Here is a 56,956-nt window from a genome sequence, read left to right as displayed (position 1 = left end):
AAATTCGAATCCCCGATTATTCGACGAATAATCGCATCTCTGGACTGGCAGAACCGGGATTCACGGTGTTTGCGGTTGACAGGCAACACGCGCCCGGTAAAAGGCAGCTTCAATGAGATTCACGCCCGCGCCAGACGCGGCGCAGCCGGAGAAGACACATGGCGAAGCCAACCACGATCAAGATCCGCCTGAACTCCACCGCGGGGACCGGGCATTTCTACGTTACCAAGAAAAACGCGCGCACGATGACCGAAAAGATGGTTGTCAAAAAGTATGACCCGGTCGTGCGCAAGCATGTGGAATACAAGGAAGGCAAGATCAAGTAAGCGATCTGCCAAACGAACCTTTCAAAGGGCCGCGCTGATCAGCGCGGCCCTTTTGCTTTGCGCGAAAGACCTATGGCGGCAATTGCGCGCGTTTTCGAGATCTCCTGAATCTGTGCAAACTAGTTGGGCCAATTTTTGGCTGATTGATCTAGTTTTATTTTGGGGGGCGGTACATGCCATTTTTTAACATTGGGACCGATGCAGACGGATTTACCATCTGGCGCATGGGAGCGGCCGATGAGACATCTTTTTATCTCAACGGGGGCGAGGACTTCTTTAAGGGCACGAATGCGGGTTGGCTTGGGTTTCTTGATGCCGGTAACGGCAGAAACGAAGTCACATTGCAGTCAAACGTCTTTACGCTCAAACTGGAGGGCGGAAACGATGTTCTGAAAATTCTGTCAGGCACCAACGTTGAAAGTGCCTTCATGGGCAATGGAAATGATCGTGTGGAGATGTTTGGCGGCATCGCAGGCTACGTCAGCCTTGGGGCAGGTCGCGACGTTCTGGTCATGCGTAACAACAGCAGCGCGCTGACGGTTGGCATGGAAGATGGCGATGATCGTGTCACGCTGAACAATTCACTCATCAGCAATCTCAACGGGTTTGATGGCGACTATGTCATCAAACTCTTCAATGGATCGCTGATCGAGCACACGATCCTTGGCGGCGGAAGCAACGACCTCACACTGCGCAATTCAGAGATGCACTGGCTCCAATCCTATGGCGATGTGACCATGTCGATGGAAGGAAATTCATCTGTCCTCGCGATTGAACTGGCCGGCGGCTCCAATGTCATCTCGACAACCGGTCCGTCCTGGATCGGTACATTGGTCTCTCACGGGGACCTGACGCTGGATACAGATTCCTATGGCGTCAACACGCTCAAACTCTGGGGCGGTTCGGGGATCAACAACGCGATCACCAACGGAACGGGAGATATGGAATCGATCGAAATCTGGGCGATCCAAGGCTACCACAACATCAGTTCCGAAGGCTATGTGCGCAGCGTATCCGTCAGGGATGACAACGCCGTCGACATGACCTACGGCAGCGGCGGCGGCGGCTCGTTTCACTCAACGTCGTCAGGCACCGTGAACATCGTTACGACCACCGGCGTGGTCGACCAGATCTGGCTGGGGAGCGGCAACGATTCCGTGGAAATCGGTTCTGCCGGTGCCGGCGACATTGGCACCGGATCTGGCGACGACGTGGTGATCAACCATGGCTATACCGATACGCTTGACGTGGCGGATGGCAACGACGAAATCTACAACTATGGCTTCATTCGTTATGTCCATATGTGGAACGGTGCCGACTACTACGAAGGCAGCGATGACCAGGACGTTGTTGAATCCGGGCATGGCAACGACACCGTCAATGGCAACCTTGGCGACGACATCATCTGGGGCCGTGCCGGTGCCGACGACATCCGTGGCGGCGGCGATGACGACATTCTGCAGGGTGGCAACGGAGCTGACGAATTCTTTTTCGCGGAAGGCGACGGCTCAGACGTGATCCGGGATTTCGATGTCGGCACCGATACCATTGTCTTTGAAGGCGGCACCATCGTCTTTGGAGATTTGGCCTTTGCAGAGGATGCCCGCGGCGTGCTGGTCGATTACGGCACTGGCGAGATATACCTGCGCGGGGTCACAGAGCTTGAGATCGACGATACCAACAACTTTGATTTCATCTAAGCTACCCTTCTGAACGACGAAAAAAGGGCCGGTGTTTCCACCGGCCCTTTCATATTCGATCTCAGTACGAAGTTATTCGCGGCTGCCCAGCAGGTTCAGCAACATGATGAACAGGTTGATGAAGTCCAGGTAGAGTGACAACGCGCCGTGGATCGCAGCCTTGCCCAGCCATTCCTGATCGCCGTGTGCGGCATGCGCGATATAGGTCGTCTTGATCTTCTGGGTGTCATAGGCGGTCAGGCCTGCAAAGATCAGCACACCAATTGCCGAAATCGCAAATTCCATCGCAGACGACTGCAGGAAGATGTTCACGATCATCGCCACGATCAGGCCGATCAGACCCATGATCAGGAATGATCCCCAGCCAGAGATGTCCTTCTTCGTGGTGTAACCCCAGATCGAAAGACCCGCAAAAGCGATGGACGTGATCAGGAAGACCTGCACGATCGAAAACCCGGTGTAGACTAGGAAGATCGCGCTGAGCGACAGACCAACCGCGGCGGCATAGGCGTAGAAGTAGGTTTGTAGCCCGGCGGCCGACGCACGGTTTGACACCGCGCCAAAGCCAAACACCATACCCAGCGGCAACAGCATCACTACCCACTTCAGTGGGGTCGCGAACAAGGCATAGCCAAGCCCGGTGAGGTACTCATTGGCCCCGATCTGGTATTCCGTAGGAGTGGATGTGACAGACAGGCCGGCAATGGCCCAAGCCGCCACAAATGTGATGATCATGCCCACGGACATTGTGCCGTAGACCTTGTTCATATGGGCGCGCAGGCCCTGATCGATCTCGGCAGAGCGTGCGCCGCTCGCGGTCCGGATCGTTTGATATTCAGCCATATTGACCTCCAATTTAGACAACAAACGGATTTGTGCCCGCTTTAGGGTCAATATCGGCACAGACCCCCTTGTTTTCAAGAGGAACCTGAGGGGTCCGTGCCGGTTTTCGAATGGTCTGTGCCGGAATGTCGCAGTTGGCCGCCGGTCACTGCGCCCAAGTGGCCGGAACATCCCAAAGCGGGCGCGATGCTTCGGCCTGGGCTTCGGCAAAGGTCAGCCCCAGATCATGCAGTTGCGCGTCGTCCATCCGGGCCAGTGCCTTGCGCTGCTTGTGCAGGGCAATGAGCTTGCCAATCAGGCCAGAAACCGGTGCAGGCTTGGCAGCGATTACAGGGGTGTTGATGGCGGTGAAGGAAGATGCAGTGTACATGATGAGGTGTCCCAATATTTTGATTTCATTTACTGTTTTCGTGTCTTGCCACTTTGCTAGACGCGGCTCAAGCAACCCGACAGTCTGGCAAACCATACCTTTGGTCGCGGGCGGGTCAGGTATTCCTTACGTTTGGTCAACAAAGGTCTGGAATACCCGACTGCGCCGCCGCTGGGTGGCCTAGCGCCAGTGTTCGGGGGCGTCCCAAATGCTGCGATTGGCTTCTGTGCGGGCCTGGGCTTCTGTTACGCCGATATCGTTCAGCAGGTGCGGTTCAAGGCTCGCCAGGTCGATCCGCTGCCGTCGCACTTGGGTCAACCGCTGGATCAGTTGCATCAGGCCCGCGTGGCGGGGCCAGGGGGCGGGGCGGGTGATCTTGAAGGTCTTGGACATTGCATTCTCCTTCGTGATGAATTCGCGCTGTCGTATATGTATGGTTGATATGTGGGTCAAAACGTGAGATAAGGAAAATGAATGTTTGGAAATTGAAGTATCAGGAATTGTGATATGCCCAGAAATCTAGATCTGACCGCCCTGCGTTCCTTTGTGGCTGTAGCTGATACCGGTGGCGTGACGCGGGCCGCCGGTTTCCTGAATCTCACGCAATCGGCAGTGTCGATGCAGCTCAAGCGGCTTGAGGAATCGATTGGTGTCGAACTGCTCGACCGCTCTGCGCGTACAATTGGGCTGACGGCATCGGGCGAACAACTGGTCAGCTATGCGCGGCGCATGCTGGACCTCAATGACGAGGTTTACGGCAAGCTCACCTCGGAGGAATTCGAAGGCGAGATCAAGTTGGGCGTGCCGCATGACATCGTCTACCCTGCCATTCCGCAGGTGCTGCACCGCTTCAATGCGGCCTACCCACGCCTGCGGGTGCGATTGCTGTCATCCAATACGCAGGCGCTCAAGACCCAGTTCAACCGAGGCGAGGTTGAGTTGATCCTGACAACAGAATCCGAAGGCAGTGAAGGACGCCAGACCTTGTGTACCCGCAACCTGGTCTGGGTCGGGGCCCCCGGCAGCACCGTCTGGCGGGCGCGTCCGCTGCCGCTGGCGTTTTGCCAAAGCTGCCTGTTTCGACCGCGTGTACAACGGTCACTTGATGACGCAGGCATCGCTTGGGAAATGGCCGTAGAAGGCGACGGCGACCGCGCGATTGAGGCGACAGTCAGCGCTGATCTGGCGATCCACGCCGTGCTGGACGGGACCGAACCGCCCTATTTTGACCGACTGCCGGTCAGCACTGGGTTGCCCAAGCTCGACCAGATGCAGATCAACCTTTACCGCGCTGAACTGGCGACAGGGGCTGCAATGGATGATCTGACGCGCATGTTGGAAGACGCCTTTCGCCCCGCACCGATTGCGCTGCCACAGGTGGTTACGGCGTAACCACAACCTTGCCAGTGGCCTTGCGGCTGGACAACAGGTCCAGCGCGTCCTGCGCCTGTTCAAGGGGCAGGGCGTGGCTGACATGGGGCTTCAGCCGGCCATCCACGTACATCTCCATCAGCGCGCCCAGACTGTCGGTCAGTGCGGTTGGATTGAATTTCAGATAGCCACCCCAGTAGAACCCGATCACCGTGATGTTCTTGACCAGAATAATATTGGCAGGCACCTGCGGCACGTCTCCGCTGGCAAATCCGATGGTCAACACACGCGCTTCGCGGTTGGCCGCGCCAAGCGCTGCCTTGAACGCATCCCCGCCCACCGGATCATAGATCACGTCTGCGCCGCCCAAGGCTTTGACGGCTGTCTTGATGTCAGCGGTCGTGCTGTCAATCAGGTGGTCTGCCCCTGCGGCCTTGGCCACGGCCAACTTGTCGGCCCCGCGGGCAACCGCAATCACCGTGGCCCCAAGTGCCTTGCCGATTTCCACCGCAGTCAGCCCGACGCCGCCTGCCGCCCCCAGCACTAGCAGTGTTTCACCAGCCTGCAGATGCGCGCGGCGGGTCAGTGCAAGGTGCGACGTGCCGTAAGCCACCTGAAACCCCGCCGCAACCGTGGCGGGCATTGCATCTGGCACCGCGCGACACAATGCGGCCGGGAAAATTCCTTGCTCAGCCAATCCACCTTGCCCGCCGAAAACCGCCACCCGTTCGCCAACCTTTGGCGTCGTGACATCCGGCCCCTGCGCAATCACCGTTCCGCAAACCTCCATCCCAAGAGTAAAGGGTGGCTTTGGTGTATCCTGATAGGTGCCATTCGCCATCAGCAGATCAGCGAAATTCAGCCCGCATGCCTTTATTTCCAAAAGAACTTCGCCGCTTTGGGGTTTTGGTGCTACAACCTCTGACAATGCTGCGGGAACAGCGAAATCTGAAACTTGAAAGGCGCGCATAAGAGGTTTTCCTTTGTTGGCTTGTCCGGGCCGATGGTGACCTGATGCGCTCCAAAGGTAAACGGGCGCAAGTCTTCCTCTGACGCAGCGTCGAAAAAGTGATCAAATATGTTCTGTTTCAGTAAAAAGGTGGTGAGACCTGTCCTTTAGTTACCTTGACCGCCTGCAACCGTTGCGTGTCTTGTTGGCAGCGGGTTAAGACAAGCTCAGGCCAAATGGCAAGGTCGCGCCAATCGGTGTTTTGGTGGGGAAACGCGGCCACAACAAGTAACGTAGTAAAGGATGTGTCATGAAACATGCAGTAGATGTCCACGTCGGGAAGCGTATTCGCCACCGCCGTTGGATGAACGGAACCACCCAGCAACAGCTGGCAGAGGCTGTCGGCATTAAATTCCAACAGATCCAGAAATACGAAACCGGCATGAACCGCGTCAGCGCTTCGCGCTTGTGGGATATCAGCCGGGTTCTGAATGTGCCCGTGTCCTTCTTCTTTGAAGGTCTTGCGGCCCAGCAGGACGACAAAGCCAAAAACGATCTGCCCGGTGATATCCTGACGGACAAAGAGGCGCTTGAACTGCTTCGGTCCTACTATGCGATCCCGGAAAACCAGCGCCGTCGCCTGTTCGATCTCGCAAGGGTCCTGAGCGAGGCCGCTTGACCCCACTGTGCTGCCCACGTTACCGCTAGGGGGCAGCAAAACAGCGGGGAACGGCATGACAGCATCACCAGATCAGCCGACGCGGGACACATTGATCCGCGTCGCGCATCGTCTGGCCGACGCCGCGCGCCCCGAAACCTTGCGCCTGTTCCGTCAAGCAGGGCTCGTCGCTGACGACAAGACCGGCGGCGAAGGGTTTGACCCCGTCACCGAAGCGGACCGCGCCGCAGAGCGTGTGATGCGCGATATTCTTGAGGCCGAACGCCCGCACGACGGCATTCTGGGCGAGGAATACGGCACCAAATCCGGCACCAGCGGTCTGTCATGGACGCTTGATCCGATCGACGGCACGCGCGGATATATCAGCGGCACGCCCACATGGGGTGTGCTGATCTCGGTCGCGGATGCCACCGGCCCGCTCTTTGGGATCATTGATCAGCCGTTTATCGGTGAACGCTTTGCCGGTGGTTTCGGCGTGGCCGAGGTTTCAGGTCCGCTGGGCACCCAAACCCTTGAAACCCGCAAACGCCGCGCCTTTCCCGATGCGACCTTGTTGACGACCTTCCCAGAGGTCGGCACCCCCAAAGAAGGTCGCGCCTTTCAGAAAGTGGCCGAAAAGGTCAAACTGGTCCGCTATGGGATGGATTGCTATGGCTACGCGCTTTTGGCCGCGGGACAAGTTGATCTGGTGATCGAGGCGGGGCTGCAACCCTATGATATTCATGCACCAATTGCCCTGGTGCAGGCGGCAGGCGGCGTTGTATCCAACTGGCAGGGCGGGGCGGCCCATCATGGCGGCCGGGTGATTGCCGCGGCCAACCGCGATGTCCATGCGGTGGCGCTTGAGATGTTGCAGGACGCCATGGATGACTGAAACGCTGCTGGTCGGTGCCGATGTCATCCTGACGATGGATGACGCTGATGCGCGCTTGACCGGGCAAGACATCCTCATCCGCGACGGGGTGATCGCCGCCATCGGTCCTGACCTGCCGCGTCCTGACACCACTATAAATGCAGCAGGCTGCGTCGTGACGCCGGGGTTGGTGAATACCCATCACCATCTCTATCAGACGCTGACCCGCGCAGTGCCCGGCGGGCAGGACGCGCTGCTGTTTGGCTGGTTGCAAACGCTCTATCCGATCTGGCAAGGCTTTGATCCCGAAGCGTTCTTTGTCTCTGCCCAGATCGGCCTCGCGGAACTGGCCTTGTCCGGTTGCACGCTCACCTCTGACCACCTTTACCTGTATCCCAACGGTGCGCGGCTGGATGATACCATTGCCGCCGCAGGCGAAATTGGCCTGCGCTTTCATCCCACGCGCGGATCAATGAGCATTGGCGAAAGCGACGGCGGCTTGCCGCCCGATGCGCTGGTTGAGGATGAAGACGCGATTCTGAACGATTGCATCCGCGTCGTTGACGCCTTCCACGACCCGTCGCCCGGCGCGATGGTCCGGGTGGGGCTTGCGCCTTGTTCGCCGTTTTCCGTCAGCCGCGATCTGATGGCAGAAACCGCCAAGCTGGCCCGTGACAAAGAGGTGATGCTACACACCCATCTGGCCGAAAACGACGAAGATATCGCCTATAGCCTTGAAAAGTTCGGCTGCCGTCCCGGTCAATACGCCGAAGATCTGGGCTGGACGGGGGACGATGTCTGGCACGCACACTGCGTTAAACTCGACAGGCAAGAGATTGATCTTTTTGCCAAATCCCGCACCGGTGTGGCCCATTGTCCCTGTTCGAACTGTCGCCTTGGGTCCGGCATCGCACCGGTGCGCGCAATGTTGGATGCCGGCGTTAACGTTGGATTAGGGGTTGATGGCGCTGCCAGCAACGATGTGGGCAATTTGGTTAACGAAGCGCGGCAGGCGATGCTGCTGCAACGGGTTGCCAATGGTGCTGACCAGATGTCCGCGCATGAGGCGCTGCGGATTGCCACACGCGGTGGTGCGGCGGTTCTGGGGCGTGATGATTGTGGTCAGATCGCTTTGGGCAAACGTGCTGATATCGCGATTTGGGACACGCAAGCCATTGAAAACGCTGGATCCTGGGATCCGGCCGCACTGCTTCTGGCCGGGCCAAGCAAGGTGCGGCATCTGTTTGTGGAAGGGCGGCAGATCGTGGCAGAGGGGCAAGTGACCACAGTGGATTTGCCCCGCGTGATCGCCCGGCAAAACGGCATCGCACGGCGGTTGATGGAGCGATAGCCGGTTGGGCCCAAAATCGCGATGCAGAAACCATGCACATCCCATGCACAGCCCATGCTGACGCAAATCTTAATAGCGGGACGGTGCCCTGTCGCGGTGCGGCCTTAACCTGACACCTTGTCGCGGCGCACCCCCGCCACCCAGACGTCACGCACGGCCCGGTCATCACCCATCATGATGGTGGGAAAAAGCGCGTCCCAAAACCCTGTGGCCCGCGCGGATCGCTGCGCAATGGCAGGGGTCGAGGCGAGGTCCAGTACACACAGATCAGCCGCCGCACCCGGCCCAAGATGACCGATCCGCTCGCCCATGTGCAGGGCATGCGCTGACCCTTCAGTCGCCAGCCACATCAGTTGCGCCGGATGCAGTGCCGTGCCACGCAGTTGCGCGATCTCATAAGCTGCGGCCATCGTGCGCAACATCGAAAAGGATGATCCGCCGCCGGTGTCTGTCGCCAGGCCGATGCGTATCTGTTGGGCCGCAAGGCCCATAAGATCAAAGAGGCCCGACCCAATGAAGGTATTCGACGTCGGGCAATGCACCACGGCCGCACCCACCTCTGCCAGCCGGTCCACCTCGCGCGGGGTCAGGTGGATCGCGTGGCCATAAAGCCCATTGGCACCCAAAAGCCCAAAGGCCTCGTAGGTGTCCAGATAGTCGCGGGCGTCAGGGTAGAGATCGCGCACCCAGTCGATTTCGGGCAATTGCTCGGACAGGTGTGTCTGCATCAGGCAATCGGGGTGTTCCGCCCAAAGCGCCCCCAGAGCCGCCAATTGGTCGGGTGTTGAGGTCGGCGAAAACCGCGGCGTGATGGCATAAGACGCACGGCCCACCTCGTGCCATTTTTCCAGAAGCGCCTTGCTATCGTCATAGGCGGATTTTGCGTCGTCGCGCAGGTCCTCGGGCGCGTTGCGGTCCATGCAGGTCTTGCCAGCCACCACCGCCATATTGCGCGCGGCCGCCGCGCTGAAAAACGCATTCACACTTTCGGGGTGGATCGTGCAAAAGCTGGTCAGCGTCGTGGTTCCGTGATCCAGCGCCAGATCAAGCGTGCGGCTAGCGACGTCATCGGCATAGGCCCGGTCGCCAAAGCGTGATTCCTCGGGGAAGGTGTAGGTGTTCAGCCAATCAATCAGCTGTTTGCCCCAGCTGGCAATCATCCCCGTCTGGGGGTAGTGCATATGCGCATCGACAAAGCCCGCACTGATCAGCGCATCGCCATAGTCGGTGACCTGCGCATCAGGATGTTCCGCACGCAGACTGGCCCCTTCGCCAATCGCTGTGATCACACCATCCGCGATCAAGACACCCCCGGTACTGTTGTGCCGGGTCGCGTCCTCCCACCCCAGCAGGGGATTGCCGGTAAAGCCAAGGGTTTGCCCCAAAAGAAGATGTGTGGTCATGGCCCGACATTACGGCGCACAAGCGGGGGCCACAATCGGGCAAAGCAATGCTTGTGCGCGCGCGGCACCGGCTTATGTTGCCAATCAGCACGACCTCGGGGGCGCCATGTCACAATCCGATCCACATCCCATCCCGCATGACGAGGACGGCGAAGAGGCATTCGGCATCTCGCAGTCCCTGTTTGACGATGCGCTAGATGCGGTCGAGGCGCAGGATGCCGCGGCCCTGCACGCGCTGCTGGACCCCGAACACCCCGCCGACGTTGCCCATCTGATCGAACAGCTTGATGGCAAGGACCGCCGCGCCCTGTTGGCCCTGTGGAAGGGCGGGATGGACGGGGAAACCCTGTCCGAGCTTGACGAGCATCTGCGCGAAGAGATCATCGAAGGGCTGGCCCCTGAAGAGCTGGCCGATGCGGTGCGCGAGCTTGATTCCGATGATGTCGTGGATCTGGTCGAATACCTCGACGAAGACCAGCAAGAGGCGGTGCTGGACGCGCTTGAACCCTCTGACCGGGTGGTTGTCGAACAATCGCTGACCTACCCAGAGGAATCTGCCGGGCGTCATATGCAGGTTGAACTGGTGCGCGCGCCCGAACATTGGACCGTGGGCGAGGCGATCGACTACATGCGCTCTGACGTGGTGCTGCCGGACCAGTTCTATCACATGATCCTTGTCGATCCCCGGCTCAAGGCGCTCGGCTATGTCACCCTAGGCCGAATCCTGTCTCACCCGCGCGACATGCCGCTGAAAGATTTGATGGAGGACAGCTTTCGCACTTTTCACGTGGCTCAGGACGTTGAAGAAGTGGCGCAGGCCATCAACCACTATCACATGATCACAGCACCCGTTGTCGATGACGATGACCGCATTGTCGGGGTGATCACCATTGATGACGCGATGATGTTCCTTGAAGAAGAAGCCGAAGAAGACCTGTTGCGGCTGGCCGGTGTGGGCGAAGGGTCATTGTCGGACCGGGTGATTGAGACGACCAAGCAGCGTTTTCCTTGGCTGGCGGTCAATCTGGTCACAGCAATCCTCGCCTCGATGGTCATTGCGCTGTTTGAAGAGGTGATCGCGGGGTTGGTCGCCTTGGCGGTGCTGATGCCGATCGTCGCCAGCATGGGCGGCAATGCCGGCACGCAAAGCCTGACGGTGGCGGTGCGCGCGCTGGCCACGCGCGATCTGACCGGGTCCAACGTCTGGCGGGTGATCCGGCGTGAGGTGCTGGTGGGCCTTGTGAACGGTGTAATTTTCGCCGTTGTGATGGGTGTCGTCGGGGTGATCTGGTTCGGCTCTCCCATGCTGGGCGCTGTGATCGGTGTGGCGATGGTGGTCAACCTTGTGGTGGCCGGACTTGCGGGCACGGGCATCCCGATCCTGCTGGAGAAGCTTGGGATTGACCCCGCACTTGCATCGGGCGCTTTTGTGACGACCGTGACGGATGTGGTTGGTTTCTTTGCCTTTTTGGGTTTGGCGGCAGCATGGTTGCTTTAAGCGAACGCAAAGACGAAGCGCGCCGCGCGGCATTTGAAAGGCGCAAGGCGGCGCATCGCGGGCAGGCGGCGGCGGGCCATCTGTCAGAGGTGCTGGCAGGCTATCGCGGTGTGCCTTTGGCAGGATACGCCCAGATGCGCACAGAGATTGACCCGACCCCCGCCATGGAAGAGGCCGCTGCCCACGGGTCTGTCGGTCTGCCAGTGATCATGGGCGCAGGCCAGCCGCTGCAATTTCGGGAGTGGTCGCCGGGCTGTGCGATGGTGCCGGGCGCATTTGGGGCCGCAATCCCTGAATCCGGTGATTGGATGACGCCCGAGATCGTGATCGTTCCGCTGGTCGCGTTTGACCGTGGCGGTGGGCGTTTGGGCTATGGCGGCGGCTTTTATGACCGCACGCTGGAACTGTTGCGCGCGCAAAGGGCGACGTTGGCCATCGGCTTTGCCTATGCCGCACAAGAGGCAGAGGACCTGCCGCTTGAACCCACCGATCAGCCGCTTGATCTGATCGTCACCGAAAGCGGCGTGCTGACGCCATAGGGGCGCGTTCAGGCGCTGGCGCGGGCCAGGTGCAGCGGGGCCAGTTGAACCGCAGCCAGTGCCTTGGGCCATGTGACAAGCAGCACGGCAGAGCCGGTGATCTGATGGGCGGCCAGCGCATCCACCAGTGTGGCCAGCGTGGCGGTCAGGTGCCGCGCGCCGGGTTTTGAGACATCCACGCAGATATCGACGGTGACATCGGGCGGAATGCCCTGTGCGATCCACTGATCCGCCAAGCGCCCCGCCTGCCGCGTTGCCATGTAAAGCGCCGTTGTGGTGCCGGGGCCGGACAGGCGCGTGGCCGCGGGCAGGGGATCATCAGCGCTGCCGGTGCCGGTGGTCAGGATCAATGTATCGGCCACGCCGCGTTCCGTCAGGCTGCGGGTCAGGCTGGCCCCGGCGGCGGATGCTGCCGTAACACCGGGCACGACCTCGATGGGGATGCCAGCGGCGCGGGCGGCGTCAATCTCTTCGGTCGCGCGGCCAAAGATGCCCGGATCCCCCGATTTCAGGCGCACAACGCGCGCGCCCTTGCGGGCGGCGGCCACGATCATCTGGTTGATCCGGTCCTGCGGCCATTGATGCGCGCCCACATGTTTGCCCACAAACACCCGCTCTGCGTCGCGCCGCGCCAGTTCCAGCACCTCGGCGTCCACAAGCCGGTCGTAAAAGATCACGTCCGCCTCTTGCAGGCGTTCCACAGCGCGCAGGGTCAACAGATCGCGCGCGCCGGGGCCCGCACCCACCAGCGCGATGTGACCCATGTCGCTGGCCGTATCAGGCGCGCGCCTGGCCTTGATGGCGTCTTTGATCGCGCCCGCTGCGGCCCGTTCGGCCCCACGCGTCCAATCTGTGCGCGGCGCCCCTTTGAACACCCAGGCCCAAAACGCGCGGCGCTGGCCTTGCGGCACCCGGCGCGCCACGGCAGGGCGCAGCCGCCCGGCAAGCGCCGCTAGCCCACCCAGATTTTGCGGCAAGCTGCGTTCCAGCTGCGTCTTGATCTGCCGGGTCAGCACCGGCGCAGTCCCTTCGCTGCCAATCGCCACCACAATCGGGTCCCGGTCTACGATTGCGGGAGTTGTGATGTCACAAAGCGCGGGCTGATCGACCACATTGACCGGACAGCCTGCCGCCTTGGCAAGCGCATGGGCGGCTGCGTCAAATCCGGGGCAGCCGGTCCCGACAAAGACCATTGCGGCATCCGTAAACACCGATGCGTCGAGCGTCTTGACCTGCAGCGCGCGGCCCGCCGCGACCAGATCGGCCAATTCATCCTCGAGCGTGGCGGCCACAAGCACCAATTGCGCATCGGTCTTCAGCAGCAGCCGGGATTTTTGCGCGGCCTGTTCACCACCGCCGACAATCACGACGCGGCGACCTGTCGTGCGGAAAAACATCGGAAATGACTTCATCGCGGGGTCCTTTCAGGCGGCCAAATGCGCGCAATGGGCATCCCAAAGCGCGCGGGCTGTTGCGTCGGGCCGAGCACATCCCACTGTGTTCAGTGCCATGGCGGCCGTGCCAGTGATTATCTCGGTCTGGAACGGGGTCGGGCGGGTCGGGTTCCAGTTTTCCAGCCGCGCGGGGGCGGCATCCTGCAGCCGGGTCGTCAGCGGGGCCAAGGCGGGAAAACGCGCCTCCCACATTTGCCCGCCGCGCAGGCCAAACCCGGTGATCTCTTTGCCGGGGTGCCGCTCGAATTCGCCACCGCCACCCTTGATGATGGTGAGCGATTGCCAACCGCGCAATGCAGCAGCTTCGGCCTGTAACAGTCTGTAAGATGGGTGAAAAACGCCTTGCACACTGGTGGGCGCGGCACCGGGGTTCAGCATCCGGCAGACCGTGTTGATGCAAGACCGCAGCCCCAGCACATCGCGCAATTGCAACAGCCTGAACAGCGCAGGGTGAAACACCTCGAGCGGCAGATAGGCGATCCGGTCGCGGTCCAACAGGCGCGACAGGTCATTCAGATTGTGCGCTGTGGCAATCCCTGCCGGGGCCAGTCCGGCGCGCACGGCCTTGTCCTGTCCGTTCCAGCCATGCAACAGAACGCGGTGCCCCGCTGCCGCCACCAGTTTCGCCGACAGCAAAAACCACGGCGCACCGCGCGTGCGCCCGGCAGCATAGGACGGCCAGTCAAGGTCCACGGCTGGCAAGGCAGGCAAGGCGGCCTGCGCCGCACCGGACAGGCCCGCAATTTCAGCCGCCGTTTCCCCCTTCATCCGCAGCAGCATCAGCACGGCACCCACCGCCTCTGGTGCCGTTCCATCTGCCAGCATCAGGCGCATGGCATCCGCTGCCTCGTCTTGGGTCAGGGACCGCGACCGGCCCGGGCCACGCCCCAACGTGCGGACATGATCGGCCAGCGTCATTCTGCGGCCTCGCGCACCATGACCCGCTGCAACAGCTCGGCCAGTTCGGGCTTGCAGGACCCGCAGTTGGTCCCCGCATTCAGGGCCGCGCCGATCTGCGCAACGCTCAGCAACCCTTCGGTCTCGATTGCGGTGACAATCGTGTTCACACCGACGCCGAAACAGGCACACAGCACCGGGCCGGGCTGCGGGACATCCGTTGCCGGACGGCCCAGCAGCGCATCATCGCCCGCCGTCCCCGGCATTGCGGCCAGATAGTCGCGCATCACCGCCACTGGGGTGCTGGCGGCGTACAGTGCCCCGATCAACAGGCCGTCCTTGTGCGCCACAATCCGTGCGCTGCCGCGCCGACCGTCAATGATCGAACTGATATCGGCGTCTTTGGCGTCAAACAGGCGGCGGGCCTCTGCCTCCCAATCGGTGACGTCGTTTTCGCCTGCAAGCTCTGCCCGGTAACCCTGACCGGTCCGCGCCAGCGCCCAATAGCTGCTATTCACCTGCATCGGGTCGCGGGCCACGGCAAATCCATACCATGCCGCGTTGTAACGCTGCAGTGCCACCACGCTGGCCTTGCTTTCCGGCTGGCCAGAGATCGGGTCCACCGCGCCAGCAACCAGCGCGCAGACACGGGCGGCGGCAGAGGTTTCACCGGTCCAGTGCATCGGCGCAAAGACCTGTCCGGGCTGGACCGCATCGGTGATCCGGGCGCGCAGGATCGCGCGGCCATGGGGACTATCGACCTGCACCAGATCGGCGGCTGCGATGCCAAGGCTGCGCGCGTCCTCGGGGTGCAGATCCACAAAGGGCTCGGCCAGATGTGCCGACAGCCGGGGGCTTAGCCCGGTGCGCGTCATCGTGTGCCACTGGTCGCGCACGCGGCCTGTGTTGAGTCGGAAAGGATAGCGCGGACCAGTGCGTGCCGCCGGGGGCTGCCAGGTGACCGGCAAGAGCCGCGCCTTGCCGTCGGCGTGATAAAACTGTCCATCCGCAAAGAACCGCCCGCCCATGCGCGCTGCCGTCACCGGCCAGCGTTGCGGGGGCAGGGCGGCATAGCCCGCGTCCGTAATGTGCGCCAATCCAGAGATGTCAAAGTCGCGCCTCAGCCCGCCTGCGATGCCCGATAGGGCGGCGTGCTCTCGGAAAATCTCGGCCGGGTTTGCGTAATCAAACGCCGCACCAAACCCCATGCGCTGGCCCACCTCGGCCAGAATGGCCCAATCGGGGCGCGCGCTACCGGGTGCGGGCAACACGCGGCGCTGGCGGCTGATGGTGCGGTCGGAATTGGTAACGGTCCCGTCCTTTTCGGCCCAAGCGGTGGCGGGCAGCAGCACGTCGGCAAGCCGCGCGGTATCGGTGGCCGCCGTGATGTCGCTGACCACGGTAAAGGGGCATGCGGCGATGGCGTCGCGCACCGCGTCTGCGTCTGGCATCGATACGGCGGGGTTGGTGTGAATAACCCACAGCGCCTTGATCCGTCCGTCACCGACGGCGCGGAACATATCCACGGCGCGCAGGCCCGGGGCTGAGGGCATCGCCGGGGATGACCAGAACGCTTGCACCGCGTGGCGGTGGTCGGCGTTTTCCAGATCGAGGTGACAGGCCAGCATATTGGCCAACCCGCCGACCTCTCGCCCGCCCATCGCGTTGGGCTGGCCGGTGACAGAGAAAGGGCCCATGCCGGGCTTGCCGATGCGGCCTGTCGCCAGATGGCAATTCAGGATCGCGTTGACCTTGTCACTGCCCGATGTCGATTGGTTCACGCCTTGGCTGTAGATCGTCACGACCTTGTCAGTGCTGGCCCAAAGGGCGCAGAAGGCGTCAATCTGGGCCTCGGTCAGGCCAGTGGGGGCTGTGGCATCGGCGCGCGCAGCCTTCAGGGCCGTATCCAGTCCGGTGGTGTGGGCCTGAAATTCCGGGTCGATCTTTCCGCCCGCGTCCAAAGCCACCAGCAGCCGGTTGAACAGGGCCACATCCGCGCCCGGCGCAATGGCGAGATGCAAATCCGCGCTGTCGCAACTGGCCGTGCGGCGCGGGTCGATGACGACGATCTTGGTGCCCCGCTTGGTGCGCGCTGCCAACAGCCGCTGGTGCAGCACCGGGTGGCACCACGCAAGGTTTGATCCGACCAACACCACCAGATCAGCGGCATCAATGTCTTCATAGGTGCCGGGCACCGTGTCGCTGCCAAAGGCGCGTTTGTGTCCTGCTACCGATGAGGCCATGCACAACCGCGAGTTCGTGTCGATGTTGGCCGACCCGATGAAACCCTTCATCAGCTTGTTGGCGACATAGTAATCTTCGGTCAGCAACTGGCCCGAGACGTAGAAGGCCACGCTGTCGGGTCCATGCGCTGCAATGGTCTGGCTGAAGCGGTCAGCGACAGTTTGCAGCGCGTGGTCCCACGCGGTTGGTGTGCCGCCCACCTGTGGGGACAACAGGCGCTGATCCAGCCCGACCGTTTCACCCAAGGCGGTGCCTTTGGAACACAGCCGCCCCTTATTGGCGGGATGATCTGGGTCACCCTGCACGTCCAGCCCGCCTTGCCCGTCCGGGCGCAGCAACACACCGCAGCCAACGCCGCAATAGGGGCAGGTCGACCGCACCTGCGGCAGGGCTGTGCCGTCCATCAGGCGGCGCTCCGGTTGGAAAGCTTGTCGGCATCAATCAGAATGCGGCCTGCGTTGACTTCGACCGGGTAGGTTTCAATCGCGCCATCCTCGCCCTGAGCCTGCCCGGTGTTGAGGTCAAAGACCCAATTGTGCAGCGGGCAGGTCACCGACTGGCCGTGCACGATGCCCTCGGCCAAGGGGCCGCCCTTGTGCGGGCAGGTGTTGGAGACGGCAAAAACCTCTGCCGGACCGGTGCGGAATATGGCGACGCAGCCAAGTGCGGTCTTGATCTTGCGCGCCCCGCGCAGAGGGATGTCGTCAACGGCACCAATATCAATCCAGCTCATTCCGCGGCCTCCAATGTCAAATCGGCAAGTGGTTGATAGGTTGCGGCCCGGGTTTGAACGTGGTCGTCCCAAGGATCGCGGCGGTAGATGGTTTGCGACAGTTCAAACGCCGCGATCAGGCGGGCGCGTTCATCCGGGTCGGCGATCTTGTCCTGCACCCAATCCAGCCCCACCTTGGCGACCCATTTGTAGGGCCGGTCGAGGTATTTGGCGTTCTCGCGGTAAAGCTGAACAAAGGCGACGGTCACATCAATTGCCTCTTGTTCAGTTGGCACATCACACAGACGCTCGGTTTCTTTCAGGTCCATGCCCGCGGCCCCGCCGACACCCACCTGATAGCCACTGTCGACGCAAATAATCCCCACGTCCTTGCAGGTGGCCTCGGCGCAATTGCGCGGGCAGCCCGAGACCGCCAGCTTGACCTTGTGCGGTGTCCATGACCCCCACAGCGCCTGTTCCAGCTTGATACCCAGCCCGGTGCTGTCTTGCGTGCCAAAGCGGCAGTGATCGGTGCCAACGCAGGTTTTGACCGTGCGCAGACCCTTGGCATAGGCGTGGCCCGACACCAGCCCGGCGCGGTTCAGATCGGACCAGATGGCGGGCAAATCCTCACCCTTTACGCCCAGCAGATCTATCCGCTGACCGCCGGTGACCTTGACGGTGGGCACGTTGTATTTGTCCGCCGCATCGGCAATCGCGCGCAATTCGGACGGGTTGGTGATCCCGCCCCACATGCGCGGCACGACGCTGAACGTGCCGTCTTTCTGAATGTTGGCGTGCTTGCGTTCATTCACGAACCGGCTTTGCGGATCATCCTGATATTCAAGCGGCCAATCGGCCAGCAGATAGAAATTCACCGCCGGACGGCAGGTGGGACAGCCGTTGCGGGTCTTCCAGCCCAGCTCTTGCCAGACCGCATCCTGGCTTTTGAGTTCCTGGCTCTTGATCAGCCGCCGCACGTCTTCGTGGGTCAGATCGCAACAGCCACAGATCGGCTGCGCCGTCGGCATTTGAAAGGCGTCGCCCAGTGTGACCTGCAGGACCTGTTCGACCAGCCCGGTGCAGGTGCCGCATGACGCGCTGGCCTTGGTGGTCGCGCGCACGGCCGCCAGATCCGTGGCACCATTTGCGATGGCGTCGGTGATGGTGGATTTGCAAATGCCGTTGCAGCCGCAAATTTCCGCCTCAGGCGGCAATGCTGCAACGGCTGAGAGCGGGTCCGCGGTATCGCCCCCCTGAAAGGCTGGGCCAAAGATCAGCGTCTCGCGCATGTCGTCGACCTCGGTGCCGTCCTTGATCAGCTGAAAGAACCAGTTGCCGTCGGCGGTATCGCCGTACATCACCGCACCGATCAGCCGGTCATCCGCGATCACAAGACGTTTGTAGATGCCCTTGGCCGGGTCGCGCAGCACGATGTCCTCGCGGCCTTCGTCATCGGCGAAATCGCCCGCACTGAACAGATCACATCCCGTCACCTTCAGCTTGGTCGCGGTATCCTTGACCACAAAGGCATCCGCATCACCCATCAGCGTGCGCGCCAGTACCTTGGCCTGATCGTAAAGCGGTGCAACAAGCCCAAAAAGGTTGCCATCAAACTCGATACATTCGCCGACCGCAAAGACATCCGGGTCCGAAGTCTGCATCTGCGCCGTCACCTCGATGCCGCGCGCCACATCAAGGCCCGCGTCTGTTGCCAGCCGGGTTTCGGGGCGGATGCCGACGGCCATGACCACCAGATCAGCGGGCAGGGTCTCGTCGTTCTCCAGCAGGACCGCCTCGGCGCGGCCGTCGCCGATGATCGCCTTGGTCGAGGCCTGCGTGCGGATCGTGATCCCGCGCTTTTCCAGATCGCGGCGCAAAAGGTAGCCCGCAGCCTCATCCAATTGCCGTTCCATCAGGTGCCCCATCAGGTGCACCACGGTCACGTCCATGCCGCGCTCTGCCAACCCGGCGGCGGCTTCCAACCCCAGCAACCCGCCGCCGATCACCACAGCCGTGCCGCCTTTGGCAGAAGCGTCGATCATCGCGTTGGTGTCGTCGAGGTCGCGGTATGTAATGACGCCGGGCAAGTCCTTGCCGGGCACCGGAATGATAAACGGGGCAGAGCCTGTGGCGATGATCAGCTTGTCATAGGGCACATGGCCATTCTGGCCCTCGACAACCTTTATCTCGCGGTCGATCCGCACCACGTGTTCGCCGAACCTACAGGTCACGCCGTGGGTGGCGTACCAGTCATCATCATGGGTGACGATGTCGGCATAGGTCTTTTCGCCAGACAGCACCGGTGACAGCATGATGCGGTTGTAGTTGCCGCGCGCTTCGGCGTTGAAAAGCGTGATGTCGTAGGCGTCGGGGGCCTGTTCGACCAGATGCTCGATGACCCGGCCAGAGGCCATGCCCGCACCGATAATGACCAATCTTTGCTTCATGTTGTTCACTCCGCTGCGATGCTTGTGGGTTTCGGTTTCGGCTGGGCGCCGTGCTCGTATTCCTCAAGGAAATCAAGCACCTCTTGCCGGTAGTTATAGTAGTCGGGATGCGCCAGAAGCGCCTTGCGGGTGCGCGGGCGCGGCAGATCGACCTTTGTGATCTTGCCGATGGTAGCCTGCGGGCCGTTGGTCATCATCACCACGCGGTCGGCGAGCAAGATCGCCTCGTCCACATCATGGGTCACACAGATCGCGGTCACCTTGGTGCGGGACCAGACCTCCATCAGGACCTCTTGCAGCTCCCACCGGGTCAGGCTGTCGAGCATCCCGAAAGGTTCGTCCAGCAACAGCAGTTTCGGCGACAGCGCAAAGGCGCGCGCGATGCCGACGCGCTGCTGCATCCCGTTGGACAGATCCAGCGCGGGCTTGTGCATGGCGTCAGCAAGGCCGACCCGTTCAAGGTAGTATTCCACCACATCCTGCCGCTCTGCCTGACTGGCACGCGGGTAGACCTTGTCGACCCCGATGGCGACGTTTTCGCGCGCGGTCAGCCAGGGGAAGAGGTTGGGCGACTGGAACACCACGGCGCGTTCGGGGTCTGCCCCTTCAACGTGGCGGCCATCGAGCTTGATCGCCCCCTTGCTGATCGGATTCAGCCCCGCGGCCATGGTCAGCACGGTGGATTTGCCGCAGCCCGAATGCCCGATCAGGCTGATGAATTCGCCGCGATCCACCTTGAGGTCAAAATCCTCGACCACGGTCAGCGGGCCCTTGGGGGTGGGGTAGACCTTGTGCAACTGGCTGAAATCCAGAAACCGGTTGTCGATCAGCCCGTCTTGCGCGTCTTTGACCGCTGCCGGGATGCCGTGGATCGGTGTGACGTCGGGCAGCAGGCGGGTGCCTTCGACCTTGGCCTCGATACCCACATCCATCAGGTATTTTGTCACCTCCGCGCGCAACTGCTTGAAGGTTTCGTTGGTGTTCATCTCCATCCGGTCGCGCGGGCGTGGGATGGTCACGTTGAATTCTTCGCCCAAGGTCCCATCAGGGTTCAGCGCAATGATCCGGTCGGCGAGAATGATCGCCTCGTCGACGTCATTGGTGATCAGCACGCAGGTTTTCTTGTCAGCCTCCCAGATGCCCTCGATCTCGTCGGCCAGATTGGCGCGGGTCAGCGCATCAAGCGCCGACAGCGGCTCATCCAGTAGCAGCATCTCGGGGTTCATCGCCAGCGCGCGAGCCACGTTGACCCGCTGGCGCATCCCGCCCGACAGTTCCGCCGGGCGACGGCTGGCGGCGTGCGACAGGCCCACCATATCCACAAAATGTGCGACTTTTTCCGCCTTTTCCGCCTTGGGCAGACCGGGATAGACCGTGTCCACAGCCAAGGCCACATTGCCGGTCACCGTCAGCCACGGCATCAGCGAATAGCTTTGAAAGATCACACCGCGTTCGGGGCTTGGTTCCTTGATCGGCCTACCTTTGAAGGTGACGCTGCCCTTTGTCGGGGCCTCAAGCCCCGCCATCAGGTTGATCAGTGTGGTCTTGCCGGTCCCGGAAAAGCCCAGCAGCACCAGAAACTCGCCTTCTTGCACATCCAGGTTGATGTCGCGCAGAACCGGCGTGTCGCCATAGCTCTTGCAGACATTTTCAAACGTCAGAATACTCATGTCGATCACCGGTTATTCGTGAAGGTGAAAAGCGACTGCAGCGCATACATCACCCGGTCCAGCATGAAGCCGATCACGCCGATGGTCAGCACCGCCACCATGATCTTGGCCAACGAGCTTGAGGACCCGTTCTGGAATTCGTCCCAGACGAATTTACCAAGGCCGGGGTTCTGCGCCAGCATCTCGGCGGCGATCAACACCATCCAGCCCACACCCAGCGACAGGCGCAACCCGGTAAAGATCAGCGGCAGGGCAGAGGGCAGGACCAGCTTGGTGATTTTGGTCCGTGTGTTCATCTTCAAGACCTTGGAGACATTGACCAGATCCTTGTCGATGCTGCTGACACCCAGAGCGGTGTTAATCAGCGTTGGCCAGAGAGAGCAGAGCGTCACCGTGATGGCCGAGGTCAGAAAGCTTTTGGCGAACCAGCCGTCAGAGTTTGTGTAGACCGCCGAGACCACCATTGTGACAATTGGCAGCCAAGCCAGTGGTGAGACGGGCTTGAAGATCTGGATGATCGGGTTCAGCGCGGCGTTTGCAGTGGGCGACAGGCCCGCGGCAATGCCCAAAGGGATCGCAACCGCGCTGGCGATCAGAAAGCCAAAGAACACTGTCTGGATCGAGGTCCAGATCTGGCTGTAGTAACTTGGCGCACCGGTATAGGCGCGTTCAACAGGCTCTTTGCCCTGCTCAGCCCGCTTTTCATTCAGCGTGGCCAGTTGTGTTTCAAACTTTGCCCGGCTTTCCGCCTTGGCCTGCGCGTCTTCGTGCAGCGTAACCGCCTCGGCCCAGACCTGTCCCGGTCCGGGGATTGCCCCCAGCGAGGTTTGCACCGTCGGCGCCAGCGTCGCCCAAAGGGTCAGGAACGCGGCAATCGCCAACAAAGGCACCCCCAGCAAGCGCCAGATATCGCCCATCTGCGCGCGCGGGTTGTCGCCCGCTGCGGCTTTTAGGATCGGTGTCAGCCAGGCTAGGCCCAACACCTGAAACCATTTGTCGGCGGTGTTGATCCGGGTGAAAAGCCGGGCGCGGCGCGCCTCTTTGGCGGCCTCTGCGGCGAAATTGGGGTCTGCGGTGCTCATGTGCCTGTCTCCTGGGGGATGGGTCGTGCGAGGCGGCATCTGCCGCCCCGCACCTCGGGGCCTTAGCCCTGAACTTCGTCGCCAACGACGATCTGCGCGCCCTTCAAGCCAATCGGCAGGCTTTCAAGATAGGCGTTGGGGGACCGGCCATCGTAGGGGATGCCATCAATAATGTCGGCGGCAGGTGTCGGCGCTTTGAAGCCGTCACTGTCCCATGGAAAGTCTTCGGCATTCGCCAGACCTTCATCAACCAGCGACTTGGCCGCATCCAGATAGATGTCCGGGCGGTAAACGCGGGCCGCGACGTCCTTGTACCACTCGTCTGTCTGCGGCTCTGCGATCTGACCCCAGCGGCGCATCTGGGTCAGGTACCAGATCGCGTCAGAGTAATAGGGATAGGTCGCATTGTAGCGGAAGAAGACGTTGAAATCGGGGATGTCGCGCTTGTCGCCCTTCTCGAACTCGAAAAAGCCGGTCATCGAGTTTGCGATCACGTCGTAATCGGCGCCGACATATTCCGCCCGGCTCAGGATCTCGACCGCCTCAGGGCGGTTGGCGTTGTCGTTTTCATCCAGCCACATCGCGGCCCGGATCAAGGCGCGGACCACCGCCTTGGTGGTGTTGGGGTTGGCCTCTGCGAATTCCTCTGTGATACCGAACACCTTTTCGGGGTTGTTCTTCCACAGCTGGTAGTCGGTGATCACCGGCACACCGATACCCTTGAACACCGCCTGCTGGTTCCACGGTTCACCCACGCAGTAGCCGTGGATCGTGCCTGCATCCAGGGTGGCGGGCATTTGCGGCGGCGGCGTCACCGACAGGAAAACGTCCGCACCGATCTGGCCAGAGATATTTTCAGGGCTGTAGTAGCCGGGGCTGATCCCGCCGGCTGCCAGCCAATAGCGCAGTTCGTAGTTATGGGTCGACACCGGGAAGACCATGCCCATGTTGAATGGCTCGCCACGGGCGTTGAAGTCTTCGATCACCGGCACCAGTGCCTCGGCGCTAATCGGATGCTGCGGGCGGCCATCGTCCATGCTGGGGATATGCGGGCGCATCATGTCCCAAACTTCGTTGGACACCGTGATCCCGTTTCCATTCAGGTCCATCGAGAACGGCGTGACAATCGCCGCTTCGGTGCCATAGCCGATGGTCGCGGCCAGCGGTTGGCCGGCCAGCATATGCGCGCCGTCCAGCTGCCCGTCGATTACACCGTCCAGCAGTACCTTCCAGTTGGCCTGCGCTTCGAGCGTTACAAACAGACCTTCGTCCAGAAAGTAACCCTGCTCATAAGCGACCGCCAGCGGTGCCATATCCGTCAGCTTGATAAAGCCAAACGTGAGTTCGTCCTTTTCAAGATCCAACAGCTCGGCCATCGCCGGACTGGCAAGGGCGGTGCTGGCCGCAAGAGCAAAGATAAGTTTCTTCATTGTTATTCCTTTCCAAAACGCCCGGCGGGGGAGGAGAACCGCCAAAGGCCAAAACAAAAAAGGCCGACCACTGACTGCCGAAGACTTCGGCAGAAAGTGAGCGACCTTGCTCAGACATTCCCATGCGAGGGAGGTGCAGGGCGATCCACCCCGTTGTGGACCCTTGAACCGATCATGCGGCGGTGCAGCATTGGCGAAAACCGCAAACCCGGCGATCAACGGTGCCCGGTCGGGTGATCGGGGCAAGCTGCCTAGAAATTCATCACTTCGTCCGCAGTTGGATCAAAAATCCGGCCATCAAAGAACTGATCTGGCAGCAGCGTCAGCGCGCCACCTGCCGATGCAACCGGTGTGGCGCGTCGAATCGCGCCTTCGACCTTTTGGGATGCGCCCGGCAGATCAATGCCGTCAGCCCCCAGATGCATCCGGTGCAAATCCGCGCGAAAGACCTGTGCTGCGGCGCCGAGGTCGGTATCCTGCGGAACCCCATGTCGTGCGGCCAGTTGCCCGGCGATCCATTGCGCCTGACTGCGCCATGGAAAGGTCGCGGCCCCGTGGTGAAAGGCGACAAAACGGTCCACCTGGCGAAGGTCGCCGCGCGCGGTGACCGTCAGATGGCCCGACAGCGCCCGGTCAATCAATTCCGCAGGGACATCGAGGTAGGCCTTGCGCGACAGGATTTCGCCCGCCATCGCCCGCGCCTCTGGCTGGCCCAGCCATCGCCCGGCCCGCCAAGTGGCGCGCATCAGTCGGCCCAGCAGGTCTGGCTCTGTTTCGGCCCACCCGGTACGCACGGCCAGCACCTTTTCAGGGGCAAACTGCCAGATCGCACTGCCCGGCAGCACCAACGCGCCCGCACCCTGTTCAACCGCGACCGATCCCCATGGTTCACCCACGCAAAAGGCGTCCACGTCGCCTGCGGCCAATGCGCTGGCCATCAGGGGCGGCGGCACGGTACGGATTTCGATACCGCGTGCGCCAAGGGCGGTGGCATTGGCCCAATAGCCAAGCAGGGCCACATGCATCGAGAACGGGAAGGGGACGCCAAAGACGATGGGCCGGTCACAGACCCGCGCCAAAGCCTCTGCCGCCGCAACGGGATCGGTGAAATCAAAAGTATAGCCATCGGCGCGCAGCCGGTTTTCCAGTGGTTTGCTCACGCCAACCACATTGCCATTGACCGACAGGACCGACACCGCCGACAGCGCGGTGGCAACGCCGCCAAGCCCCATCGCCATCGCTACCGGCACGGGCGACAACATATGAGCAGCATCGACTCGGCCAAAGGCCAGCATGTCGCGGACCGATGACCACGACGGTGCGGCAATCAAATCAAGGGCGATGCCCTCGGCGGCGGCAAATCCCATTTCCTGAGCGATGATCAGCGGGGCCGCATCAACCAGCGGTACATAGGCGGTGGGCACGGTGACAAGCTTCATCCCAGCAGCCCCGATGCGGTCACCAAGGCCTCGGCCACATCTGCCACGCGGCGGCCCTGATCCATCGCGGTCTTGCGCAGCAGGGCGTAGGCCGCGTCTTCATCAATGCCGCGCGCCTTCATCAGCACGCCCTTGGCGCGGTCAATGACTTTGCGTTCCTGCAAGGCACGGCGCGTCTCGGCCAACTCGTCGCGCATCTGGCGCACCATCGCAAAACGCGCAATCGCCGTGTCGATCACCGGTTTCAGCCGTTCGGGCGACAGTCCGTTGACCACATAAGCCGATACGCCCGCCTCAATCGCGGCCTGCGCCAGCCCGCCCGCGGCTTCAGAGACGAACATCGCCACCGGCCGGTCCAGCGGGCCAGAGGCAAGTGTAAGTTCCTCCATCATGTCGCGGGTCGGATTGTCGATGTCGATCAGCACGATATCGGGCGCATGTTGGGCGATCTTGCGCGCCAACCCACTTGAGCCGCCGATCACATGCACCTCGCAGGGGCTGGCATCTTTCAGCGCATCCACAATGGCAATCGCGCGGTTGCGGTCTTCCTCGACAACAACAATGGTCAGTATCTTTGACATGAAAAGGGGGATGCAACAGCGCCACACGGGGCGCAACGCGCAGGCGTGCCGCGGCGCAGCAAAGGACAAAGCGTTGAATGATTGCCTCAAAATTCAGCGTGCCCGCCTAACGAACCGGCGATGCGCGCACCGCCAAGGGGTTCAGTTCCATGCAGGGCTTGGCATTTTTCGTCTATATGGCCGCGGCCAAAGTCATGGATTCACGCCTTGCTTTGCAGCCGATTCCCCTCAACACTTCAACGATATTTGGATTTTTTAGCCTCGTCAGAGGCATTTGCTGTGATTTTGGAGGGTTATTGAATGAGCTGGAATAACATCTGGATTGGATTCATGGGCGGCGGTTTTGGGGCCTCTGCCATTGTCGGCGGCAGCTATTATTGCCTGCCTCTTTATAACATGGGCCTCAATCAGGATCCGCTGCACGTGGCCGTCTTTGGGCGCAGGCTGGGGCTGACACTGCAGGCCGAAGCCGCTGCCGCGTGCTGCATCATGACTGGCGTGCCATCGGGCGACCGGTTCGAGCGGATGGAATCCTCTGGCGTTGATTGGGCGCTGGGTGCGGGGTTCAACATCAGTGCGACGGTGCAGAACGGGTCCGAGGCGCTGAACACGCTCGTCAACCTTGCGGTCACTACCGTGGGGTGGTCGCTCGAGGAAACCGCCAAGAACCTCGTCCGGTCGGTGATGGGCGATGTCGAGGCGAACGCGAGCACGCAGAATTTTGTCCTGCTGCCCACGCCTGCCTCGCTCTCGATCGGCGCGGGGATCTGGTACGAATGGTCCGATGTTCTGCGGATCGGGCACAACCTGATCTGGCAACGCGAACCGCCGCAATGGGGGATCGAGACGATGGGCGGTGGGGTCAAACTTCGGATGCAAAACATCCCGATGCGCGACGGTGAGACAATCAGCCTGGCGATCACCCATGACGTGCTAGGCCCTGACGACTATCTGGAATGGGAAACGAATGGCATGCGCACGGGGCGGCTGCATGGCGTGGTCTGGGGCCAAAAGCTTTATCCTTTGGGCACCCGTGCCGCGCAATCCGGCGGGCCCGATGGTATCAGTCTCAGCGATCTTGCAATTTGCGGTCGGAACGTGGGGCATGTCTTTTCCATGGGCACGCGCAGCGATGAAGTTGTGCGCAACGACACCCTCGACATCGGCGTCAACGTGATGAGCGGCGCGCTGGAACTGTTTACGTCGGATGACTACTGCGAAGTGCGCGCCGATGCGCGTGGCAGCATCGTTAGCAGCGTCGGTGGGCGTCAGTGGCGCGATTAGGGGCAGCGCCCCCGCGGCGCGCGTGCACTTTATGCTAGCCCCCACAGGGCAGACACCCTAACAGAGGCGGCATGAAGATCATGTTTCTGGGCGATGTGATGGGCCGGGCAGGCCGCACCGCCATTGCCGACCTGCTGCCCAAGCTGCGCGCCGATTGGCGGCTGGATTTCGTCGTGGTCAACGGCGAAAACGCGACCTCGGGCCACGGGCTTTCAGCGGATCATGCCAAGCTGATCCTGGACGCTGGTGCCGACGTAATCACGTTGGGCGATCACGCTTTTGACCAGAAAGAGATGCTGAGTTTCATCGACAAGGAACCCCGCATCATCCGCCCGCTGAATTATTCCAAAGCCGCCCCCGGTGCCGGTGCGCGCGTCTTCAGCGATGCGCGCGGGCGCAAGGTGCTGGTGGCGCAGGCGCTGGGGCAGGTGTTCATGAAACGCCCCTTTGATGACCCGTTTTCGGCCCTTGATGCGGTGCTGCGGCAATATCCGATGGGCGGGGCCGTGCAGGCCAGCCTGATCGACATCCACTGCGAAGCAACGTCCGAGAAGATGGCAATGGGCCACTTCTGCGATGGCCGTGCCAGCATCGTGGTCGGTACCCACACTCATGTGCCCACAGCTGATGCGATGATCCTGCCGGGTGGGACGGCGTTCCAAAGCGATGCGGGCATGTGCGGCGACTACAACTCTGTCATTGGTATGGACAAGGCCGAGCCGCTGCGCCGATTTATCACCGGCATGCCCAAAGCGCGGTTCACGCCCGCCAATGAGCCCGCGACCCTGTCCGGGCTGTATGTTGAAACCGACGACAAAACCGGACGCGCCACAAAGGTGGTGATGGTCCGGCAGGGCGGGCGGCTGGCGCAGGCAGGGCCAGATGCGGGTTGAGGGGCGACTGGCGCTGACCCTCATCCTGATTTGCCTTGGCGCGGGCTGGGGCATGACGATCCCGCTGATAAAAATCATCGTCGAAGCTGGGTATCCCCCGCTGGCCATCGTGTTTTGGCAGTTTGTCATCATCTCATTTCTGCTGGCCGCCCTGATCGCGCGGCGCGGAACATGGCCGACAGTGGGGCGGGTGCCGCTGTTGGTCTGGCTCTTTATTGCGCTGGTGGGCACGCTTATTCCGAATGCGGCCAGCTACCGCGCCACGCTGTTTCTGCCTGCGGGCGTGATGGCGATCATCATCGCCTCTGTTCCGATGTTTGCGCTGCCGATTGCGTTGTTGCTTGGCACTGACCGGCTGAGTTTTGTGCGGCTTTTGGGGCTTTGCGCGGGGCTTGCAGGCGTTGCCCTGATCGCCTTGCCAGAGGCGAGCCTGCCGGATCGCAGTATGGCCGCCTTCCTGCCGCTCGCGCTGATTGCCCCGTTTTGCTACGCGGTGGAAGCGAATGTCGTGGGCAAATGGGGCACCGGTCCGCTGGACCCGGTGCAGGTGTTGTTCGGGGCCTCGGTGCTGGGGGCGGTGCTGACGCTGCCGCTGGCGTTGGCAACCGGTCAATGGGCCGCGCCGCAAGTGCCGTATGGCGTGGCAGATGTCACATTGGTGGTCACCGGGCTGATCCATGGCGCGGTCTATACCGCTTACGTCTGGCTGGTGGGCCGGGCAGGGGCCGTCTTTGCCGGGCAGGTCGCCTATCTGGTCACCGGCTTTGGTGTGATCTGGTCGATGCTGCTTTTGGATGAACGCTATTCCGGCTGGGTTTGGGCCGCACTTTTGCTGATGCTGGCCGGGCTTGCGCTGGTGCAACCGCGCGAGAGGCTTGAAAGCGATGCAACACCGGGCGACACTGCACCTACATCGGCCAAGGGGCGGTAAATGAACGCCATTTTTGAACTGACACAGGTGCAAGGCGCCTATCTGACCATGGCTGTGGTCGCAGGCATGTTCGTGATGTTCCTGCGCGAGGTCTACCCGACCGAGGTGGTGGCGATGATCGGCGTCAGCGTGCTGCTGATCACCGGGGTGCTGTCGTATGATGATGCGGTGGCAGTCTTTGCCAACCCCGCACCCTGGACGATTGCGGCCATGTTCGTGATCGTGGCGGCACTGGTGCGCACCGGCGCGCTGGACGCGCTGACCCACGTGGTGGAACGACAGGCCAAGCGCAACCCGGCGCTGGCAATTGGCGGTGCGCTGTTTTGCGTGGCCTTCGCCTCTGCGATCATGAACAACACGCCGCTGGTGGTTGTGATGATCCCGATCTTCATCCAACTGGCCAAAACGCTGGGCACGTCCGCGTCCAAGCTGTTGATCCCGCTTAGCTATGCGGCCATCGTGGGCGGCACCATGACCCTGATCGGCACCTCGACCAACCTGCTGGTGGATGGTGTGGCGCGCTCCAGCGGCATGGAACCCTTTGGCTTGTTTGAAATTTTTCCCATTGGCCTTGTCGTGGTCGCATGGACCTTTGCCTATCTTTACTTTGTGGCGCCCCGGCTGCTGCCCGACCGAGCCAGCCTTGGGGCGATGCTGTCGGACCGGTCCAAGATGCGGTTCTTTTCCGAGGCGGTGATCCCGCCCGAAAGCAACCTGATTGGGCGCGAGGTGCTGGATGTAAAGCTGTTCAAACGCGACGGCGTGCGGCTGATCGACGTGATCCGTGGGGATGAATCCCTGCGCCGCAACCTCAAAGACGTTGTGCTGCAAAAAGGCGACCGGATCGTTTTGCGCACCGCGATGACCGAACTTTTGTCGCTGCAGGCCACGCCAGAGCTCAAGCGGGTCGATCAGGTCTCGGCGGTGGAAACCACCACGGTCGAGGTGCTGATTACCCCCGATTGCCGCATGGTTGGCCGCAAGCTGGGCGCGATGCGGCTGCGGCGGCGGTATGCGGTCTATACGTTGGCCGTTCACCGCCGCGACACCAACATCGGCACGGCCATTGATGATGTCACGGTGAAGGTGGGTGATACCCTGCTGCTGGAGGGCACGCCCGAAGATATCGGGCGGCTGAGTGCGGATATGAACCTTGGCGACGTCTCCAAACCCTCGGCCCGCGCCTATCGGCGCAGCCGCGCACCGGTGGCGATTGCGGTGCTTTTGGGCGTGGTCGGGCTGGCGGCGCTGAACGTGGCCCCGATCCTGTTGCTGGCGATGGTCGGCGTCACCATCGTGCTGATGACCGGCTGCATCGACGCAGAAGAGGCATTCGCCAATATCGACGGCCAGCTTTTGGCGTTGATCTTCGCGATGCTGGGGGTAGGGGCCGCGCTGCAATCCTCGGGCGCTGTGCAGATCTTAGCAGAGGCCGTGTCGCCGGTGATGACCGTGCTGCCGCCGTTTCTGGTGGTGCTGGCGGTCTATGCGATGGCGTCACTGCTGACTGAACTGGTGAGCAACAACGCCGTGGCCGTGGTGATGACGCCGGTGGCGATTGGTTTGGCGCAAGTCTTGGGCGTGGACCCAAGGCCGCTGGTCGTGGCGGTCATGATCGCGGCAAGCGCCAGTTTCGCCACGCCCATCGGCTATCAAACCAACACGCTGGTCTATGGGCCGGGGGGCTATAAATTCGGAGATTTCCTGCGCGTCGGCATCCCGCTGAACCTGACGCTCGCCCCGATTGTGAGCTTTGTGATCCCGTTTATTTGGCCGCTTTGAGGGCCAAAACGCATGAACGTGGCAATGACTGCGACATGCTTCAGATGAACGGGACAGTCCCAATCGCTTGAATGCTGGCGGTCAAACAAAATGCAAGCGCAGAGGAATATTTGAGCCAAGGCGTCGCGGGGCGCGGTGGATTAATGGTCCAGTTTGCCCACTTGTTGTATTCACCATTGAGGTCTTTGTTGTCCCAGTCTGTCATCACATTCTCTCTTATCGGCCCCACCGAACAAGGTAGAAATCGCACATAAACGGGGCAAAATTGTGGCAAATGCGGAAGATGTGATGAAACGCGGGTCGGGAGCCATGTGGCGCAGCAAAGGAAAGCCGTGTCAGCATCGCGGATGATATCCTTGGCTGTCGACGGCGCGTCACGCAAACCGCAGGTAACCTCTGAAGCACGCACCGCTTGAACGTATGGGCCGATTTGGCGTAAGAGGCGTCAAACCCGCAGATGAGGATCACGACATGGCCGGCCACTCCAAATGGGCAAATATTCAGCACCGCAAGGGGCGTCAGGATAAACTGCGCGCCAAGGTGTTTTCCAAGATGTCGAAAGAGATCACCGTGGCCGCCAAGATGGGCGACCCCGACCCCGACAAGAACCCGCGTCTGCGCCTGGCGGTGAAAGAGGCAAAGTCCGTCTCTGTGCCCAAGGACGTGATCGAACGCGCGATCAACAAGGCCGTGGGCGGCGACGCGGAAAACTACGATGAGATCCGCTATGAGGGGTACGGCCCCAATGGTGTGGCGGTGATCGTCGAGGCGATGACCGACAACCGCAACCGGACGGCCTCGACCGTGCGGTCGACGTTTTCAAAGAACGGCGGCAATCTGGGTGAAACCGGCAGCGTGGGCTTCATGTTCGACCGCAAGGGCCAGATCATCTATCCCGCAGACGTGGGCGACGAAGATACCGTGATGATGGCCGCGATTGAAGCAGGTGCCGAGGACGTGCAATCCGACGAAGGCGCCCATGTGATCATCTGTGCCGATACCGATCTCAATGACGTGTCAAACGCGCTTGAGGCGGAACTGGGCGAAAGCGAAAGCACCAAGCTGATCTGGAAGCCGAACCTGTCGACAGAGCTTGATTTGGACGGGCTGACCAAGCTGATGAAGCTGGTGGATACGCTGGAAGAAGATGACGACGTCCAGACCGTCACGACAAACTTTGAAGCCTCTGACGAGGTGATGGAAGCTTTCGCCAACAGCTGATCCGAGGCGGCGATTATTCGTCGCATAATCGGGGTAGGGGCTTTGCCCCTCTGCCGCCTTTTAGGCGTCATTCACCCCAGGATATTTTTGGCCAGAAGAAGGGGCTTGCGCTCGGCCAAGGCTGGGCAGAGTGTGCGCGGATGACCAGCCCGTCGCGTCCCCTTGCCGGAATTCTCTGGATGGCCCTGACCGGGGTGATGTTTGTCTGCGTGACAGCCATTGTGAAGCATCTGGGCGACGCGGTACCTGCGGCGCAGGCGGCGTTTCTGCGTTACGTGCTGGGGCTGGTGTTTCTGATCCCGATGATCCGGCCGATCCTCGCGGCACATCTGACCGCCCGGCAGGTCAAGCTTTTTGCGCTGCGCGGGCTGGCACATTCCGCCGCTGTCATCCTATGGTTCTTTGCCATGGCCCGTATCCCGCTGGCAGAGGTCACGGCGATGAATTATCTCTCGCCGGTCTATGTCACCCTTGGGGCCGCACTTGTCTTGGGCGAGGCGTTGCCGCCGCGTCGCTTGGCGGCCGTGCTGGTCGCACTGCTCGGCGCAGTGATCATCCTGCGCCCGGGCCTGCGCGCGGTGGAGCCGGGGCATATCGCAATGCTGGGCACGGCGGTGCTGTTCGCGGTGGGCTATCTTTTGGCCAAGCAATTGGCCGGAGAGGTGAACGCCGCCGTGGTGGTGGGCATGCTTTCGATCACCGTGACCATCGGCTTGGCCCCTTTTGCCTGGGCGGTCTGGGTGCCGGTGACACTGACGGATCTAGGCTGGCTCTTCCTTGTGGCCTGTTTTGCCACCGTTGGGCATTACACCATGACACTGGCTTTTGCCGCCGCCCCGTTGACCGTGACGCAACCGGTTACGTTTTTGCAACTGATCTGGGCGGTGCTGCTGGGCTGGTTCGTCTTTGGCGAGGCGGTGGACGGCTGGGTGATCTTTGGCGGGGCGCTGATCATGGCCGCCGTCAGTTTCATCACCTGGCGTGAGGCGCGGGCAAAATCCGCCCTGACCCCGGCGGTGCCGCAGACCAAAGGTTAGCCCGCACCCCGCTGCGCCAGCCGTTTAAGCAGAGAGGCCTGATTGATCTGGCCAATCGGCGCGCCGCCGTCGGTCACAAACAGCGGTTGATCGGTAATCTGGGCGATAATGTCCTGCACCGGGGTTTCGGCGTCGATTTCCTGCCCCGTCGCATTCAGGCCCAGCGGCACCATCACATCCCGCGCCGTCAGCACACCCAGCGGGTTCATGTGGGTGACAAAGTCGGCCACATAATCGTTGGCAGGATTGGTGAAAATCTCGCGCGGGGTGCCGCATTGCACGATGCGCCCGCCCTCCATGATCGCGATGCGGTTACCGATCTTGAACGCCTCGTCCAGATCATGGCTGACGAAGATAATCGTGCGCCCGCGCTGGGCCTGCATCTCTAACAGTTCATCCTGCAGCCGCGTGCGGATCAGTGGATCAAGCGCCGAAAAGGGTTCATCCATCAGCAGGATCGGCGCGTCTGTGGCAAAGGCGCGGGCCAGGCCCACGCGCTGCTGCATCCCGCCCGACAGCTCGCCGACCAGCGCGTCCGCTCGGTCAGCCAGACCAACCAACGCCAGTTCCTCGTCCACGCGCTTTCGGCGCGCGGCTTTGGCCATGCCACCCAGTTCTAGCCCAAGGCCCACGTTGTCGCGCACCGTGCGCCAGGGCAGCAGGCCGAATTGCTGGAACACCATCGACACGCATTGCTGGCGCACGCGGCGCAGGTCGCGGCTATTGGCGGTGCCAACAGCGCATGACCAATCGCCGTCATGGATGCGCACCTCTCCCCGGACGACGGGGTTCAGCCCGTTGACCGCGCGCAGCAGCGTTGACTTGCCGGAGCCAGACAGGCCCATAAGCACAAGGATTTCGCCCTCTTCCACGGTCAGGGAACAATCGTGCACGCCCAGGATCTGGCCACACGCCTTTTGGATGTCGGGGCGTTCGCGGCCTTCATCCATTAGGGGCAGGGCGGCTTCCGGCTTGTCACCAAAGACGATTGAAACGTTGTCAAACTCAACCGCGCTCATTTCGACACCCTCAGCATCCGGTCCAGCATGATCGCCACGACCACGATGACAAAGCCACTCTCAAACCCAAGCGAGGTGTTCACCGTATTCAACGCCCGGATCACCGGCACACCCAATCCGCTGGCGCCCACAAGTGCGGCGATCACCACCATCGACAGGGATAGCATGATGGTCTGGTTCAGCCCTGCCATGATCTGCGGCAGGGCAGAGGGCAATTCGACCTTCCACAACAGCTGCCGTTTGGTCGCGCCAAAAGCCTCAGCCGCTTCGATCAGCGCCGTGGGGGTTGAAGACACGCCCAGATAGGTCAGCCGGATCGGCGCGGGCAGCACAAAGATCACCGTGGCAATCAGTCCCGGCACCATACCGATGCCAAAGAACACGATGGCCGGGATCAGGTAGACAAAGGTCGGCAGCGTCTGCATCAGGTCCAGCACCGGCACCATCGCGCGATAAAGACGCGGGCGGTGTGCCGCGGCAATGCCAATTGGCACGCCCACACCCATGCAGACCACACAGGCTGACAGCACCAGCGTCAGCGACTGCATCGTCTCTTCCCAATAGTCCTGATTGAGGATGAACAGGAACCCCGCGACGATCAGCAACGGCGTCTTCCAAGAGCGTTGCAGCACAAAGGTCAGTGCCGCAAACACCGCGATGATGATAAAGGGATGTGGCGTTTCCAACACCCAAAGGATGCCGTCAATCAGCGCCTCCATCGCGTCGGAGAGCGCATCAAAGAAGAAGGCGAAGTTATTGTTGAGCCAATCAAAAATCGACTTGGCCCATTTGCCGATGGGGATCTTGTTTTCGGTTAGCAAGTCCATCGCGCCCTCTTGTCGAAATAGGCGGTCCCGTAGGGGACCGCCCGGTTGGTCTTACATGCCCAGCTTGGCCTTGACCGCCGCGACGGCGTCACCGCCGTCCTTGGTGGTCACACCGTCAAGCCAGCCCATGAAGGCATCGGGGTTGGCCGAGAGCCACGCCATCGCTGCATCTGCGGGGTCTTCGCCGTCGTTCAGGATCGCGCCCATGATCTCATTCTCCATCGCCAACGAGAATTCGAGGTTCATCAGCATTTTGCTAACATTCGGACAGCTGTCGGCAAAGCCTGCGGTGGTGTTGGTGAACACGGTGGCCCCGCCCAGATTTGGGCCAAACCAGTCATCGCCGCCTTCCAGATAGGACATCTCGAAATTGGCGTTCATCGGATGCGGTTCCCAGCCCAGAAAGACGATGGGCTCGTCCCGGCCACTGGCGCGGTCAACCTGTGCCAGCATACCCTGCTCAGAGCTTTCGACCACTTCAAAACCTGCGTCACCCAGACCAAAGGCGTTGTCGGCGATCATGTCCATGATCAGACGGTTGCCATCGTTGCCCGGCTCGATGCCGTAGATTTTGGCGTCCAGCGCGTCAGCCTTGGCGGCGATGTCGGCAAAGTTGGCAAGCCCCATGTCCGCGGCAGCCTTGTTCACCGCCAGCGTGTACTTGGCGCCTTCAAGATTGGCGCGCACGGTGTCCACAGTGCCTGCCTCGCGGTAGGGGGCAATGTCAGCCTCCATCGTCGGCATCCAGTTGCCCAGAAAGACGTCTACGTCGCCCTCTGCCAATGAGATATAGGTCACGGGCACGGACAGCACCTTAATCTCAGTCTCGTACCCCAGCGCATCCAGCACCACCGTTGTGGCAGCGGTGGTGGCGGTGATGTCGGTCCAGCCCACATCCGAAAAGGTGACGCTGTCGCAATCTGCAAAGGCAGGTGCAGCGGCGCAAATGGCCAGCACAGACAAGGTGTTTTTAAGGTTCATGACGTTTCTCCCAGATTGGCGGTTTTTTGTTGATTGACGAGTCAATCAAAAACCAAATATCCTGCTGGGGCAACAAGAAAGATCAGATAATGCCCAAGCTCGGGATGGAACCTATACGCCGCGCGGCCCTAGTGAAAGCCACGATTGCCGAGGTCGGCGATGCCGGGTCGCTGGATGTGAGCGTCAGTAAAATCGCCAAGCGAGCAGGCATGTCGTCCGCGCTGGCGCACCATTATTTCGGCGGCAAGGACCAGATTTTTGTGGCCGCGATGCGCCAGATTCTGCGCGACTTCGGCGCGCAGGTTGTGACAGCGCTCAAGGCGCAGCCGGGGAACCGGGCAGGGGCCATCGTTGACGCCTGCTTTGCGGATGAATGCTTTGCCCCCGCCACGATCAGCGCCTGGATGACATTCTACGTGCAGGCTCAGACCAACCCGGATGCGCTGCGGCTTTTGCAGCTGTACCAGCGGCGGTTACGGTCCAATCTGACACATGCCCTTCGTGGAAGCGCTGCCGACCCGCAAGAGGCGGCAGATATGCTCGCCGCCCTGATCGACGGGTTCTACATCCGCGCCGCGTTGGCCAAGCCAGAGGCGAATGCCCGCGCCAAAGTGCTGAAGATGCTCGATATTCTGACCCATGGTGCGGCATGACCCAGCGCAATATCCTGATCATCATGGTCGACCAGTTGAACGGCACGCTTTTTCCTGACGGCCCGGCAGACTGGCTCCATGCCCCCAACCTCAAGGCGCTTGCGGCGCGCTCTACCCGGTTTCAGAATGCCTATACCGCCTCGCCGCTCTGCGCACCGGGGCGGGCGTCGTTCATGTCGGGCCAATTGCCCAGCCGCACCGGCGTCTACGACAATGCCGCCGAATTTGCCTCGTCCATCCCGACCTACGCCCATCACCTGCGCCGCGCGGGCTATCAGACCTGTCTTTCGGGCAAGATGCACTTTGTCGGCCCCGACCAGTTGCACGGCTTCGAAGAACGCCTGACCACCGACATCTATCCGCCCGATTTCGGCTGGACGCCGGACTACCGCAAACCGGGCGAGCGGATTGACTGGTGGTATCACAACATGGGGTCGGTGACGGGGGCGGGCGTGGCCGAGATCACCAACCAGATGGAATATGATGATGAGGTCGCCCACCACGCGCGCGCCAAGCTCTATGACCTCTCGCGCGGCCATGACGCGCGGCCCTGGTGCCTGACCGTTAGCTTCACCCACCCGCATGATCCTTACGTTGCGCGGAAAAAATACTGGGACCTCTACGCTGATTGCGACCACCTGCTGCCCGCTGTGGGCCCGATCCCCTATGCCGATCAGGACGCGCACTCCAAACGCATTCTGGATGCCAACGACCACGAAAACTTTGACATCACCGAAGATCAGGTCAAACGCGCCCGCCGCGCCTATTTCGCCAATATCTCTTACCTCGACGACAAGGTGGGCGAGATCCTGCAAACGCTGGACGACACGCGGCAAGAGGCGACGATCCTCTTTGTCTCTGACCACGGCGACATGCTGGGCGACCGTGGGCTTTGGTTCAAGATGTCCTTCTATGACGGCTCTGCACGTGTGCCGCTGATGATCTCTGACCCCGACATGACGCCGGGCCTGATCACCACACCGGTCAGCAATATCGACGTCTGCCCGACGCTCTGTGATCTGGCAGGTGTCGACATGTCCGAAGTTGCCCCCTGGACCGATGGGGAAAGCATCAAGCCACTTGGGCAGGGCGGCACCCGGGATGCGCCGGTTGCGATGGAATACGCCGCCGAAGGCTCCTATGCGCCACTGGTCTCGCTCCGCTATGGCAAGTGGAAATTCAACATGTGCAGCCTCGACCCCGATCAGCTGTTTGACATGGAAAACGATCCGCAAGAGCTGACAAACCTGGCCGAAGTTGATGCCCATCAGGGCACACGCACGCAACTGCGTGCCAAGGCCGAAAAACGTTGGGACCTCGCGCGCTTTGATGCAGATGTGCGCCACTCCCAAGCAGGACGCTGGGTCGTCTACGAGGCGCTGCGCAACGGCAATTATTTCCCATGGGACTATCAGCCGCTGCAAAAAGCATCCGAACGCTACATGCGCAACCATATGGACCTGAACGTGCTGGAAGAAAACCAGCGGTTCCCGCGGGGCGAATGACCCCTTTCTTTTGAATAAAAATATGCCCGCCGGAGGCGTCTGTCAGATGCAAATACAACCCACCGCCAGCCATTTCATTGATGGCACATATGTCGAGGATACCGCAGGCGAGGTGATTGATGTCATCTACCCCTTCACCGGTGAGGTGGTCGCACGTGTTCACGCCGCCACGCCCGCGATCATCGACCGGGCACTTGCGGCCGCGGGCCGTGCGCAAAAGGAATGGGCCTCGTGGACGGGCACCGAACGCGGCCGTGTGCTGCGCCGCGCCGCTGACATCATGCGCGACCGCAACCATGACCTGTCGGTGCTGGAAACTTATGACACCGGCAAACCTTATCAGGAAACCTCTGTGGCAGATGCCACCTCTGGGGCGGATGCACTGGAATATTTCGGCGGCCTCGCAGGCAGCCTGACCGGCGAACACATTCCGCTGGCTGGGGGGGATTTTGTCTATACCCGGCGCGAGCCCTTGGGCGTCTGCGTGGGCATTGGCGCGTGGAACTACCCCACGCAGATCGCCAGTTGGAAAGGCGCACCGGCACTGGCCTGTGGGAATGCGATGGTCTTCAAGCCGTCTGAAACCACGCCGCTTTGCGCGCTGAAAGTGGCGGAAATCCTGGCAGAGGCGGGGGCCCCTGCCGGCACCTACAACGTGGTGCAGGGCATGGGGGCTGTGGGGTCGGCGCTGATCAATGATCCGCGCGTGGCCAAGGTCTCGCTCACCGGGTCGGTGCCCACGGGGCAAAAGGTCTATAGCGCGGCCGCTTCCGGCGTGCGCCACGTCACGATGGAACTGGGCGGCAAATCTCCCATCGTGATCTTTGACGATGCCGATCTCGAAAACGCAGTCTCTGGCGCGATCCTGGGCAATTTTTATTCCACCGGGCAGGTCTGTTCCAACGGCACGCGGGTCTTTGTGCAAAAGGGCATCAAGGACGCCTTTCTGAGGCGGCTGAATGAACGTCTTGCAGGGGTCATCATGGGCGACCCGCAGGACCCGGCAACAAACTTTGGCCCGATGGTCAGCGCGCAACAGCGCCAGATCGTCATGGGCTTTGTCGAAAAAGGCGTCGCCGAAGGCGCCCGTCTGGTCACCGGCGGCAAATTGGTGGACGGTCCGGGCTTTTTCATTGAACCCACCGTCTTTGCCGATGTCACCGATGATATGATCATCGCCAAAGATGAGATTTTTGGCCCGGTCCTGTCAGTCCTCGACTTCGAGACCGAGGAAGAGGCGCTGGCCCGCGCCAATGACACGCCCTTTGGTCTTGCGGCTTCTGTCTTTACCCGCGATCTGACGCGCGCGCACCGCATGGCCGCCGGGTTCGAGGCGGGGACCTGTTACATCAACACCCACAACCTCGCGCCGGTCGAGGCACCCTTTGGCGGATCAAAGCTGTCGGGGGTGGGTCGCGAAAACTCCAAACTTGCGATCGACCACTACAGCGAAATGAAGGGCGTCTATGTCGCCATGAACGATGTCGAGGCACCGTTTTGACGGGGACCAAAATTTTTCAAAAATTTTGGGGCCAAATTCTTGCAAGAATTTGGGGGCCCAACGGCAATCATGTGCAGTGGGGCGGTGGTTTTGACTGTGCTGAGAGGTGCTTGAGGGATCAAAATGATCCTCAGGTCACCTCTTCAAGTATGGGGGGCGATTCCCCAAAGCCTCAAGGCAGACCCGCAAAGCGGGGGCCTGCGGCCGCCTTGACCCTTCGTGGAATCACCTGACATGCGTGCGGATTACGTGATCATCGGGGCAGGCTCTGCGGGCTGTGCGATGGCGTATCGGCTGGCCGAGGCGGGCAAGGATGTTCTGATCATTGAACACGGCGGCTGGGACGGTGGACCGTTCATCCAGATGCCTGCGGCGCTGTCCTATCCGATGAACATGAAGGCCTACGACTGGGGCCTGCAATCGGAACCTGAACCGCACCTTGGCGGACGCCGCCTTGTGGTGCCGCGCGGCAAGGTCATTGGCGGGTCCTCGTCGATCAACGGGATGATCTATGTGCGCGGCCACGCGCTTGACTATGACCACTGGGCTGACGTGGGGGCGGATGGCTGGGGTTATGCAGACGTCTTGCCCTACTTCAAACGCATGGAACACTGGCACGATGGTGGCCACGGCGGTGATCCGGTCTGGCGCGGCACCGATGGTCCGTTGCACATCAGCCGTGGCCCCCGGACCAACCCGCTGACCCGCGCCTTTGTGAAAGCGGGCGAGCAGGCGGGCTATCCGGTTACGCCAGACTACAACGGCCACCAGCAAGAAGGCTTTGGCCCCTACGACGCCACCATCTGGAAAGGCCTGCGCTGGTCGGCGGCCAATGCCTATCTGCGGCCTGCGTTGAAGCGTGCAAATTGCAACCTTGTGCGCGCGCTGGCGCAACGCGTGGTAATCGAAGATGGCCGCGCAACAGGCGTCGCGGTCCAACGCGGCGGCAAGACAGAGGTGATCCGCGCCAACACCGAGGTCATCATTGCCGCCTCGGCCATCAACTCGCCCAAGATCCTGATGCAGTCTGGCATCGGCCCCGCCGCCCATCTGGCCGCGCACAGCATCGACGTGGTCGCAGACCGCGCGGGCGTGGGCCAAAACCTGCAAGACCATCTGGAACTTTATATTCAGCAGGCCGCAGTCAAACCTGTCTCACTTTTTAAGCACTGGAACCTGTTCGGCAAAGCGATGATCGGGGCACAGTGGCTATTCACCAAAACCGGGCTTGGGGCCTCGAACCAGTTTGAAAGTGCGGGCTTCATTCGCTCGAACAAGGGCGTGCAATACCCTGATATTCAATACCATTTCCTGCCCATCGCCGTCCGCTATGATGGGCAGGTTGCCGCCGAAGGCCACGGCTATCAGGCCCATGTGGGCCCAATGCGATCAGTCTCGCGCGGGCAGGTGACCTTGCAATCAAACGATCCCAATGTCGCCCCGAAAATACAGTTCAATTACATGTCCGACCCCTCGGATTGGGAAGATTTCCGCCGCGCCATTCGCCTGACGCGCGAGATTTTCGCGCAACAGGCCTTTGCCCCCTTTCGCGGTCACGAAATTCAGCCCGGCGCGGCGGTGCAAAGCGATGCGGCGCTGGATGATTTCATCCGCGACCACGTGGAAAGCGCCTATCACCCCTGCGGCACCTGCAAGATGGGCCGTGCTGACGACCCAATGGCGGTCGTTGACCCGCAGGCCCGCGTGATCGGTGTTGACGGGCTGCGCGTGGCCGACAGTTCGATCTTTCCGCGGATCACCAACGGCAACCTCAACGCGCCCTCGATCATGGTGGGCGAAAAAGCGGCCGATCACGTGTTGGGCCGCACCCCGCTGCCCCGCGCCAATGATCAGCCGTGGATTCATCCCAACTGGCAAACCAGCCAGCGTTAACCACTCTTGGTGTTTCCTTCTGCGCGCCTTGTGACGGCCACAGGGCGCCCATACCTTAACGCCATGTTGCGTGCGTTCATGGTTTCTTTACTTTTGACGACCGGCCCTGCAGGGGCTGAGGTGATCTCGGGCGTGGCGACCGTGGTCGACGGTGACACGCTACGCGTGGCCGGACAATCGGTGCGTATCCACGGGATCGACACGCCCGAACGGGATCAGACCTGCCGCACCGAACATGGCGTGATATATGGCTGTGGGGTGGTTGCGACGGCCGCCATGATACAGCTGATCGGCCAGCATCCGGTAACCTGCAATGGTCAGGATCGTGATAAATATCAACGAGTTGTGGCGAAATGTGTGGCCGGGGACCGCGATCTGGGGGCGGCCCTTGTGGCACGCGGCTATGCCACGGCCTACCAGCGCTACAGCCTTGACTATGTGCCTCAGGAACAGGCCGCGCGGGCGGCCCGCCTTGGGATCTGGTCCGGGACCATGCAGCGTCCCGCCGTCTTTCGTGCCCGCGATGCCGATCCGGCACCGGGGGATTGCACGCTGAAGGGCAACATCAGCGCCAATGGCCGCATCGTGCACAGCCCCGGTGATGACAGCTATGCCCGTACCAAGATCAACGCCGCCCGTGGCGAACGCTGGTTCTGTTCCCTGGCCGAGGCGCGCGCCGCAGGCTGGCGTGCCGCGCGGCGTTAATCCACCTGATAGGGCAACACATCCCGCACATTGGGATCGACCCGCAACTGCCGTTCCAGCGGCGGGACAGAGCGTTGATGGCAATTCCGCCGCTCGCAGATGCGACAGGAAATCCCAATCGGTTCAAAGGCGTCTGCGTTATCGGTCAGCATGTGATCTGCATAGATCAGGGCAGGGGCGTGCTTGACTTCGCAGCCCAGCCCGATGGCATAGCGCCGGGTCGGCGCACCAAATCCACCGCCCGGTTTGCTGACGTCGCGCGCCAGACAAAAGTACCGGACCCCGTCGGGTGTTTCCGCCAACTGCCGCAGGAATTGGCGCGGCGTCTCAAACGCGGCGTGCACGTTCCACAAAGGGCAGGCGCCGCCATAACGCGCAAACTGCAGGGTCGTGGCCGAATGGCGCTTGGTGATCGTGCCCGCCTGATCGACCCGCACGAAAAAGAACGGGATGCCCTTGGCCCCCGGTCGTTGCAATGTCGACAGCCGGTGCGCGATTTGCTCGACCGAGGCCCCGAACAGGGTCGCCAAACGCTCCAGATCGTGGCGCGTGTCTTGTGCGGCGGCCAGAAACGCGCCGTAGGGCAGCAAAGAGGCCCCTGCAAAGTAGTTCGCCAACCCCACCTTGGCGATGCCCCGCGCCTCGGATGATGCAAATCGGGCGAAATCCAGCGTCGCATCCAGCAGCGGTTCATGCTGGGTCAATGCAAGCTGCATCAGGATCTGAAAGCTTTGGGTGGCGGGCTCTGCATGACGGCTGAGCGTCAGGGTCCGGGTTTTGGGATCAAACCGCCGGATTGCCGCGTCATCGGTGAACCGCGTGGCGATGCCCGCGCGTTCAAGGGCTGCGATTGCTGCCTGCGCCACGGACTGATCGGCACTGACGCTGGCAGCAAACCGTTCGGCGGCGCGGTCAACGCTGTCGATGTAGTTGTCGCAATAGTGAAAGAAGTCGCGCACCTCTTCCCACGGGCTGGGCTGCAGGCGGGCATCTTCGCGCCCCAGCGCTTCGTCCAGTGACGCAAGGCGTTCATGCGTTTGCCGATAGGCGGTATGCAGGTCCAGAAAGGCGCGGGTCAGGCCGGGGGCATTTGTCGCCGCAAGTCGCAAATCTGCAAGGGCAGGGGCAGGGCCGGTGAACACCGGATCGGCCAGCGCCTCGCGCATATCGCCCACCAGCCGCGCCTCGTCGCCAGCTTGCAACTCTGTCACGTCGATCCCGAATTCCTGCGCCAGCCCCAGCAGCACTGCGGTGCTGACGGGCCGGTTGTTGTTTTCCATTTGGTTGAGATAGGGCAGCGAGACACCAAGCCGCGCGGCAAAATCTTTTTGCGTCAGCCCTTGCCGCCCACGCAATTCGCGCAGTTTGGCCCCGGCATAAAGTTTCTGTGTCGCCATGATCGCCCCTGACCGTCTGCCTTTGCAAACTGCCTTTGCGGCTTTGCGAAATCAAGCGGTGGCGACCTGACGCCCCCGGAAGATGACAAAGATCACAGCCAGCAGCGACAGGACTGCACAGGCAAACATCAGAACCTGCAAGGGAATAGCAGAGCTTTGCCCTTCCAGCACCACGCCTGCCAGTTGCGACAGCGCAGCCCCCCCGCCGATCATCAGCGCGCCCGACAGGCCAGAGGCGGTGCCCGCAAGACGGGGACGCACAGACATTGACCCGGCCATCGCACCCGGCAGAAGCATCCCGTTGCCCATCCCGAAGATTGTGCAGAAACCGAAGAACAGCCAGGCGCTCTCGCTTCCGGCCAGTGCAAGCAGCAGTGACACGCCAAGGCCCGCCAGTGTGATCAGTGTGCCGATCATCGCCATGGTGTTGACGCCGACGCGCACCGTAAAGCGCCCTGACAGGTAATTCCCAAAGGCATAGCCGGCCGCTGGCGCCCCCAGCGCGATCCCAGTCCACAAAGGTGAAAGGCCATATAACCCGTTGGCCACAAACGGCGCGCCGCCCAGATAGGCGAAAAACGCCCCCGACCCAAAGGCCGCGGCCAGCGAATAGCCCCAGAACCGGGGCGAGGTCAGCAGCACCGGATAGGCTGCCACTTGCTCGCGAAAGCCCATGCCGCCCTCGCTGAGTGTTTCGCCCTGATCAAAGTAGCACAGCGCCAGCACGCCCGTGCCTGCAACGGCAAGGAACACAAGGGTCGACCGCCAGCCAAACGCCTCGTCCAGCGCGCCGCCGACCATTGGGCCTAGCATCGGCACCAGCGCCATGCCCATCGTCACATATCCGATCATCGACGCGGCCTGATCCTGCGGCACGATATCGCGCACAATCGCGCGGCTGAGCACAATGCCCGTGGCAACTGCGGCTTGCAGAATGCGGAACACCAGAAAGGTCCCGATTGTCGGGGCCAGCGCCGCCCCGGCCGAGGCCAGCACAAAGATCATAAGCGCGGCCAGCACGACCGCGCGCCGCCCAAACCGATCTGACAGTGGGCCAATGGCGATCTGCAAGACCGCTGTGGCCGCCAGATACCCCGAGACCGCAAACTGGATCGTCGCGTAATCCGTGCCAAAATCCTGCGCCATGATGTTCAGCGATGGCAAAAAGATCGACATGTTCAGCGCGGAAATGCCTGCCAGCAGGATCAGTGTCGCGATATGTGGGGGCGTCGTGCGATCAAGGAATCGCACTGTGGGCAAACTGGACATGAAGCAGAGGTAGTCCCGGAACCCGTCAGCGTCCACCCGCCGTTTGTGACGGGTGTCCTGTGCGAAATTGCATATATTTGCAGGTTTGCAATTTCTGGCGCGACATGTGCCATAACTTTGCAAATTTGCGCTTCATCTTCGCGGCGGCCCGCCTATGATGCCCGCACCAGTGGGGAAGGATCAAAAGATGCAAGATATCCTGCAAGAACTGCAAGATCGCCGCGATGTGGCACATGCCGGTGGCGGCCAGCGCCGGATTGACGCGCAGCATGGCAAGGGCAAGCTGACAGCGCGGGAACGGATCTCGCTCTTGCTGGACGAAGGCAGCTTTGAAGAGTTTGACACCTTTGTCGCGCACCGTTGCACCGACTTCGGGATGCAGGACCAGCGCCCGCCGGGTGACGGGGTCGTGACCGGCTGGGGCACGATCAATGGTCGCATGGTCTATGTCTTTTCGCAGGACTTCACCGTCTTTGGTGGCTCTTTGTCGGAAACTCACGCCCAAAAAATCTGCAAGATCATGGATATGGCGATGCAGAACGGCGCGCCGGTCATCGGGTTGAACGACAGCGGCGGCGCGCGCATTCAGGAAGGTGTCGCCAGCCTTGCAGGCTATGCCGAGGTGTTCCAGCGCAACATCATGGCCTCTGGCGTGGTGCCGCAGATTTCCGTGATCATGGGGCCTTGTGCCGGTGGTGCTGTCTATAGCCCCGCGATGACGGACTTTATCTTCATGGTCAAAGACAGCTCTTACATGTTTGTGACCGGCCCCGATGTGGTGAAAACCGTCACCAACGAAGTGGTGACAGCCGAAGAACTGGGCGGGGCCAGCACCCACACCAAGAAATCCTCGGTCGCGGATGGCGCGTTTGAAAACGATGTGGAGGCTTTGGCCGAGGTGCGCCGTCTTGTGGACCTTTTGCCGCTTAATAACCGCAGCAAGCCACCCGTGCGCCCGTTCTTTGATGATCCGGGCCGGATCGAGGACAGCCTTGATACATTGATCCCCGACAACGCCAACACCCCCTATGACATGAAGGAATTGATCCTCAAGCTGGGGGATGAGGGCGATTTTTACGAAATTCAGGAAGACTACGCCAAGAACATCATCACTGGGTTTATCCGGCTGGAAGGGTCCACGGTTGGTGTGGTTGCCAATCAGCCGATGGTGTTGGCGGGCTGTCTTGATATCGACAGCAGCCGCAAGGCCGCGCGTTTTGTGCGGTTCTGCGATGCCTTTGAGATCCCAATCCTGACGCTGGTCGATGTGCCCGGTTTCCTGCCCGGTACGTCCCAGGAATACGGCGGTGTGATCAAGCACGGGGCGAAGCTGCTGTTTGCTTATGGAGAGGCGACAGTGCCGAAGGTCACGGTCATCACCCGCAAGGCCTATGGCGGGGCTTATGACGTCATGGCCTCCAAGCATTTGCGGGGCGATTTCAACTATGCTTGGCCCACAGCCGAGATTGCGGTGATGGGGGCCAAGGGGGCCACAGAGATCATCCACCGCGGCAAGTCACCCGATGAGATTGCGGCGCTGACGCAGGAATACGAAGACCGCTTTGCCAATCCCTTTGTGGCTGCCGAAAAAGGGTTCATCGACGAAGTGATCATGCCCCATTCCACCCGCAAGCGGGTCTGCCGGGCGTTTGCGTCATTGCGCGGCAAGTCGCTGCAGAACCCGTGGAAAAAGCATGACAATATTCCACTCTAGGGAGGCATTTTTTTCAAAAAAATGCGGGGGGCCAGCCCCCCGTCCGCAAGCGGACTCCCCCCGGGATTATTTTGGCCAGAAGAAGATTTGGGCACTCGTGCTGGGTCTTTTTGCGTCACCCGTGGTGGCGGATGAGGGAGGGCTGGGCACATGGCTGCGGGACCGTTTGGCGCCGGATGTGCACGCAGACCCCGCGGCTTTGGCAGATTGGGACATGGTCAGGTCTGCCCATGATTTGGTGGCAGGTACCGCTGAGATTGAGTTCAACCAAAAGCGCGGAACTGCGGGTGACACAAAGACGTTTCCGTTTCTGGCAGCTTGCCAGATGGCCATGGATCAGCGCCTTGTACATGGGGCAGGCACGCCCGCGCCCGGTGTTGTCACGGTGATTGCCGCGCGGGTGCGGGGCACGGCGCGGTTTTCCCGTGCGGTGGAATTCGCAATCATTGGAGAAAGCTGCCATTCCAACTTTGTGGGGTCAGACACATGATGCGCTGGATGGTCCTGCTGGCGCTTGCAAGCCCCGCCGCCGCCCAAGAGGTGGCTGTGCCATCGGGCGTGCCCATGACGCTTTATGATGTCCGGCTGGAACAAGAGCCTGAAGAGGTGGCGCGCTTTCGCTTTGTCAGCGCGGCGATTGATCCCGCAGGCGCGGGGCGCACCTTTGGCGATCTGGTCGATGACCTGCAATTCATCTGCGAACAGGTGGTTGTGCCGTCGCTGGCGGCCAACGCCTGGACAGGCCGTTCGGTTGTGATCTCGGTCTCCAGCCGCGAAACCGAATTTGGGATCTATGACGACAGCGTCACCCAGTTCTTTCAACCTTATCAGATCACAGGCGACACATGCGCGTGGGAGGAGTTCTGATGATCCAGCCCGCCACCGCCACTGATGCAGCCAGACCACAGGCCGGCGCTTTGCACCTGACCCCATATGCAGGCGCGCCCATTGCCGCTATGCACGGGGCCAGAGGCAATTTCGCGCCGCAAAGATCGGAAAATCCGACGGGCCGCGCGACACAATCGGGCGGGTTACCATGTCAAACGGCATCAAGGCGTTTGCGTTCGCAGGGCTTATGGCCCTTGTTGCGATCAGCGGATCACAAGGGCAGGCACGCGGCATCGCTGTGCAAGCGGATATCATCCTTACCGAATAACCCCGCACGGGGGATCGGCTGATGGAAAAGCATCGCGGATTCCCGGGGCGACTGCCCGGCACCGATTTTCAATTCACCATCCGGCGCGCGCACAAGGACGGGGCCACCCGTCTGACGGCGCGCCAGCGATTCCCGGATCGCCGCCCGGCTGATAAACGCGCCGATGCGGGATTTATGGCGGCTTTGTGGGAACATTTCGGCCCTGATCCTTTCCCGCGCGGCAATTTGGACGCGGGCCGCCTGTCATGGCTCTTTGAGCGTGAGGTGATTGCCGCAGAAGATCCTTTTGATCCAGAGAGTTACGATGCCCTGCTGCAGATCGATGAAAAGGTGGCACGGGTCACCTTTGCAGAGGTGTTTGCATGATTTTTGGGCTGAATATGCGCGGGAAAGTGCCGCAGGGCATGCAATCTCGGCGGGAAATCGCGCAAATGCGACCCTGTGGAGGTGCGGACTATCTGAACGCGGCACCATCATGCAAACGTTGTTCTGCAGATGGGTGTTCCAGCAAGCGCACGTCTGCACATTGTCAACACCGTTACCCTTCCCCTTGCCGGTTTGCTCTGTCCCAGAGCAGACCGGCATACCTCTTTTGGGGCTTGGCCGATTGCTCGGCGGCAAAACGCAAGGGGGGCATCTTTGGGGTTGAGTTGACCGCGCAATCCAGCGAATCTGCATATGTTAACAAAACCAACAAAGGCAGTATTCCATGTTTAACCTTAAGTTCATCATCGCAGCCGCTGCGGCCCTTACGCTGTCAGCCTGTGCAGGCATCAACACAGATGGCGAGCGCGCCGTCGTCGGCGCAGGCGTCGGCTGTTTGGCCGGTGAAGCGATCAACGGTGATTGCACCACAGGCGCACTTGTCGGCGCAGTTGGTGGCGCATTGGCCAACGACCTCTAGGGTCGGCACACGACAGTTCCCGGATCAGGCGGCGTGCCGTCGCCTGATCCACCCCCGCCGCACCAAGGGGGCTTGCGCAAGGCCCCACCTGCGGCGAGTATCAGCCCCATTGAAACACCATCAGGGGGCCATATCATGCGCAACTTATTCAAAACACTTCCCGTTCTCGCCGTCCTTGGCCTTGCCGCCTGTGCAGGCCCGGTCGAGGCACCCGCACCAATGGCCGAACCTGCCATGGTTGACCCCATGGAAGCGGCAGCACCGGCTGTTCCCGTTGTCTGCGACGCCAACGGCAATTGCACCACGCCGGGTAGCTAAACTCTCACGCCTTCGGGCCACCGACATCACCAAAAGCCGCCGCCGGGGTCTGCCCCCGGTGGCGGTTTTGCGTTCAAAGGAGCCGTCCCATGTTTAAGAAAATCCTGATCGCCAACCGGGGCGAGATTGCCTGCCGCGTGATCAAAACTGCGCGCCGCATGGGCATCCAGACGGTGGCCATCTATTCGGATGCTGACCGCAATGCGCTGCACGTCAAAATGGCGGACGAGGCGGTGCACATCGGTCCGGCACCGGCCAACCAGTCCTATATCGTCATCGACAAGGTGATGGACGCAATCCGACAGACTGGCGCAGAAGCGGTGCATCCGGGCTATGGTTTCTTAAGCGAAAACAGCAAGTTCGCCGAAGCACTTGAGGCCGAAGGCGTTGCCTTTATCGGGCCGCCCAAAGGCGCGATCGAGGCGATGGGTGACAAGATTACCTCTAAGAAGATCGCGCAAGAGGCGAATGTTTCCACGGTGCCCGGCTATATGGGCCTGATCGAAGACGCCGATGAGGCGGTGAAAATCTCTAACGACATTGGTTACCCGGTGATGATCAAGGCCAGCGCGGGCGGCGGCGGCAAGGGGATGCGGATCGCCTGGACCGACCAGGAAGCGCGCGAAGGGTTCCAAAGCTCAAAGAACGAAGCGGCCAACAGCTTTGGCGATGATCGGATTTTCATCGAGAAATTCGTGACCCAACCCCGCCACATCGAAATTCAGGTGCTGTGTGACGGCCACGGAAACGCGGTTTACCTGCATGAACGCGAATGCAGCATCCAACGCCGCAACCAGAAAGTCATCGAAGAAGCCCCCAGCCCATTTCTGGACGAAACCACGCGCAAGGCCATGGGCGAACAATCCGTCGCACTGGCACAGGCGGTGGGCTATACCAGTGCAGGCACCGTGGAATTTATCGTCGACGGGGACCGCAACTTCTATTTTCTGGAAATGAACACCCGCTTGCAGGTGGAACACCCGGTGACCGAACTGATCACCGGCATTGACCTTGTGGAACAGATGATCCGCGTCGCCGCGGGCGAGCCTTTGCCGATGCAGCAGTCCGACCTCAAGATCAACGGTTGGGCGATGGAAAGCCGGCTTTATGCCGAAGACCCCTATCGCGGCTTTCTGCCTTCAATCGGGCGGCTGACCCGCTATCGCCCGCCTGCGGAAGAGGCGACCAAGACCCGTGCCGTGCGCAACGACACCGGCGTCTATGAGGGCGGCGAAATCAGCATGTACTACGACCCGATGATCGCCAAACTCTGCACATGGGGGCCAGACCGCGCCACAGCGATTGAAGAAATGCGGCTGGCGCTGGACGGGTTCGAGGTTGAAGGCATCGGGCATAACCTGCCGTTTCTGGCCGCAGTCTACGACCATGAAAAATTCACCTCTGGCAATATGACCACTGCGTTTATCGAGGAAGAATACCCCGACGGGTTTGATGGCGTCACACTGGAACGCGGCGTGCTGCAACGGATCGCGGCGGCCACGGCGGCGATGCACCGCGTCGCTGAAATCCGGCGCACCCGCGTGTCGGGCCGGATGGACAATCACGAACGCAAAGTGGGCGCGGACTGGAATGTGGCTGTGCAGGGCGAAAGTTTTGATCTGACCATCGCTGCAGACCGCGACGGGGCCACGATTGCACTTGGCGAAGACACCTACCGGGTCGAAAGCGATTGGACACCGGGCCAACCGCTCGCGCGTCTAATGGTCGATGGTACGCCGCTGGTGATGAAGGTCGGCAAAATCTCGGGCGGGTTCCGCGTGCGCTATCGCGGGGCCGACCTAAAGGTCCACGTGCGCACCCCGCATCAGGCAGAACTGGCGCGGATCATGCCCGAAAAACTGCCGCCCGATACCTCGAAGATGCTGCTGTGCCCGATGCCCGGCCTGATCGTCAAGATCGACGTGGCCGAGGGCGATGAGGTGCAGGAAGGGCAGGCGCTTTGCACGGTCGAGGCGATGAAGATGGAAAACATCCTGCGCGCCGAACGCAAAGGCGTGGTGGCCAAGATCAACGCCGCTGCCGGTGACAGCCTTGCCGTGGATGACGTGATCATGGAGTTCGACGCATCCGCATGACCCTAACCCGGCAAATCATCGTGACTGTTGTGGCGCTTCTGGCAGCTGTGGTCGTGGCAGGGGCCGCGATGGTGGTCATGCTTGATGGTGCGCCAATCTCTGTCGAAGGCGGCGTGCCCTATGCCGCCGTCACCGTGCCGATGATCGGGGTTGTGGTGTTCTGGCTGGTGGCGCGTGCGCTGGGCGCGCTGCTGGAACCCATCCGCACCTTCATTTTTGGGGCCTTGGTGGTCTACGGAACACTGTATTTCGTGGGGCGTATCATCACTTTCACCGCCATGACAGACGGCCTCGTGCTTGCGCTAGCGCTTTTGGTAATCATCGGGTGTGCATTCGGCTCTGTGCGCGGTGCGACACGTGCAGCGGGGTTACGCGAATGATCTCGCGTTATCCGCCCGCCCGCCGATCTTCGATCTCTTGCTGGCGCAGAGGCATCTTGTCGATCGACCGCGACAATTCCCGCACATCCCAGGGGCGGGGCTTGCGCAGCTTGACCTGCCCATCCTTGCCGACCAGCGCCAACATGAATGCACGTGGGCGCAATGCGGTACGGATCGCTGAGCGGGCATCTGGGTCGGTGTCGGTGATGACGATCACGTCGCGTAACGCCAGATCCTCCAGCCGCGCGTTGATCAATTCCATTTGCTGGCGGAATTGCGGGTCAAGCGGGCTGTCGCCAAAGACCACCAAAGGCCGCGCAATCCACTTGAATTGTTCCAGCGTGATGTCGCCCGCTTCGAATATGACGGCATGGTCCTCTTGCCAGGTGGCAAGGACATCGGGTGCCTCGTCTGCGCTGGCAGACAGCGGCAAGAGCATCAGCAGTGCGGCAAGTTTTGACTTCATAGACAAAGATATAGGCCCGTTTGCACGAAAAGCTAAGGGGTGTCGCAACGGCGGCGCACAGATTTTCGTGATGCGGGCCAACACAACCGAGGTGACACCATGACCGACGATTGGAAAAAGCTGGCAGAGGCCGAATTGCGGGGCAAGCCGCTGGACGCGCTGGACTGGGACACGCTGGAAGGCATCACCGTCAAGCCGCTTTATACCGCTGACGACACCGCTGATCTGCCGCATATGGGCGGCATCCCTGGTGCCGCGCCTTACACTCGCGGGGTCAAGGCCACGATGTACGCAGGCCGCCCCTGGACGATCCGCCAATACGCAGGCTTTTCCACGGCAGAGGAATCCAACGCCTTTTACCGCCGCAACCTTGCTGCCGGTCAGCAAGGTGTCTCTGTCGCCTTCGATCTGGCGACGCACCGGGGCTATGACAGCGATCATCCAAGGGTCGAGGGCGACGTAGGCAAGGCCGGTGTCGCCATCGACAGCGTGGAAGACATGAAAATTCTCTTTGACGGCATCCCGCTTGATAAGGTCTCGGTCTCGATGACAATGAACGGTGCTGTCATACCAATCCTCGCCTCCTTCATCGTGGCAGGCGAAGAGCAGGGCCATGATGCCGCTCTGCTGGCAGGCACCATCCAGAATGACATCCTTAAGGAATTCATGGTCCGGAACACGTATGTCTATCCGCCCGAACCTTCGATGCGGATCGTCTCGGACATCATCGGCTATACCTCTGAAAACATGCCGAAATTCAACTCCATCTCAATCTCGGGCTACCACATGCAAGAGGCGGGCGCGAACCTCGTGCAGGAATTGGCCTATACGCTGGCCGATGGCCGCGAATACGTCCGCGCGGCCCTTGCCGCCGGGCTCGACGTCGACAAATTCGCCCCACGCCTGTCATTCTTCTTCGCCATCGGCATGAACTTCTTCATGGAGGCTGCCAAACTGCGCGCCGCCCGCCTGCTGTGGTCGCGGATCATGGCAGAGTTCAATCCCCAGAACCCCAAATCCTCGATGCTGCGCACCCATTGCCAGACCTCTGGCGTCAGCTTGCAGGAACAGGATCCCTACAACAACGTCATTCGCACCGCTTACGAGGCGATGTCGGCGGTGCTCGGCGGCACGCAGTCCCTGCACACCAACGCGCTCGATGAGGCTATCGCGCTGCCCACCGACTTTTCCGCCCGCATCGCGCGGAATACGCAGCTGGTCCTGCAAGAGGAAACCGGTGTGACCAACGTGGTCGACCCGCTGGCAGGCAGCTACTACGTCGAAAAGCTGACCCATGATCTGGCCGAAGAGGCGTGGAAACTGATCGCAGAGGTCGAAGAGATGGGCGGCATGACCAAGGCCGTGGCCTCTGGCATGCCGAAACTGAAGATCGAGGAGTCCGCCGCCCGCCGTCAGGCGATGATTGATCGCGGGGACGAGGTGATCGTTGGCGTCAACAAGTACCGCAAGGACAAGGAAGACCCCATCGACATCCTGGATGTGGACAACATGGCCGTGCGCGACAGCCAAATCGCACGGCTCAACCAGATCAAAGCCGACCGCGACACAGCGGCCTGTGACGCGGCCCTCACCGCACTCGAAGAGGCTGCAAAAGGCGACGGCAACTTGCTTGCCGCCGCCGTCGACGCCGCCCGCGCCCGCGCAACCGTAGGAGAGATCAGCATGGCAATGGAAAAGGTGTTCGGCCGTCACCGGGCCGAGGTCAAGACACTCGCCGGTGTCTACGGTGCGGCCTACGAAGGCGACGCAGGTTTTGCCGCGATCCAGAAATCGGTCGAGGATTTCGCAACAGAAGAAGGCCGCCGCCCGCGCATGCTGGTGGTCAAGATGGGTCAGGACGGTCACGACCGTGGTGCCAAAGTCATCGCCACGGCCTTTGCCGACATTGGCTTTGACGTGGATGTGGGTCCGCTCTTTCAAACACCCGAAGAGGCGGCACAGGACGCTATCGACAACGATGTGCATGTGATCGGCATCAGCTCTCAGGCGGCAGGGCACAAAACGCTGGCCCCGCAACTGGTCGCCGCACTCGAGGCTGCAGGCGCGGGCGACATTCTGGTGATCTGTGGTGGCGTGATCCCGCAGCAGGACTATCAGTTCCTTTATGATGCGGGCGTCAAAGCCATCTTTGGCCCCGGCACAAACATTCCCCGCGCGGCAGAGGATATCCTGACCCTGATCCGCGCCGCGCGCGCCACCTGACCAAACCATTTGGCCCATGGTCCCCAGCTGTGCGAGCATGCCTCGCATCGCAATGGGGGCCCGGCATGGCAGGACAGATCAACGGCATCGGTGGGTTCTTCTTTCGCGCCAAAGACGCGGCCCGTTTGGCAAAGTGGTACAAAACCCACTTTGGCATCCCGCTGGGGATGGACGGGGGCAGCGACCCCGAATGGCACACGGCCGCCGGTCCTTGCGTCTTTGCGCCCTATGACAAACCCGCGCCCGATATGCCGACAAATCGGCCCTTTCTGCTGAACTTTCGCGTCGACGATCTCGACGCCATTCTGGCCCGCCTCGCCAAGGCCGGAATCGTTGCCAGCAACCACCATGAGATCGACGATGTTGGGCGCTTTGCATGGGTTTACGACCCCGAAGGCAACCCGATCGAGCTGTGGGAGCAGGTTGCGGACTAAGGACGTGCCGCCCAGTGGCTTATGGCTGTGAAATCCATATAATCGACCAATATCAAAGCGTTAGGTCGGCTTTGGATGGTTAACGTATTGAATCCGACACCCCGGCAACGCCCGTTTTCTTCCTTAGATTGGTTGCAGATCAATTTGGAAGGAACGGAACAATGGCAAAGTTTACAGTAGATACAGTCAACGACATCGTCGACGCGAATGACGGCGTGACATCCCTCCGCGAAGCCATCGCATTGGCCGAACGCAACGTCGGCACCGACACGATCACCTTCAAAGAGGGTATCAACACGGTCTATATCGACGCGAACAACCCTGATGCATTCACCATCGCCAGCCAGAAGGTCATCATTAACGGTGACACCAATGGCGACGGCATTGCTGACGTCACCATCAGCGGCAGCGACGCCAGCGCGCATTTCGTGGTCAAGGATACGGCTAAACTTACGCTTCAGGCGCTCAACCTCGAAGACGGTTACAACGATCAACGCACCACAAACTCGACCGCCGGCGTTGGGCTGGACGGCGCCGACGGCGCGAGTGCATTCGGCTCGATCTACAATGCCGGTGAGCTGGTGCTGGACCGCGTCAGCTTTGACGACAACACAGCCTACGGCGAAGACGGCCAGATTGGCGGCTACGGCGGCATCGGGAGCAAAGGCAGAGATGGCAGCGACGGGCGCGATGCCGCAGGCACCATCTTCAACCCGATTAAGGCGTTGGACGGCGGTAACGGCGGCACCGGCGGCACCGGCAAAACCGGTCGCGATGGCGGCGAAGGTGGCGATGCGGCTGTGATCCTCAACTACGGCGACCTGACCTGGAAGGACAGCGGATTTGGGGCCGACAACCTGTCGATGGCGGGTGAGGGCGGTCAAGGTGGCTTGGGCGGCTATGGCGGCTATGGCGGTGACGGCGGCGACGGTGGTGATGGCCTTTTTGCCATCTCGGGCGCCAAAGATGGCGGTGACGGCGGCGATGGCGGCACCGGCGGTCTGGGCGGCACAGGTGGCGATGGCGGCATCACGTCTAGCGGCATCCTGAACTTTGGCGACGTCGAATTTGCGACACGCTATGTGGATGGCAACTATGGCCAGGACGACCACAGCGCCGCGTCAGGTGGCGGCAAAGGCATCGCAGGCTTCGGCGGCTTTTCTGGCAACGTTGGCAGCGCCGGTGGCGGCTCTGGCTCTGGTAGCGCTGAAGGCGGCGACTTCGGTGATCGCGGTGGGCGCGGTGCCTACGGCGAAGCAGGCGAAGACGGCATCCTGGCCTTTGGCAGCCACGGTGCTGCAGATGCCCGCCGCCCGATGGACACGATGATCTTTGCACACGGTGAAAAGGACGCCTCCGAAGGCCAGGTCATGACCTACACCATCGCCCGCACTGGCGAAGATGCGAACGTCAATGTCAAATGGTCGCTCGATATGACCAACGGCCTGAAGGCGGCTGACTTCGCCCCCGGTACCGATTTCAGCGGTGTGGCCAAGTTCCGTGACGGCGGCCCTGACACGATCACCGTCAGCTTCCGTCTGCGCAACGACGGCGTGGCAGAGCGGATCGAGAACGCGGAATTCAACCTTGATAAGATGACGATCCTGTCGGACCACAAGGTGGCATTCGGCACCCGTGACGTGGACACCATCGTGCACGCCAACAACGCCGCAGGCCGCAGCCGTGGCGCGGACGAAGAACTGAACGGTACCAACCGCGCCGACAAAATGTCCGGCCACGGCGGCGATGACCGCATGTGGGGCAAGGGCGGCAACGACCAGATGTTCGGCAACAAGGGCGAGGATGTGGTTTTTGGCAACGGCGGTTCGGACTTCCTGCGCGGCGGTGACCACCGGGACGTGCTGCTGGGCGGCAACGGCAATGACCGTCTGTTCGGTGACAAGGCTGCTGACCGCCTTGTCGGCGGAAATGGCAACGACGTTGTCACTGGTGGCGCTGGCTGGGACACATTTGTCTTTGGTGACAACTCTGGCAACGACCGGATCACCGACTTCCAGCAGGAAAAGGACGTGATCGAGATTGTGCGCGGCGCTGACAGCTTTGACGATCTGGACATCCGTCAGGCCGGTGATGACGTGATGATCAGCTACGCCAACACTACGATCCGCGTCGAAGATCAAACTGCCAGCGACTTTTCCGCTGACGACTTCTGGTTCTGATCCTTCCAAAAAGGACCAGCAGTGGCCGGGCAGGGTAACCTGTCCGGCCTTTGCCGTTCGCGCCGAAATTGGGGGGTTGTCAGCACCCGCCAAGAGGCGTCATTTGGCGGCATTTGAAACGGATGCGCATTGGCATGTTTGAACTGGATCATATCGCGGTCGCCTGCACCGACCTTGCTGCCGGAACTGCCGCCGTGGAACAGGCGCTGGGCGTTTCCCTGCAACCCGGTGGCCAACACGACCGATACGGCACGCACAACACGCTTTTGGGCTTGGGTGATTTGTATCTCGAGGTGATCGCCCTTGATCCGGCAGCCACGCGGGTGCGGCCCACATGGTTTGACCT

At 61.3% G+C, this 56,956-nt stretch carries 52 protein-coding genes (1 of these 52 only partly in view); 31 read left to right on the top strand and 21 right to left on the bottom strand.

What is annotated here, in order from left to right; all coding sequences use genetic code 11:
• Positions 1-158 precede the first annotated feature (158 nt).
• Both rpmG and AB3Y40_RS11685 read left to right on the top strand, forming a co-directional pair.
• A complete protein-coding gene (gene rpmG, locus AB3Y40_RS11690; protein ID WP_058315632.1) occupies positions 159-326 on the top strand; it encodes a 50S ribosomal protein L33 in 168 nt (55 codons plus the stop codon).
• A 173-nt stretch (positions 327-499) separates the two neighbouring features.
• Positions 500-2,026 (top strand): calcium-binding protein, encoded by a 1,527-nt coding sequence (locus tag AB3Y40_RS11685; protein ID WP_369438966.1) that lies wholly within the window; start codon positions 500-502, stop codon positions 2,024-2,026.
• A gap of 72 nt (positions 2,027-2,098) precedes the next feature.
• On the opposite strand, the gene AB3Y40_RS11680 is transcribed toward AB3Y40_RS11685, so the two are convergent.
• From AB3Y40_RS11680 to AB3Y40_RS11670, 3 genes are all read right to left on the bottom strand, one after another.
• Positions 2,099-2,869, bottom strand: a complete 771-nt coding sequence (locus AB3Y40_RS11680) for a Bax inhibitor-1/YccA family protein (RefSeq protein WP_369438965.1) — start codon at positions 2,867-2,869, stop codon at positions 2,099-2,101.
• 145 nt (positions 2,870-3,014) lie between these two features.
• Positions 3,015-3,239 (bottom strand): DUF1127 domain-containing protein, encoded by a 225-nt coding sequence (locus AB3Y40_RS11675; protein ID WP_369438964.1) that lies wholly within the window; start codon positions 3,237-3,239, stop codon positions 3,015-3,017.
• Positions 3,240-3,419: 180 nt separating this feature from the next.
• Positions 3,420-3,632 (bottom strand): DUF1127 domain-containing protein, encoded by a 213-nt coding sequence (locus tag AB3Y40_RS11670; protein WP_369438963.1) that lies wholly within the window; start codon positions 3,630-3,632, stop codon positions 3,420-3,422.
• 114 nt (positions 3,633-3,746) lie between these two features.
• Between AB3Y40_RS11670 and AB3Y40_RS11665 the strand changes: the two genes are divergently transcribed.
• On the top strand, positions 3,747-4,631 hold the full coding sequence (locus AB3Y40_RS11665) for a LysR family transcriptional regulator (protein WP_369438962.1): 885 nt from the start codon (positions 3,747-3,749) through the stop codon (positions 4,629-4,631).
• Here AB3Y40_RS11665 and AB3Y40_RS11660 read toward each other — a convergent pair.
• Entirely contained in the window at positions 4,621-5,580 is a 960-nt protein-coding gene (locus AB3Y40_RS11660) for an NADPH:quinone oxidoreductase family protein (protein ID WP_369438961.1), read from the bottom strand. The two genes, AB3Y40_RS11665 and AB3Y40_RS11660, sit on opposite strands and share 11 nt — an antisense overlap.
• Before the next feature lie 289 nt (positions 5,581-5,869).
• Between AB3Y40_RS11660 and AB3Y40_RS11655 the strand changes: the two genes are divergently transcribed.
• From AB3Y40_RS11655 to AB3Y40_RS11645, 3 genes are read left to right on the top strand one after another with little or no spacing between them, the layout of a single operon-like run.
• On the top strand, positions 5,870-6,238 hold the full coding sequence (locus AB3Y40_RS11655; protein WP_369438960.1) for a helix-turn-helix domain-containing protein: 369 nt from the start codon (positions 5,870-5,872) through the stop codon (positions 6,236-6,238).
• A gap of 55 nt (positions 6,239-6,293) precedes the next feature.
• Positions 6,294-7,112 carry an inositol monophosphatase family protein gene (locus AB3Y40_RS11650; protein WP_369438959.1) on the top strand — a complete coding sequence of 273 codons (819 nt, stop codon included), beginning with the start codon at positions 6,294-6,296 and terminating at the stop codon, positions 7,110-7,112.
• Positions 7,105-8,442, top strand: coding sequence for an 8-oxoguanine deaminase (locus AB3Y40_RS11645; RefSeq protein WP_369438958.1), 1,338 nt, complete (start codon positions 7,105-7,107; stop codon positions 8,440-8,442). The genes AB3Y40_RS11650 and AB3Y40_RS11645 overlap by 8 nt, the downstream gene beginning before the upstream one ends.
• 104 nt (positions 8,443-8,546) lie before the next feature.
• Here the strand turns inward: AB3Y40_RS11645 and guaD are convergent, their stop codons facing one another.
• Positions 8,547-9,845: a guanine deaminase gene (gene guaD / locus AB3Y40_RS11640; protein ID WP_369438957.1), complete on the bottom strand. Its 1,299-nt coding sequence runs from the start codon at positions 9,843-9,845 to the stop codon at positions 8,547-8,549.
• Positions 9,846-9,951: 106 nt separating this feature from the next.
• Between guaD and mgtE the strand changes: the two genes are divergently transcribed.
• Complete coding sequence (mgtE, locus tag AB3Y40_RS11635; protein WP_369438956.1) at positions 9,952-11,343, top strand: magnesium transporter; 1,392 nt, start codon at positions 9,952-9,954, stop codon at positions 11,341-11,343.
• Positions 11,331-11,882: a 5-formyltetrahydrofolate cyclo-ligase gene (locus AB3Y40_RS11630; RefSeq protein ID WP_369438955.1), complete on the top strand. Its 552-nt coding sequence runs from the start codon at positions 11,331-11,333 to the stop codon at positions 11,880-11,882. Before mgtE ends, AB3Y40_RS11630 begins: the two co-directional genes overlap by 13 nt.
• Positions 11,883-11,890: 8 nt before the next feature.
• Here AB3Y40_RS11630 and cysG read toward each other — a convergent pair whose 3' ends face one another.
• The 10 genes from cysG to AB3Y40_RS11580 form a co-directional block, all read right to left on the bottom strand.
• Positions 11,891-13,294 carry a siroheme synthase CysG gene (gene cysG / locus AB3Y40_RS11625; RefSeq protein ID WP_369438954.1) on the bottom strand — a complete coding sequence of 468 codons (1,404 nt, stop codon included), beginning with the start codon at positions 13,292-13,294 and terminating at the stop codon, positions 11,891-11,893.
• Positions 13,295-13,306: 12 nt separating this feature from the next.
• Positions 13,307-14,254, bottom strand: coding sequence for a glycosyl transferase family protein (locus AB3Y40_RS11620; protein ID WP_369438953.1), 948 nt, complete (start codon positions 14,252-14,254; stop codon positions 13,307-13,309).
• Entirely contained in the window at positions 14,251-16,881 is a 2,631-nt protein-coding gene (locus AB3Y40_RS11615) for a molybdopterin-dependent oxidoreductase (protein ID WP_369438952.1), read from the bottom strand. The genes AB3Y40_RS11620 and AB3Y40_RS11615 overlap by 4 nt, the downstream gene beginning before the upstream one ends.
• Positions 16,881-17,210, bottom strand: a complete 330-nt coding sequence (gene nirD, locus AB3Y40_RS11610) for a nitrite reductase small subunit NirD (protein ID WP_369438951.1) — start codon at positions 17,208-17,210, stop codon at positions 16,881-16,883. Before nirD ends, AB3Y40_RS11615 begins: the two co-directional genes overlap by 1 nt.
• The gene (nirB, locus tag AB3Y40_RS11605) at positions 17,207-19,639 is read right to left on the bottom strand and encodes a nitrite reductase large subunit NirB (RefSeq protein ID WP_369438950.1); all 2,433 of its coding nucleotides are present in this window, start codon (positions 19,637-19,639) and stop codon (positions 17,207-17,209) included. Before nirB ends, nirD begins: the two co-directional genes overlap by 4 nt.
• A 5-nt stretch (positions 19,640-19,644) precedes the next feature.
• On the bottom strand, positions 19,645-21,309 hold the full coding sequence (locus AB3Y40_RS11600; protein ID WP_369438949.1) for an ABC transporter ATP-binding protein: 1,665 nt from the start codon (positions 21,307-21,309) through the stop codon (positions 19,645-19,647).
• Positions 21,310-21,314: 5 nt separating this feature from the next.
• Complete coding sequence (locus AB3Y40_RS11595; protein WP_369438948.1) at positions 21,315-22,391, bottom strand: ABC transporter permease; 1,077 nt, start codon at positions 22,389-22,391, stop codon at positions 21,315-21,317.
• A 62-nt stretch (positions 22,392-22,453) separates the two neighbouring features.
• The gene (locus tag AB3Y40_RS11590) at positions 22,454-23,821 is read right to left on the bottom strand and encodes a CmpA/NrtA family ABC transporter substrate-binding protein (protein ID WP_369438947.1); all 1,368 of its coding nucleotides are present in this window, start codon (positions 23,819-23,821) and stop codon (positions 22,454-22,456) included.
• 251 nt (positions 23,822-24,072) lie between these two features.
• The gene (locus tag AB3Y40_RS11585; RefSeq protein ID WP_369438946.1) at positions 24,073-25,260 is read right to left on the bottom strand and encodes a CmpA/NrtA family ABC transporter substrate-binding protein; all 1,188 of its coding nucleotides are present in this window, start codon (positions 25,258-25,260) and stop codon (positions 24,073-24,075) included.
• Positions 25,257-25,841: an ANTAR domain-containing response regulator gene (locus AB3Y40_RS11580; RefSeq protein WP_369438945.1), complete on the bottom strand. Its 585-nt coding sequence runs from the start codon at positions 25,839-25,841 to the stop codon at positions 25,257-25,259. The genes AB3Y40_RS11585 and AB3Y40_RS11580 overlap by 4 nt, the downstream gene beginning before the upstream one ends.
• Positions 25,842-26,141: 300 nt before the next feature.
• On the opposite strand from AB3Y40_RS11580, the gene AB3Y40_RS11575 reads away from it, so the two are divergent.
• The 6 genes from AB3Y40_RS11575 (at position 26,142) to AB3Y40_RS11550 (ending at position 32,989) form a co-directional block, all read left to right on the top strand.
• Positions 26,142-27,125, top strand: a complete 984-nt coding sequence (locus AB3Y40_RS11575; RefSeq protein ID WP_369438944.1) for a hypothetical protein — start codon at positions 26,142-26,144, stop codon at positions 27,123-27,125.
• A gap of 71 nt (positions 27,126-27,196) precedes the next feature.
• Positions 27,197-28,018, top strand: coding sequence for a TIGR00282 family metallophosphoesterase (locus tag AB3Y40_RS11570; protein ID WP_369438943.1), 822 nt, complete (start codon positions 27,197-27,199; stop codon positions 28,016-28,018).
• Positions 28,008-28,949, top strand: coding sequence for a DMT family transporter (locus AB3Y40_RS11565; RefSeq protein WP_369438942.1), 942 nt, complete (start codon positions 28,008-28,010; stop codon positions 28,947-28,949). The genes AB3Y40_RS11570 and AB3Y40_RS11565 overlap by 11 nt, the downstream gene beginning before the upstream one ends.
• Positions 28,950-30,731: an SLC13 family permease gene (locus tag AB3Y40_RS11560; RefSeq protein WP_369438941.1), complete on the top strand. Its 1,782-nt coding sequence runs from the start codon at positions 28,950-28,952 to the stop codon at positions 30,729-30,731.
• Between the two features lie 471 nt (positions 30,732-31,202).
• Complete coding sequence (locus AB3Y40_RS11555; protein ID WP_369438940.1) at positions 31,203-31,952, top strand: YebC/PmpR family DNA-binding transcriptional regulator; 750 nt, start codon at positions 31,203-31,205, stop codon at positions 31,950-31,952.
• Between the two features lie 140 nt (positions 31,953-32,092).
• Positions 32,093-32,989 (top strand): DMT family transporter, encoded by an 897-nt coding sequence (locus AB3Y40_RS11550; protein ID WP_369438939.1) that lies wholly within the window; start codon positions 32,093-32,095, stop codon positions 32,987-32,989.
• On the opposite strand, the gene choV is transcribed toward AB3Y40_RS11550, so the two are convergent.
• Genes choV through choX form a run of 3 tightly spaced genes read right to left on the bottom strand, consistent with a single transcriptional unit; the run spans position 32,986 to position 35,816 of the window.
• Positions 32,986-34,008, bottom strand: coding sequence for a choline ABC transporter ATP-binding protein (gene choV / locus AB3Y40_RS11545; protein ID WP_369438938.1), 1,023 nt, complete (start codon positions 34,006-34,008; stop codon positions 32,986-32,988). The two genes, AB3Y40_RS11550 and choV, sit on opposite strands and share 4 nt — an antisense overlap.
• On the bottom strand, positions 34,005-34,835 hold the full coding sequence (gene choW, locus AB3Y40_RS11540; RefSeq protein ID WP_369438937.1) for a choline ABC transporter permease subunit: 831 nt from the start codon (positions 34,833-34,835) through the stop codon (positions 34,005-34,007). The genes choV and choW overlap by 4 nt, the downstream gene beginning before the upstream one ends.
• Positions 34,836-34,886: 51 nt before the next feature.
• Positions 34,887-35,816, bottom strand: a complete 930-nt coding sequence (choX, locus tag AB3Y40_RS11535; protein WP_369438936.1) for a choline ABC transporter substrate-binding protein — start codon at positions 35,814-35,816, stop codon at positions 34,887-34,889.
• A gap of 89 nt (positions 35,817-35,905) precedes the next feature.
• On the opposite strand from choX, the gene betI reads away from it, so the two are divergent.
• From betI to AB3Y40_RS11510, 5 genes are all read left to right on the top strand, one after another.
• Positions 35,906-36,469: a choline-binding transcriptional repressor BetI gene (betI, locus tag AB3Y40_RS11530; protein ID WP_369438935.1), complete on the top strand. Its 564-nt coding sequence runs from the start codon at positions 35,906-35,908 to the stop codon at positions 36,467-36,469.
• A complete protein-coding gene (gene betC / locus AB3Y40_RS11525) occupies positions 36,466-37,974 on the top strand; it encodes a choline-sulfatase (RefSeq protein WP_369438934.1) in 1,509 nt (502 codons plus the stop codon). Before betI ends, betC begins: the two co-directional genes overlap by 4 nt.
• 46 nt (positions 37,975-38,020) lie before the next feature.
• Positions 38,021-39,475, top strand: coding sequence for a betaine-aldehyde dehydrogenase (gene betB, locus AB3Y40_RS11520; protein WP_369438933.1), 1,455 nt, complete (start codon positions 38,021-38,023; stop codon positions 39,473-39,475).
• Positions 39,476-39,709: 234 nt separating this feature from the next.
• Positions 39,710-41,368 carry a choline dehydrogenase gene (gene betA, locus AB3Y40_RS11515; protein WP_369438932.1) on the top strand — a complete coding sequence of 553 codons (1,659 nt, stop codon included), beginning with the start codon at positions 39,710-39,712 and terminating at the stop codon, positions 41,366-41,368.
• Between the two features lie 78 nt (positions 41,369-41,446).
• Positions 41,447-42,073 carry a thermonuclease family protein gene (locus tag AB3Y40_RS11510; protein WP_369438931.1) on the top strand — a complete coding sequence of 209 codons (627 nt, stop codon included), beginning with the start codon at positions 41,447-41,449 and terminating at the stop codon, positions 42,071-42,073.
• Here AB3Y40_RS11510 and AB3Y40_RS11505 read toward each other — a convergent pair.
• Positions 42,070-43,470, bottom strand: a complete 1,401-nt coding sequence (locus AB3Y40_RS11505; protein WP_369438930.1) for a helix-turn-helix domain-containing protein — start codon at positions 43,468-43,470, stop codon at positions 42,070-42,072. The two genes, AB3Y40_RS11510 and AB3Y40_RS11505, sit on opposite strands and share 4 nt — an antisense overlap.
• A 51-nt stretch (positions 43,471-43,521) precedes the next feature.
• Positions 43,522-44,739: a multidrug effflux MFS transporter gene (locus tag AB3Y40_RS11500; RefSeq protein ID WP_369438929.1), complete on the bottom strand. Its 1,218-nt coding sequence runs from the start codon at positions 44,737-44,739 to the stop codon at positions 43,522-43,524.
• Positions 44,740-44,926: 187 nt separating this feature from the next.
• Between AB3Y40_RS11500 and AB3Y40_RS11495 the strand changes: the two genes are divergently transcribed.
• The 8 genes from AB3Y40_RS11495 (at position 44,927) to AB3Y40_RS11460 (ending at position 51,307) form a co-directional block, all read left to right on the top strand.
• On the top strand, positions 44,927-46,453 hold the full coding sequence (locus tag AB3Y40_RS11495; protein WP_369438928.1) for an acyl-CoA carboxylase subunit beta: 1,527 nt from the start codon (positions 44,927-44,929) through the stop codon (positions 46,451-46,453).
• A gap of 97 nt (positions 46,454-46,550) precedes the next feature.
• A complete protein-coding gene (locus tag AB3Y40_RS11490) occupies positions 46,551-46,943 on the top strand; it encodes a hypothetical protein (protein ID WP_369438927.1) in 393 nt (130 codons plus the stop codon).
• Entirely contained in the window at positions 46,940-47,320 is a 381-nt protein-coding gene (locus AB3Y40_RS11485) for a DUF6497 family protein (protein ID WP_369438926.1), read from the top strand. The genes AB3Y40_RS11490 and AB3Y40_RS11485 overlap by 4 nt, the downstream gene beginning before the upstream one ends.
• Before the next feature lie 310 nt (positions 47,321-47,630).
• The gene (locus tag AB3Y40_RS11480; RefSeq protein ID WP_369438925.1) at positions 47,631-47,975 is read left to right on the top strand and encodes a hypothetical protein; all 345 of its coding nucleotides are present in this window, start codon (positions 47,631-47,633) and stop codon (positions 47,973-47,975) included.
• A gap of 343 nt (positions 47,976-48,318) precedes the next feature.
• A complete protein-coding gene (locus AB3Y40_RS11475) occupies positions 48,319-48,513 on the top strand; it encodes a hypothetical protein (RefSeq protein WP_369438924.1) in 195 nt (64 codons plus the stop codon).
• Between the two features lie 135 nt (positions 48,514-48,648).
• A complete protein-coding gene (locus tag AB3Y40_RS11470; protein WP_369438923.1) occupies positions 48,649-48,831 on the top strand; it encodes a hypothetical protein in 183 nt (60 codons plus the stop codon).
• Positions 48,832-48,920: 89 nt separating this feature from the next.
• Positions 48,921-50,927 (top strand): acetyl-CoA carboxylase biotin carboxylase subunit, encoded by a 2,007-nt coding sequence (locus tag AB3Y40_RS11465; protein ID WP_369438922.1) that lies wholly within the window; start codon positions 48,921-48,923, stop codon positions 50,925-50,927.
• Positions 50,924-51,307 (top strand): hypothetical protein, encoded by a 384-nt coding sequence (locus AB3Y40_RS11460; RefSeq protein WP_369438921.1) that lies wholly within the window; start codon positions 50,924-50,926, stop codon positions 51,305-51,307. The genes AB3Y40_RS11465 and AB3Y40_RS11460 overlap by 4 nt, the downstream gene beginning before the upstream one ends.
• Positions 51,308-51,314: 7 nt before the next feature.
• On the opposite strand, the gene AB3Y40_RS11455 is transcribed toward AB3Y40_RS11460, so the two are convergent.
• Positions 51,315-51,773 carry a DUF4174 domain-containing protein gene (locus AB3Y40_RS11455; protein ID WP_369438920.1) on the bottom strand — a complete coding sequence of 153 codons (459 nt, stop codon included), beginning with the start codon at positions 51,771-51,773 and terminating at the stop codon, positions 51,315-51,317.
• Between the two features lie 99 nt (positions 51,774-51,872).
• Between AB3Y40_RS11455 and scpA the strand changes: the two genes are divergently transcribed.
• From scpA to AB3Y40_RS11435, 4 genes are all read left to right on the top strand, one after another.
• Complete coding sequence (gene scpA, locus AB3Y40_RS11450) at positions 51,873-53,996, top strand: methylmalonyl-CoA mutase (protein WP_369438919.1); 2,124 nt, start codon at positions 51,873-51,875, stop codon at positions 53,994-53,996.
• Between the two features lie 65 nt (positions 53,997-54,061).
• The gene (locus tag AB3Y40_RS11445) at positions 54,062-54,430 is read left to right on the top strand and encodes a VOC family protein (protein ID WP_369438918.1); all 369 of its coding nucleotides are present in this window, start codon (positions 54,062-54,064) and stop codon (positions 54,428-54,430) included.
• A gap of 161 nt (positions 54,431-54,591) precedes the next feature.
• Positions 54,592-56,610, top strand: coding sequence for a hypothetical protein (locus AB3Y40_RS11440; RefSeq protein ID WP_369438917.1), 2,019 nt, complete (start codon positions 54,592-54,594; stop codon positions 56,608-56,610).
• Positions 56,611-56,744: 134 nt separating this feature from the next.
• Positions 56,745-56,956 carry the 5' portion of a VOC family protein gene (locus tag AB3Y40_RS11435; protein ID WP_369438916.1) on the top strand. It continues 382 nt past the right edge of the window, so only the first 212 of its 594 coding nucleotides appear in the window; the start codon lies at positions 56,745-56,747; the stop codon falls past the right edge of the window.

Origin of the sequence: Yoonia sp. R2331, from assembly GCF_041103235.1 — a bacterium.
In the GTDB taxonomy this organism is placed as follows: Bacteria; Pseudomonadota; Alphaproteobacteria; order Rhodobacterales; family Rhodobacteraceae; genus CANMYO01.
The sequence above is the reverse complement of the archived record's forward strand: the minus strand, read 5'-3'. Positions and strand labels throughout refer to the sequence as shown.

Excerpts from the sequence above, each read along its gene's own strand:
- rpmG (WP_058315632.1), top strand. The coding sequence starts at position 159 with ATGGCGAAGCCAACCACGATCAAGATCCGCCTGAACTCCACCGCGGGG.
- AB3Y40_RS11685 (WP_369438966.1), top strand. The coding sequence starts at position 500 with ATGCCATTTTTTAACATTGGGACCGATGCAGACGGATTTACCATCTGG.
- AB3Y40_RS11680 (WP_369438965.1), bottom strand. The coding sequence starts at position 2,869 with ATGGCTGAATATCAAACGATCCGGACCGCGAGCGGCGCACGCTCTGCC.
- AB3Y40_RS11675 (WP_369438964.1), bottom strand. The coding sequence starts at position 3,239 with ATGTACACTGCATCTTCCTTCACCGCCATCAACACCCCTGTAATCGCT.
- AB3Y40_RS11670 (WP_369438963.1), bottom strand. The coding sequence starts at position 3,632 with ATGTCCAAGACCTTCAAGATCACCCGCCCCGCCCCCTGGCCCCGCCAC.
- AB3Y40_RS11665 (WP_369438962.1), top strand. The coding sequence starts at position 3,747 with ATGCCCAGAAATCTAGATCTGACCGCCCTGCGTTCCTTTGTGGCTGTA.
- AB3Y40_RS11660 (WP_369438961.1), bottom strand. The coding sequence starts at position 5,580 with ATGCGCGCCTTTCAAGTTTCAGATTTCGCTGTTCCCGCAGCATTGTCA.
- AB3Y40_RS11655 (WP_369438960.1), top strand. The coding sequence starts at position 5,870 with ATGAAACATGCAGTAGATGTCCACGTCGGGAAGCGTATTCGCCACCGC.
- AB3Y40_RS11650 (WP_369438959.1), top strand. The coding sequence starts at position 6,294 with ATGACAGCATCACCAGATCAGCCGACGCGGGACACATTGATCCGCGTC.
- AB3Y40_RS11645 (WP_369438958.1), top strand. The coding sequence starts at position 7,105 with ATGACTGAAACGCTGCTGGTCGGTGCCGATGTCATCCTGACGATGGAT.
- guaD (WP_369438957.1), bottom strand. The coding sequence starts at position 9,845 with ATGACCACACATCTTCTTTTGGGGCAAACCCTTGGCTTTACCGGCAAT.
- mgtE (WP_369438956.1), top strand. The coding sequence starts at position 9,952 with ATGTCACAATCCGATCCACATCCCATCCCGCATGACGAGGACGGCGAA.
- AB3Y40_RS11630 (WP_369438955.1), top strand. The coding sequence starts at position 11,331 with ATGGTTGCTTTAAGCGAACGCAAAGACGAAGCGCGCCGCGCGGCATTT.
- cysG (WP_369438954.1), bottom strand. The coding sequence starts at position 13,294 with ATGAAGTCATTTCCGATGTTTTTCCGCACGACAGGTCGCCGCGTCGTG.
- AB3Y40_RS11620 (WP_369438953.1), bottom strand. The coding sequence starts at position 14,254 with ATGACGCTGGCCGATCATGTCCGCACGTTGGGGCGTGGCCCGGGCCGG.
- AB3Y40_RS11615 (WP_369438952.1), bottom strand. The coding sequence starts at position 16,881 with ATGGACGGCACAGCCCTGCCGCAGGTGCGGTCGACCTGCCCCTATTGC.
- nirD (WP_369438951.1), bottom strand. The coding sequence starts at position 17,210 with ATGAGCTGGATTGATATTGGTGCCGTTGACGACATCCCTCTGCGCGGG.
- nirB (WP_369438950.1), bottom strand. The coding sequence starts at position 19,639 with ATGAAGCAAAGATTGGTCATTATCGGTGCGGGCATGGCCTCTGGCCGG.
- AB3Y40_RS11600 (WP_369438949.1), bottom strand. The coding sequence starts at position 21,309 with ATGAGTATTCTGACGTTTGAAAATGTCTGCAAGAGCTATGGCGACACG.
- AB3Y40_RS11595 (WP_369438948.1), bottom strand. The coding sequence starts at position 22,391 with ATGAGCACCGCAGACCCCAATTTCGCCGCAGAGGCCGCCAAAGAGGCG.
- AB3Y40_RS11590 (WP_369438947.1), bottom strand. The coding sequence starts at position 23,821 with ATGAAGAAACTTATCTTTGCTCTTGCGGCCAGCACCGCCCTTGCCAGT.
- AB3Y40_RS11585 (WP_369438946.1), bottom strand. The coding sequence starts at position 25,260 with ATGAAGCTTGTCACCGTGCCCACCGCCTATGTACCGCTGGTTGATGCG.
- AB3Y40_RS11580 (WP_369438945.1), bottom strand. The coding sequence starts at position 25,841 with ATGTCAAAGATACTGACCATTGTTGTTGTCGAGGAAGACCGCAACCGC.
- AB3Y40_RS11575 (WP_369438944.1), top strand. The coding sequence starts at position 26,142 with ATGAGCTGGAATAACATCTGGATTGGATTCATGGGCGGCGGTTTTGGG.
- AB3Y40_RS11570 (WP_369438943.1), top strand. The coding sequence starts at position 27,197 with ATGAAGATCATGTTTCTGGGCGATGTGATGGGCCGGGCAGGCCGCACC.
- AB3Y40_RS11565 (WP_369438942.1), top strand. The coding sequence starts at position 28,008 with ATGCGGGTTGAGGGGCGACTGGCGCTGACCCTCATCCTGATTTGCCTT.
- AB3Y40_RS11560 (WP_369438941.1), top strand. The coding sequence starts at position 28,950 with ATGAACGCCATTTTTGAACTGACACAGGTGCAAGGCGCCTATCTGACC.
- AB3Y40_RS11555 (WP_369438940.1), top strand. The coding sequence starts at position 31,203 with ATGGCCGGCCACTCCAAATGGGCAAATATTCAGCACCGCAAGGGGCGT.
- AB3Y40_RS11550 (WP_369438939.1), top strand. The coding sequence starts at position 32,093 with ATGACCAGCCCGTCGCGTCCCCTTGCCGGAATTCTCTGGATGGCCCTG.
- choV (WP_369438938.1), bottom strand. The coding sequence starts at position 34,008 with ATGAGCGCGGTTGAGTTTGACAACGTTTCAATCGTCTTTGGTGACAAG.
- choW (WP_369438937.1), bottom strand. The coding sequence starts at position 34,835 with ATGGACTTGCTAACCGAAAACAAGATCCCCATCGGCAAATGGGCCAAG.
- choX (WP_369438936.1), bottom strand. The coding sequence starts at position 35,816 with ATGAACCTTAAAAACACCTTGTCTGTGCTGGCCATTTGCGCCGCTGCA.
- betI (WP_369438935.1), top strand. The coding sequence starts at position 35,906 with ATGCCCAAGCTCGGGATGGAACCTATACGCCGCGCGGCCCTAGTGAAA.
- betC (WP_369438934.1), top strand. The coding sequence starts at position 36,466 with ATGACCCAGCGCAATATCCTGATCATCATGGTCGACCAGTTGAACGGC.
- betB (WP_369438933.1), top strand. The coding sequence starts at position 38,021 with ATGCAAATACAACCCACCGCCAGCCATTTCATTGATGGCACATATGTC.
- betA (WP_369438932.1), top strand. The coding sequence starts at position 39,710 with ATGCGTGCGGATTACGTGATCATCGGGGCAGGCTCTGCGGGCTGTGCG.
- AB3Y40_RS11510 (WP_369438931.1), top strand. The coding sequence starts at position 41,447 with ATGGTTTCTTTACTTTTGACGACCGGCCCTGCAGGGGCTGAGGTGATC.
- AB3Y40_RS11505 (WP_369438930.1), bottom strand. The coding sequence starts at position 43,470 with ATGGCGACACAGAAACTTTATGCCGGGGCCAAACTGCGCGAATTGCGT.
- AB3Y40_RS11500 (WP_369438929.1), bottom strand. The coding sequence starts at position 44,739 with ATGTCCAGTTTGCCCACAGTGCGATTCCTTGATCGCACGACGCCCCCA.
- AB3Y40_RS11495 (WP_369438928.1), top strand. The coding sequence starts at position 44,927 with ATGCAAGATATCCTGCAAGAACTGCAAGATCGCCGCGATGTGGCACAT.
- AB3Y40_RS11485 (WP_369438926.1), top strand. The coding sequence starts at position 46,940 with ATGATGCGCTGGATGGTCCTGCTGGCGCTTGCAAGCCCCGCCGCCGCC.
- AB3Y40_RS11480 (WP_369438925.1), top strand. The coding sequence starts at position 47,631 with ATGGAAAAGCATCGCGGATTCCCGGGGCGACTGCCCGGCACCGATTTT.
- AB3Y40_RS11475 (WP_369438924.1), top strand. The coding sequence starts at position 48,319 with ATGTTTAACCTTAAGTTCATCATCGCAGCCGCTGCGGCCCTTACGCTG.
- AB3Y40_RS11470 (WP_369438923.1), top strand. The coding sequence starts at position 48,649 with ATGCGCAACTTATTCAAAACACTTCCCGTTCTCGCCGTCCTTGGCCTT.
- AB3Y40_RS11465 (WP_369438922.1), top strand. The coding sequence starts at position 48,921 with ATGTTTAAGAAAATCCTGATCGCCAACCGGGGCGAGATTGCCTGCCGC.
- AB3Y40_RS11460 (WP_369438921.1), top strand. The coding sequence starts at position 50,924 with ATGACCCTAACCCGGCAAATCATCGTGACTGTTGTGGCGCTTCTGGCA.
- AB3Y40_RS11455 (WP_369438920.1), bottom strand. The coding sequence starts at position 51,773 with ATGAAGTCAAAACTTGCCGCACTGCTGATGCTCTTGCCGCTGTCTGCC.
- scpA (WP_369438919.1), top strand. The coding sequence starts at position 51,873 with ATGACCGACGATTGGAAAAAGCTGGCAGAGGCCGAATTGCGGGGCAAG.
- AB3Y40_RS11445 (WP_369438918.1), top strand. The coding sequence starts at position 54,062 with ATGGCAGGACAGATCAACGGCATCGGTGGGTTCTTCTTTCGCGCCAAA.
- AB3Y40_RS11440 (WP_369438917.1), top strand. The coding sequence starts at position 54,592 with ATGGCAAAGTTTACAGTAGATACAGTCAACGACATCGTCGACGCGAAT.